Origin of the sequence: Thalassococcus sp. BH17M4-6, from assembly GCF_049323015.1 — a bacterium.
In the GTDB taxonomy this organism is placed as follows: domain Bacteria; phylum Pseudomonadota; class Alphaproteobacteria; order Rhodobacterales; family Rhodobacteraceae; genus Puniceibacterium.
In genome coordinates this window covers 1-42,941 of record NZ_JBMPGU010000024.1, presented here as the reverse complement: position 1 = coordinate 42,941, position 42,941 = coordinate 1, and the positions used below count along the sequence as shown (strand labels likewise).

21 protein-coding genes and 3 pseudogenes are annotated in these 42,941 nt (G+C 61.9%); 5 read left to right on the top strand and 19 right to left on the bottom strand.

The features are described 5' to 3' along the window. The 13 genes and pseudogenes from ACOXXX_RS20855 to ACOXXX_RS20795 form a co-directional block, all read right to left on the bottom strand. Window positions 1-1,094, bottom strand: a protein-coding gene (locus ACOXXX_RS20855; RefSeq protein WP_422828559.1) for an IS3 family transposase whose coding sequence is annotated in 2 segments (ribosomal slippage) — window positions 1-830 and window positions 830-1,094 — 1,095 coding nt annotated over the 2 segments. Because the reading frame shifts where the segments join, the coding sequence is not laid out codon by codon here. This gene is flagged as partial in the annotation. Beyond that, on the bottom strand, window positions 1,039-4,065 hold the full coding sequence (locus tag ACOXXX_RS20850) for a strawberry notch-like NTP hydrolase domain-containing protein (protein WP_422828558.1): 3,027 nt from the start codon (window positions 4,063-4,065) through the stop codon (window positions 1,039-1,041). The genes ACOXXX_RS20850 and ACOXXX_RS20855, both read right to left, overlap by 56 nt. Before the next feature lie 102 nt (window positions 4,066-4,167). Continuing rightward, window positions 4,168-4,320 (bottom strand): StaA, encoded by a 153-nt coding sequence (locus ACOXXX_RS20845; RefSeq protein ID WP_422828557.1) that lies wholly within the window; start codon window positions 4,318-4,320, stop codon window positions 4,168-4,170. A 147-nt stretch (window positions 4,321-4,467) separates the two neighbouring features. Further along, window positions 4,468-4,986 (bottom strand): type II toxin-antitoxin system YhaV family toxin, encoded by a 519-nt coding sequence (locus tag ACOXXX_RS20840; RefSeq protein ID WP_422828556.1) that lies wholly within the window; start codon window positions 4,984-4,986, stop codon window positions 4,468-4,470. Then, window positions 4,983-5,309 (bottom strand): type II toxin-antitoxin system PrlF family antitoxin, encoded by a 327-nt coding sequence (locus tag ACOXXX_RS20835; RefSeq protein WP_422828555.1) that lies wholly within the window; start codon window positions 5,307-5,309, stop codon window positions 4,983-4,985. The genes ACOXXX_RS20840 and ACOXXX_RS20835 overlap by 4 nt, the downstream gene beginning before the upstream one ends. Window positions 5,310-5,434: 125 nt before the next feature. Continuing rightward, window positions 5,435-6,088, bottom strand: a complete 654-nt coding sequence (locus tag ACOXXX_RS20830; RefSeq protein ID WP_422828554.1) for a DUF6927 domain-containing protein — start codon at window positions 6,086-6,088, stop codon at window positions 5,435-5,437. A 102-nt stretch (window positions 6,089-6,190) separates the two neighbouring features. Beyond that, window positions 6,191-6,784 (bottom strand): regulator, encoded by a 594-nt coding sequence (locus tag ACOXXX_RS20825; RefSeq protein WP_422828553.1) that lies wholly within the window; start codon window positions 6,782-6,784, stop codon window positions 6,191-6,193. A 74-nt stretch (window positions 6,785-6,858) separates the two neighbouring features. Beyond that, complete coding sequence (locus tag ACOXXX_RS20820; protein ID WP_422828552.1) at window positions 6,859-8,841, bottom strand: ParB/RepB/Spo0J family partition protein; 1,983 nt, start codon at window positions 8,839-8,841, stop codon at window positions 6,859-6,861. 156 nt (window positions 8,842-8,997) lie between these two features. Continuing rightward, the gene (locus ACOXXX_RS20815; protein ID WP_422828551.1) at window positions 8,998-9,387 is read right to left on the bottom strand and encodes a DUF3768 domain-containing protein; all 390 of its coding nucleotides are present in this window, start codon (window positions 9,385-9,387) and stop codon (window positions 8,998-9,000) included. 277 nt (window positions 9,388-9,664) lie between these two features. Continuing rightward, window positions 9,665-12,232 (bottom strand): HWE histidine kinase domain-containing protein, encoded by a 2,568-nt coding sequence (locus tag ACOXXX_RS20810; protein ID WP_422828550.1) that lies wholly within the window; start codon window positions 12,230-12,232, stop codon window positions 9,665-9,667. After that, entirely contained in the window at window positions 12,225-12,791 is a 567-nt protein-coding gene (locus tag ACOXXX_RS20805; RefSeq protein WP_422828549.1) for a biliverdin-producing heme oxygenase, read from the bottom strand. The genes ACOXXX_RS20810 and ACOXXX_RS20805 overlap by 8 nt, the downstream gene beginning before the upstream one ends. A gap of 278 nt (window positions 12,792-13,069) precedes the next feature. Beyond that, window positions 13,070-13,628, bottom strand: a pseudogene (locus ACOXXX_RS20800) (zincin-like metallopeptidase domain-containing protein); the annotation flags it as partial. Next, the gene (locus tag ACOXXX_RS20795; protein WP_422828547.1) at window positions 13,537-13,968 is read right to left on the bottom strand and encodes a hypothetical protein; all 432 of its coding nucleotides are present in this window, start codon (window positions 13,966-13,968) and stop codon (window positions 13,537-13,539) included. The pseudogene ACOXXX_RS20800 and the gene ACOXXX_RS20795, both read right to left, overlap by 92 nt. Before the next feature lie 443 nt (window positions 13,969-14,411). Between ACOXXX_RS20795 and ACOXXX_RS20790 the strand changes: the two genes are divergently transcribed. Both ACOXXX_RS20790 and ACOXXX_RS20785 read left to right on the top strand, forming a co-directional pair. Then, window positions 14,412-14,762: an MbcA/ParS/Xre antitoxin family protein gene (locus ACOXXX_RS20790; RefSeq protein ID WP_027264271.1), complete on the top strand. Its 351-nt coding sequence runs from the start codon at window positions 14,412-14,414 to the stop codon at window positions 14,760-14,762. Window positions 14,763-14,863: 101 nt separating this feature from the next. Beyond that, window positions 14,864-15,376: an RES family NAD+ phosphorylase gene (locus tag ACOXXX_RS20785; protein WP_422828546.1), complete on the top strand. Its 513-nt coding sequence runs from the start codon at window positions 14,864-14,866 to the stop codon at window positions 15,374-15,376. A 313-nt stretch (window positions 15,377-15,689) separates the two neighbouring features. Here the strand turns inward: ACOXXX_RS20785 and repC are convergent, their stop codons facing one another. The 3 genes from repC to repA form a co-directional block, all read right to left on the bottom strand. Continuing rightward, window positions 15,690-16,928 (bottom strand): plasmid replication protein RepC, encoded by a 1,239-nt coding sequence (gene repC / locus ACOXXX_RS20780; RefSeq protein ID WP_422828545.1) that lies wholly within the window; start codon window positions 16,926-16,928, stop codon window positions 15,690-15,692. Between the two features lie 177 nt (window positions 16,929-17,105). Further along, window positions 17,106-18,122 (bottom strand): plasmid partitioning protein RepB, encoded by a 1,017-nt coding sequence (repB, locus tag ACOXXX_RS20775; protein WP_422828544.1) that lies wholly within the window; start codon window positions 18,120-18,122, stop codon window positions 17,106-17,108. Next, window positions 18,119-19,330: a plasmid partitioning protein RepA gene (gene repA, locus ACOXXX_RS20770; protein WP_422828543.1), complete on the bottom strand. Its 1,212-nt coding sequence runs from the start codon at window positions 19,328-19,330 to the stop codon at window positions 18,119-18,121. The genes repB and repA overlap by 4 nt, the downstream gene beginning before the upstream one ends. Window positions 19,331-19,610: 280 nt before the next feature. Between repA and ACOXXX_RS20765 the strand changes: the two genes are divergently transcribed. From ACOXXX_RS20765 to ACOXXX_RS20755, 3 genes are all read left to right on the top strand, one after another. Continuing rightward, complete coding sequence (locus tag ACOXXX_RS20765) at window positions 19,611-19,925, top strand: AbrB/MazE/SpoVT family DNA-binding domain-containing protein (protein WP_422828541.1); 315 nt, start codon at window positions 19,611-19,613, stop codon at window positions 19,923-19,925. Between the two features lie 107 nt (window positions 19,926-20,032). Beyond that, window positions 20,033-38,419, top strand: a complete 18,387-nt coding sequence (locus tag ACOXXX_RS20760) for a DUF7507 domain-containing protein (protein WP_422828540.1) — start codon at window positions 20,033-20,035, stop codon at window positions 38,417-38,419. A gap of 18 nt (window positions 38,420-38,437) precedes the next feature. Beyond that, window positions 38,438-41,899 (top strand): hypothetical protein, encoded by a 3,462-nt coding sequence (locus ACOXXX_RS20755; protein ID WP_422828539.1) that lies wholly within the window; start codon window positions 38,438-38,440, stop codon window positions 41,897-41,899. A 20-nt stretch (window positions 41,900-41,919) separates the two neighbouring features. Here ACOXXX_RS20755 and ACOXXX_RS20750 read toward each other — a convergent pair. The 3 genes and pseudogenes from ACOXXX_RS20750 to ACOXXX_RS20740 form a co-directional block, all read right to left on the bottom strand. Further along, window positions 41,920-42,543, bottom strand: a pseudogene (locus ACOXXX_RS20750) (ISKra4 family transposase); the annotation flags it as partial. A gap of 61 nt (window positions 42,544-42,604) precedes the next feature. Further along, window positions 42,605-42,814 (bottom strand): annotated as a pseudogene (locus tag ACOXXX_RS20745) (integrase core domain-containing protein); the annotation flags it as partial. Next, a partial coding sequence (locus ACOXXX_RS20740) for a hypothetical protein (RefSeq protein ID WP_422828560.1) occupies window positions 42,750-42,941 on the bottom strand: 192 nt, incomplete at its 5' end. The pseudogene ACOXXX_RS20745 and the gene ACOXXX_RS20740, both read right to left, overlap by 65 nt.

The following is a 42,941-nucleotide window of genomic DNA, read 5'->3' as shown; positions in this document are numbered from 1 at the left end:
GATGGCTTCTGGCGCTGGCGGGCGGTAGCCCAGAGCACTATGTGGGCGTTTCGTGTTGTAGTGCTTCCTCCATTCTTCGATCAATATTTGCGCCTCGCGTAGGCTGTAGAAGATTTCGCCGTTCAAGAACTCATCCCGGAACCGGGCATTGAAGCCTTCACAATATCCGTTCTCCCAAGGCGACCCGGGTTCGATGTAAGCGGTCTTTGCTCCGACAGCCTCGATCCAGTCCCGCACGGCCTGAGCAACGAACTCCGGGCCATTGTCAGACCGAATGAACGACGGGATGCCGCGCAGGATGAACAGGTCGCTCAAGGTGTCGATGACCTTGCCCGAGTTCAGCTTGCGATCCACACGGATGGCCAAACATTCTCGGCTGTATTCATCGATGATGTTGAGCGTGCGGAACGCCTTTCCATCTTCGGTGCGGCAATGCACGAAGTCATAGCTCCAGACATGATCGCGCCGTTCCGGCCGAAGCCGGACACACGATCCGTCATTGAGCCAGAGCCTCCCTTTCTTCGGTTGTTTCATTGGCACTTTCAGCCCCTCTCGTCGCCACAGCCTTTCGACCCGCTTATCGTTCACATGCCAGCCAGCGTCTCTCAGCAGCGCAGCGATCCGACGATAGCCGTATCGGCCATACTGCCGGGTCAGTTCGATCATGTCGGCCACCAATCGTTCTTCATCCCGGCGGCCAACTGGCACCCTGCGCTGTGTGGATCGGTGCTGTCGCAGTACCCGGCAGGCGCGGCGTTCCGAGACATTCAGCTCGGCACGAACGCGATCAATGCAAGCACGGCGACGAGCGGGGCTTAGAAGTTTCCCTTTGCGGCCTCTGCAAGGATCAGCTTGTCCAACGTCAGATCGGAAACAGCTTTGCGCAGCCGCTCGTTCTCTTTCTGAAGCCGCTTCAATTCCTTCAACTGGTCTGTGCCCATTCCACCGTACTTCTTCTTCCACCGGTAGTAGGTCTGTTCAGTCACGCCAATCTGCCGGATCGCATCCAGTCGCGGCAGACCTTGCCCCGTCAGAACCTCAACTTGCCGTAATTTCGTGACAATCTCCTCGGGCTTTGGTCGCTTGTTGGCCATGTGTTTCCTCCGTTTTCCTAAACATAGCGGAGGACCACTTCAGTGGGGGAGGACCAAGGTAGTGTCGCCGCCGTTTCTGGTTCTTCGCCGTCTGCGCCGCATGGTAGGAGCGGCCCGTGCCGCCTGCATCGGAGAAGATCAGGATATCCTTCTCGCCGTCCATGAAGGCTTGGGTCTCGGAGGAATTGCTGCTGGCGGCGCGCTTTTCGATGAAGAGATGGCCATCCGCGGCCTTGAGGGGCCGGATGGACCGCCCCGTGACTTCTGCCACGGCCTCGTCGCCAAAGGCCCAGAGGATCTGGTCGAGCGCCGAGGGGATCGGGGCCAGCGTCATCAACTCCATCATGGCCGCATCGCGCAGAGCGAGCGCCTCGCGCGAGACGACCAGCGCCCCGGTCTCATCCCGCAAAGGTTCCGCCACCATGTTGCCGTCGATCTCGACCAGCTTTTGCGCATGAATCGGGAAGGCCTGTTCGAGGTATCCCAGAACATAATCGCGCGGCGTCAAGGCACCCTCGACGAGTTCATCCTCCGGGTCCATTGTCTCAAGTCGGCGTTTCAGCAGGCTCTCACCCGTCGAGACCACCTGGATGACGCAAGCATTGCCTGCCGCTAGGTCGTCCTCGATGGCACGGATGATGGTCGGGGCCTTCATGCCCATCAGGAGATGGTTGAAGAAGCGCTGCTTCGTGCTCTCGAAGCGGGACTTGGCCGAGGCGCGTGCGGCCGACGCATTGGTCTTCCCCGAGGCGTCATTGACGCCAGTCGCGGTCAGCGCCGCTTCGAGATTGTGGTGGATCGTGCGAAACGCGCCCGCATAGGCGTCGTAGATCTCGACCTGGGCAGGGGTCAGCGCGTGTTCGAGCACGTCATACTCCACCCCATCGAAGCTGAGGGCGCGGGCCGTGTAGAGGCCGAGCGTCTTGAGATCGCGCGCCACCACCTCCATGGCGGCGACACCGCCTGCCTCCATCGCCGAGACGAAACTCTCGCGGCTCGGGAAGGGGTATTCGGGGCCTTGCCCCCAGAGACCGAGACGCGCGGCATAGGCGAGGTTATGCACGCTCGTGGCACCCGTGGCCGAGATGTAGAAGACGCGGGCGCGGGGTGCTGCCAGTTGCAGCCGCAGCCCAGCGAGGCCCTGCTGCGAGGATTTGACCCCCCTGCCCTGCTCGGATCCTGCCGCGTTCTGCATGGCATGGGCCTCATCAAAAGCCAGCACGCCGTCGAAGCCTTCGCCCATCCAGTCGAGGATCTGGCTCAGCCGCGTGGTGCCGCATTTGCCCGCGGACCGCAGCGTGGCGTAGGTGACGAAGAGGATACCGTCGCCCATCGGGATGGGCTGGTCCGGTTTCCATTTGGAGAGCGGCTGAATGTCGGCGGGAGAGCCGCCGAGATCGGTCCAGTCGCGGATCGCGTCCTCGATGAGCGTCGTGGATTTTGAAACCCAGATCGCCTTCCTGCGCCCGGCCTGCCAGTTCACCAGGATGAGCCCGGCGCATTCGCGCCCCTTGCCGCAGCCGGTGCCGTCGCCGAGGAAATACCCGAGGCGATAGGCACGTGCGTCTGTATCATCATCGGCGCGCGTCAGCTTGGTCTGGTCGTCATCGATCGTGAACCGCCCCGGCAGCTCGCGCCCATGGGCATCATGGGCCATGATGATGGTCTCGAGCTGAGCCTCGGAGAGATGCCCATCCTCGATCAGCCTGGCGGGCAGGCGCAATTCCGCACTGGCCGCACCAGAGGGCACGGGCGGCGCCACGGAAGCCATGGCGATGCTTTCGACCAAGGGCGTGGGATGTTCCTGCGCGCCCGCGATCTCAATGCGCTGCGGACGGTAGCGCGCATAGATGTCCGAGACGGGCCTGTTGTCGCGCGGGGTCTGAAAGCTTGTGAAGCTGAGCGGACGGACGGCATTGGGCCGTGGATTGGAGGCGGCGAGAGGCGCAGCGGCGGTCTTGCGCGGAGCAGAGGATGGAACGGTCGGCCGCGCGTGCGGCATCGACGCCACCCTTTGGGCGGGGCGCGCCTCGGGCCGGGTTGCGGCCACGGCGTCGACATATGCCAAGGCTCCATCCAGATCCCGGACCGTGGCGCGGATCATCTCGTTGTCGTCCTGCACCTTGTCGAAGACCATCAGCTGGGTTTCGACAGAGGTGCCAAGCTTGCGGTAGACCTGCCTTGGCATCGTCAGCGCCAAGCGCGGCGTCAGGAGACCGCAGGCGCGGGACCAATGCGCAGCATCGCGTTCGGGCGTGAACCCCTGCGGCATGATCGCCACCATCCGCCCACCGGGTGCCAGGCGCTTGGCAGCCGCGATGAGATGCTTGGCAGCGATGTGCTTGTCTCGGGAGCGATCGACCGAGGAGGCAAAGGGCGGGTTCATCACCACGACGTCGGGCAGGACCAGCGTCTGCAGCAGATCGTCGATATGCTCGCCGTCATGACCTGTGACCTCTCCGCCGAAGAGCGCGCGCAGGAGGCTTTGGCGAAAGGGGTCGATTTCATTGAGCACAAGCGTGGCACCGGCCCGGGTAGCGAAAGCTGCCAGGGCACCGGTGCCAGCCGAGGGCTCCAGCACGGTCTCGCCCTTGCGGATCGCCGCCGCCCGCACGGCCAAGGCGGCAAATGGCAACGGCGTGGAAAACTGCTGCAGCCGGATCTGCTGCTCTGACCGGCGGGTTTCCGTCAGCAGCCGAGAGGCAAGCAGCTTTGCAGCGGCGATGTCACCTGCCGCGCAGGCCTCACGCAGCAGCACCTGGACGGCCGCGGCCTGCATCAGGTCATAGGCCATGCGCCAGTCCCAGGCGCCACCAGCATCGCTACCAAAAAAGGTCTCGCGCATTATGCGCGCGAGCGCTGAGCTGCGCAGGGGTTGTTGGTCGATCTCCGTGCCGATCTGCGCGAGGGCAGAGGCGAGGTTAGCGTCGGAGATTGAGAGAGCCGGGTTCGCCGGTTTGGGCTTGGTCATGGGGATTTTCCTTTGGATCAGGGTCTGAGTTCCAAAGGACAAAAAGCCCACTTTCGCTTTTCAGGGTGACGGGATCAGACCGCGCTGACCTCCAAGGCTTGGTCAGGACTTGGGTTCGATCTGCCGCTTCGCATCAATCAATGCCTGTGCGGCCTGCATCACCTGAACCTGAGATGTTCCAGCGCGTGCATCCTCAAGCGCGGTCTGTACCTGCGCGCGAAACCACGCGTCATACGAATTGACATCAGCCGCCACGGAAATGCTCCTCGAGACCGAGGTGCGGCTGTTCCTTACCCGTTGGGTCCATTGCGCTTTCTCCGACAATGCTATGGGGCGATGCTACATCACCCACAGTGGTGCCGTAAACGGCAAGGCCGTAAGGTTCACAGCTAACCGGGCCACTCACCGATCAGATACCGCGTCCAGGGACGCCTCGAACCGCTTGTACGCCGCCGCAGCTTCTTTCAAGAGCGCGTCGAAATTGTCAGGTGGATTTCCATCTTCCAGCATCCCTTTGAACGTCGCATAGGCATCCGTCTTGCTGCCATAGGCGCGCAGGGTCTTGTCGTCGTTCACCCAGGCCAGCACGATGACCTTCGCGTCGCTGTTAAACCGGTAGAACAGCCGATACTGCTGGAAGAATTTTGCCCGAAACCAGTGCTTGCGATGATCGCCGAGTGTGCCGCCTTGCCGGAAAGCGGCGGCACTCGGATCTGCCGGTATGGCCTCGGTGACCAGCTTGAAGATGGCGGCCAGCCGTTTCGTCGGGTTTTTCTTGCGCCATGTCTTTGGATCGCGTGCCTTACGCGCTTCAACTTCCTCGATCAGCCCTTCGAGCTGGTCCAGAAAGAGCGGATGCGCATAAATCGACCATCCATTCACGACAAGGGGCGCTTGGGCGGGCACGCTATCGCCGCTCATTCATCCTCGGGCGATAGCGGCGCATCGAGATCGACGTCAACGTCTCCGACAAGTGCTGCAAGACGGCCATGCAAAGCCCCATCGAACGCCCGAATGCGATCCGGATGCGCCTTGATATCGGCCTCGACAAAATCGAGAAAGGCGCCGAGCGCGGGATCATCCTCGTCGCTGCGCACGGGCTCGATATAGACCCTGCCACTCGGCTCGGTACAGTAACGAATCTGGTCGCCCTTGCCCAGCTTGAGCCGTTTGCGCACACCCGCCGGCACGGTCGTCTGATACCGGTCCGTGAGTTTCGAGACGTCTTGTGCGAGCGCTGTCATGGCAGTCTCCTGAAAGAAAAGGGGCTTTGCTGCCCGTGATAGGTAATGCATTTGCATTGTCTTGTCAAGATAAGCCGCAGGATCTGCTGTCGCCGGGCAGGTCGATGAGCTGTCCAGCGCAGCACCTATTCCCGCCCCGCGAGATACTCGGCCAGCATCGGGCTGGCACCACCTTTCGCGGAGCTGAGCAGCTCCGAGCCCGCAAGCGAGGCCCTTGAGAGCCGCACGAGCCCGCCGGTTCCCTCGATGCGGTAGCAGCGGCGTTTTTGCCGCCCGCGCTCGTAGTGGGTCGCGGTGACGATCTGGCAGGTGCTGCTGTCGGTGAGCGTCACCGGTTTTGCGAGTCTGATCTTGTCGCCTTCCTCGTAGTCCGGGATTGACGCCCAGTCCCGGCAGCGCTGACGCCAGTCCTGGGCGTAGCTGTCCGGGTCTTTTAAGTCGGAGAGAAGTTCGATCAACCCAAGGGGCGCGCGAGCCTCGTTCGGGCCAGCGCTTTCCTCCATGTCCTTGTAGCCCCAGCAGCCGTCATCGTATCGGGTGAGGAAGACAGCCCCGAACGTGATGGAGCCATCCGCATCGGTGACAAAGGTCGTGTCTTCGACAGCGGTGCCGTCGAGATTGGTGACCTTTGCCGCCGCATACCAGGTTGAGCCGACCTTGCAGGCCTTGACCAGCTCAGTTTTGCGCCTGTCGCCATGAGAGGTGCTGAGCCGGGTGATCTCCGCTTTTTCGTCCGCGTAGGTCTGGACGCGGCGGTCAGTGTAAAAGAGCCAACCCATTTCAGAGTCCTTTCTCTCAGATGGAAAATTGTCGTCGCCAATGTCCCGAGAAGGCCGCAGGCCTGGCAGGGTATTGGCGATGCTTGTTTGAGAAAGGGCGCGTTAAGCAGCCCTCCGATCATCGAGGTCCATCAGCGCATCGAGCGGCACGCGGTAGGGCTGCATGGCGTCGAAATCCTCGCAGTTCCCAGCGTTCTGCACGATCGCGAAGGTGTCGCAGGCGTCCTTGAGGATGACCCGGAAGGTGCCGCCGAGGCCTGAAGGCACCTCGTAGGTCCCGCCGATCAGATAGTCCGAGGCCCGGCGCGCGAAGACGCGGATGCTGTGGCCATCGGTGGCGAGCCGGATCGCCCCCTGCCCCCGGTCGATGAGCACCTGCACATCGTCGAGAATGTCCGTGTAGAACTGGCCGGTCAGATCGCGAAACGCCATGCGGCGCTGCGCCACCCAGTCGGTGTCCCGAAACGGGTTCATGCCATCGGCGAAAGCAAAGGACGGATCGGCCTGCTCGGTCGTGAAGATGCGGGTGGTCGTGCCATAGATGCCGTTCGAGCGCAGATGCACGCCATTGCCGACGATGAGGATCAGGGCGGGCCTGTCCACGGGCCCGTTCCAGTTGGGCAGGAAGGTCTTGCAGGCGCGCGCATGGGCGATCTGCGCTGCAACAGCAGACACAGAGAACTTGAGAATAGCCATGGGGATGTCTTTCCGTTGAGTTTGAGAGGATCGACCCGCGCGGGCAGAAGGGCTCGCGCGGGTCGCGTGAGGACTCAGGCCGCTTGCGCAACCTCGCTGTCAGGCTCCGGGGTTTCCGCGATAAGTGCCGTCTCATCACAGGCTCCGCCGGCGGTCTGCATCATCGGCGGGCACCAGGCCGCCACGGCAGCGCGCTGCGCGTCGGTGAGGGTGGCGAAAGGTTCGCCAAAGAGCTTGTCGCAGAAAGCGACGATCTCCTTCTTGCTCGATGATGCCAGCGTCACCGCCTCCTGGGCCAGGCCCAAATCCTCGCCGAGGATTTTCAGGAGCCAGGCCTTCTTGAAGCGATTGAAGAGCGCCGCGTTCGGCGTCCAATGCGCGCGAATGTCGGGCATGATCTCGATCTCGAACGCATGCATCAGGCTGTCGCGCTGGCGGTCCCGCGCGAAGCAGGACTGCGTCGTGCTGGCGGTGGCATAGGCCACGAGCTTGGCCTTCTCGCCTGCCTCCAGCGCGCGAAACGCCGCGAACTGATCGGCAGGGGACCGGGTGTCATCGAGCCAGGAGAGGTCCAGCGCATCATGCGCCGCCGCCACCTGCTCAAGCGAGGTCTCGTCGATCTCGTCCATTTTGGCATGGCTGCGGTATTCCTTGCGGGCATCGATCTTGATCGCCTGCGTGACGCTCATGCCGCTGGCCAGAACGTCGCTCACCAGCTTGAAGAGCGTCAGATCGAGCGTGGCCTCGGGGTGCAGCGCCATCGCGGCCCCGAGCGCCATGGCCCGCTCGGTCTTGAGGTCCTGTGCCAGCGAGGCCGGATAGGTGATTTCGCCAGCGTCGGGGGCCTCTTCCCCCGTCGGGTTGCTTGAAGAGCCACGCGCGCCCTCCTCTTTCGCGGTGTCCTCGGGGCGCACGAGACCGATATGGAGCGTGATCTGCCCACCCTGCCACGACGCGATCACCCCAGACCGCGCCAGATCCTCGGCGCTGTAGGCCTCCTGTAGATCGCGGGCTTCCTCTTCCAGAGCGTCCACGCGCTCGTAAAGGGCATTGTAGGCGTCGTCTTCGAGCCCCTCATCCTCCATCTCGAGCTGCAGTTTCTCAAGCTCGGCGGTGATCTCAGCGATGCGCTTCTGGGTCGCCTCATCCGGCTCGATCGGGCCGGGATAGACCCGGCCATAGTCCGCCATGGTCGCGTAATCGTAGCGGACCACCGCATCGGCCCAGGCAAAGCCCAGCTTTATGCGGGCCTCCTCGGCGGCGGCCGCGAGCTTCTCGAGCAGGATGGTCTCGACGAGCGCGGCGTCTTCCAGCACCGAATGCTCTTCCAGGAGATCGGCTGCGATGGCCCCACCACGGGCCTCGTAGTCTTCGCGCACGAAAGCCCCGATATCGTCGCTGACCTGCACGCCGCGGGACTTCAATGCCTGACGGACAGTGTAGGCCTGCAGATAGCCGCCGTCCCTGGTGAGCACCTCGTAGACCTCGCCCTGCACCTCCTGGCTCGGGTGCTCGGCAAAGGCCTTCATCGTGTCGAGCGTGATCGTCTTGGCCCGGGCCGCGGCGCGGATATCCGGATGAATGAGGCCATAGCGCAACCGGCCTTTCACGGCGGCCACCGTGGTGCCGAAAGTCTTTGCGATGGTCTCCGGCGTCTGGCCGTCGACCTCCATCATCCGCGCGAAGGCCTCGAACTCGTCGATGGCATTCATCGGTGCCTGGGTGATGTTCTCGGCAAGCGACAGCGCCGTCGTCACGTCACAGTCTTCCGGCACGAGGCGACAGTCGATCTTCGTCTTCGCGGTGAACCCCTTGGCGGCCTTGTCCGCGACCAGCTCGTTCAGCGCGGCATGGCGACGGCCACCGGCGAGCACGGCGTATTTGCCGCCCGTCTTCTGGACGAGGAGCGGCTGGAGCAGGCCCAACACCGCGATGCTGGCCTTCAGATGCGCGATGTTTTCGGGATCATAGGTTTCCGGCGAGTTGCTGCGCACATTGGCGGGATGCGGGAGCAAATCGCCGATGGCGACGGTGAGGCGGACAAAGCTTGTGGTCATGGGGTATCCTTCCAGGTGGGTGAGGTGTGGCCCGCGCCTTCACGCGCGTGACCAATCCCCGGCTTTGGGGATCACCACGACAAAAGGCCCACTCTCCCTTTGAAGGGCCAGTGGGCCTTCCGTGTCGGCGGTGTAGGACTTGAGGCTCCCCCTGCCCTACCAGTCCCGCGCCATCATGATGGTCAGTACGCGCATAGTTGTTGCAGGGTTGTCCGGGGTCTCGGCCCCGTAGCGAAAATCCGACCCGGTCTCATAGAGATCGATTTTCCAGAACACGGTCTCGCCCCGGATCTCGACCGCCCCGAAATCGTGCCAGCCTTCGGGATCATTCTCGGGCTCGAACGTGGCAAACTCACCGGTGGCCTTGACCGCCTCGGCCAAGAAGCCATCACCGGCCTCCATGAGCGAGCGGGTGACATGCATCCGACCTTGGATGGGCTGCCCGGGCGGCAGCCCAAGGCACGCGAGCTTGCGAAACGCGTCGTTCTGCGCGGCGATCACACTCGGATCCGGGCACTCTGTCTGGGGTTGTGCGGTGACGGTCATAGGGCTCTCCTTTGAGAAGTTGAAACACCCTTCCCGAAGCCCGCTTTTTCTTTTCCACCAAGCGGATGGAGCCAGACAGAACCAACACGTTCCGCATGACTCTTGAACTCCGCTGTGAGGACACAAATGCAATTCGTTGCGCTGTTGACAATGGCAACGTTAGGGCGGACTTCCTCGCCCTTCCAAATGTCACGGCTGTAGCTGGTTACCACTCTTGGCATTCGAGCTAAGAGCCAACAGGACCAACGAACTGCTGAATGAACATTCCCAGCGACCCTTAGCTTTCTCGGATGGCCGTTGAAACCATGCGATACAAGCTGTCGGAGTTGTATGGTTTGTTGAGGACCGGCGTTGTTGGAAATCGGATCAGCAGATCTTTACTCGCTCCATACCCGGTCGCCAAAACGGTCGGCAGGCCCAATTCTAGGCATTTCTCGATTATCGGGATCGATGTCTCGTCACCCAGATTTACGTCGAGAAGCGCGAAGGAGATGGTATGCTTTGCAAGGATCGCCAACCCATCCGCTACTGAACTTGCTGTGTGCACGTGCCCCGCCCCCATATCCGAGAGCATGTCGGACGCATCGAGTGCGATAACCATATTGTCTTCGACGACCAGACAATGCCCGTGGAGCTGAACCTCGGTCCTATCGTCCGATATCAGGCTCTGCGCTGAATGTTTTGTGGCCGAAGCTGGTCTGACGTGGGCTGAAGGCAATACGAAATCCGCTTCAAAACCAGTGACGTGGTAACGTGCGTCCGCTTGCCCCTTGAGCTCAAATGGTATGGACCGTTCTATGATTGTGGTCCCGAAGCCGCGCCGTTTCGGAGCTTGAACAGGCGGTCCGTTTTCTTCCCGCCATGCCAATTTCGCTATCCCGTCAGGCTGCAACCGCACATCAAGGTTAACGCTTCCTGATGAATCGTTAAGCGCGCCATATTTGGCGGAATTGGTCACAAGTTCATGAATCACCAAAGCTAACGTGGAAAAAGAGGTGGGAGACAGATCGATCTCGTCTCCGGTGATGCGCACGCGCGAGGCCTTAGAGGTCAGAAATGCATTGATCTCGGTTTCAACGAGAGACCGGAAAGACACCCAGCTCCATTCGGTCTCCGTAAGCTGGTCATGGGCCCGCGCCAGAGCGAAAATCCGGTCTTCAAGGACAGAGCGGTATTCATCCAAGGTTCGCGCATCTTCCTGCCCTTGCGAGACCAGGCCGCGGATCAGGTTCAGAATGTTGCGGACGCGGTGGTTTAATTCCGCAACCAGAAGTTCCTGCTGGTTCTGGGCCTGTTTGCGCGCTGCGTTGCGTTCATCGGCCATTTTTAGCACGACTTCCAGGAGCGTCACGCGAAGCGCATCAGCCGCCCGCACCTCCGCACTTCGCCACGGTGCCGATTGGCCGCGCACGATTTCTCGCCACGCGTCAAAACTTTTTCTTGGTGTCAAACGCACGCCGTTCGGGCCAAGCTCTACTGGTTTCTCTGGATTACCCGCCCAATTGACCGACTCTGCAATCTCACGCCGAAACAAAACAAAGTAATCGCGCGGCGTGCGCGACACGGGCAGCGCCATGATCCCGGCCACGCGATCAGAAAATCCTTCGACGTTGGGATATCGAGTAGACAGCGCGTTGGTTTGATAGACCTGACCGGAAGGAGTAGTGTTCAAAAACCGGGCCAGTCCAAGGAACTCTTCTTCGGTCGGGGCGGAGCCGGTGGATTTATACTCGCCCTCGGTGAAGATCGCCGCGCCGTCGAACGGAACAACCTCCCTGATGTTTTCGGACAGAACCTCGAAAGTGTCGAACATGGATCTTCCGCCCGAAAGCTGTGCCATCAGCCTGTCGTGCAACAAACGCGCGCGGTCTGTTTCGGCCAGTTCTGCGGTGAGTTCGACCTGAGCGAGCTGATAGTTGAACAGCTCCGAGAAAAGCTCGATCTCACTGCGCAATTCATAGCTGATGTATCTGGGCGACTGATGGTGGCACGCAAAAAGGCCCCAGAGTTTTCCATTCCGAATGATCGATACGGACATCGACGCTGCAACGCCCATGTTGCGAAGATATTCCAGATGGATCGGAGAAACCGCGCGCGTAACCGCAAGCGACAGGTCCAGAGGCCGACCATTGGGATCAAGCGCAGGATGGATGGCGTGGGTGTTCGCGTTGACGTCCGCGATGATTCGAAGGGGGCTGCGAAGATAAAGCGCGCGGGCCTGTTTAGGAATATCGCTGGCAGGATATCGCAGGCCCAGATAGGAGTCCTGATCGGGCTGGCAGATTTCGGCTATGACCGTGCCTGTATCATCGTCATTGAACCGATACGCCATCACCCGGTCAAAGCCCGACATTAGCCGGATGGCGCGCACCGCCTCGCGTGCCATATCTTCGACCTTCTGGTGCCGCTTGACTCGTTCGATCAACGCCCGAACGGTAGAGCGATCAAGGTCTTTCCGATCGGTTACGGCACGTGGTTCGAATTCAAAAATGATATTCTGGTCGCTTTGGCTGATGGAGATATCAAAGAGGCGGTCATCCTCTAAAGCGGGGTACCCAAAAAGTCGCGCAGCACCTGTCTGGTAGCTGAGCACCTGCATCTTTGTTCTGAGATGATGAACAGTTTCGCGAGAGAACACGTCTGAGAACCGTGACCCGACAATATCTTTGGCGGTGAGGCCCAACAGATCGGCGCAGTTTTCGGAGGCATATGTGATGATCCAGTCGGCAGAAAGCGCGATCAGACAGCCGTAGCTTTGCACTTTTCCGAGAATATGAATTGGCTCTCGGTCGCAATTGGTAAGGTCGGCGCTTTCCTGCGACGAGTTTGGCTCTGCATCACGCATGGACCACTCCGTTCGTTATCTGCGGCGCAGGGGCACACGTGCGATATAGCTTGAAGATTTTGTCAGCGTCGCAAACGATTTGATCTGCGACATCGCCGGCCGCCGGCATCCCATTGGACGTCTCGCAAAACGATTTCCAGAGCTCAATGTAGCTTGGCGCGGAAAAGTATGAGTTGGCCCCACGCACAACGGGATCGTCTGCAGAAAGCCATCTAGTCCGCAGCACCTTTGTGCCCAACCGTGACCCCGCTATGACGTAATTGATGGCCAGCGGGTGCAGCGAACCGATCTCCATCGCGTCACAATGCTCCCACGTTCCGATCTCCCGAAGATCGGCTTCAGCTCGCGCCAGCAGGTCGTTAATGCATTCCGTTATCGGCAAAGGCGCTGCATGCGGAGAGATGGCCCGCAGAGCCACTGACTGCATTCGCAGAAAAAGCTCGAAACCATCGCGCTTTCTGAGATCGAATTGAGACACACTTTGGTCGAGGTCTTGATGCGACGCTCGTGTTTCCGTTTGCAAACGCAAACGCAAGCTTCTGTGTGGTGTCTCGGTCATCGCACAGGTGAGTCCTCCTTGGCTCGAAAACTCCAAATACAGCCAGATTTACACTGTGACAATCTCCTATGACAGACCAATGGGTTTTTTCCCGACATCTACGGTCGGTGCCGAAGTCAACCGTGATGTCTGTGTTCTGATTAACTCTGACCCGCTACCCCATGAAAGCTGAACCGTCAGGTTTCATCAGGTTGAAAGGTAAGCGCTCTTTCGCTTCGATTTAAGCATCGGGAAAGAAGAGCTCGAAGCTGCCTCGCGGCAGTGCAGCGACTTTTTCGTCAAGCGGCTTCGGCCCCCTGCCCTGCCCTGCCCGCCTCCGATCTGGCGATCAGGTAATCACTGGCGCGCTGCGCATCGGCCGCGTGGCGGAAGATCGCGCCGTTATCTGAGCGCAAAAATGCGCAGCGAGTTGTAGAGGTAGGCGGCATTCATCTCGAGCGTATGCGCCGTGAAGCCGAGCGTCTGGCCAAGGAACACCGAGGTCAGCTCGGCGACGATCTCCTCGCGGGCATAGGCCGTGTTGCCGAAGCGTGACAAACCGTAGTCGCGGTTCAGCCGATGGCGCGCCTTGGTGGCATGGGCGAGCTCATGCGCCCAGACCCCGTAAAAGTTCCGCGGGTTCTCGAACCTGGAAATGGATGGCATGAACACCTTATCCACTGGCGGCAGGTAGTACGTTTCCGTTCCTGTGAAGACGGTCGTGATGTCGATGGCATCGAAAAACGCCTGCATATGCGGAATGGGCTCAGACGGTGGATGCTCGAGCGCTGGCTCTGGGTCGGGAAAGAAGCTGTCCGGCAGACCCTCGATCTGGCAAGCATTGAAAACGCGGTAGGTTCGAGAAGGCGATGATATCGGTGACGGGTCGGATATCGATGAACGGCGTCCCTCGCGCGACCGCAAGAGCGGCCAACGGAAAGCGCTCGATCGGCGCGAAGGTCGAGACGGTGGTCCACCCGAGATGGAGGAACGTCCCGCCCTCTCCGCAGATCACATGCGCACTTGGCAATGACGCCGCCTGCCTGAGATAGCCGAGATCACGCAGGACGGTCTGGCGTTCGAGCCGCTGTGCCAGCGCCGTCTGACCAGTTCGGCGCAGCTCTCTATGCCGCCACCAGGAGGCGGCGGTTGCGCGGAGCACGCGCAAGACACCTGATTGCGTGGGAATGCCCTTCATCCGGAACGGCAGACCGGAACCCGGCCCGGACCCATCTGAGGGACCCCAAAGGCCCTCATCCGTCAGTCACAAAACCCGAAGGACACTTTCACTTTCCAACCGCCAACTGGACCGCGGAAACTGACATGGGTCCGACACCACCGCGGTTCCCAGTGACGTCATGCAGCCAGTGCCGATCGGGGTCCAAGATCGGCAAGGTATATCGGCAACCCCAGCCAAACTGCAGCAGTCTTTAGCATATATCAATAACTTATCTGATGTTCTCGATCGGCAAAAAACGCGCCTACTGGGACTTTTCGGGCCCAAAATCAGGATTTCCGGCGTTCAGAGCAATGCAGCGTTACGGATTGGTATGGGAAACGAAGGCGCAGCATCCCGCGACACCTTGAAATCCAGTGATAATAACGCTATATACCGTCATTATCACTGTAGAAATGAAAGTCATGCACATCACGAACTTTGCTGAAGCTGGGCAATTCGAACCGCGCAAAATCGCCGCGGTGCTACGTACGTCAGCAGAAGAGATCGCATTGACAGTCGGTTTAGGCAAAGACGCGTTGCAGAGGCGAGCCCGGATCGGTTCGGACAAGACGCAGCGCCGCCTGCGCGAATTGGTAGAGGTGCTGAATAAAGTCGAGCCCCGCTTCGGCTCGGAACTGATGGCCTATGCATGGTACCGGTCAGAGCCCCTGCCCGGCTTTGATGGCCGGACAGCCATGCAGCTGGTGCAGGAAGGCAAAGCTCAGCAAGTTCTGGAATACATCGATGCGGTCGATGCGGGCGTCTTTGCCTAAAGCGCGCCGCGCCAAGGCGTGAGAAACTGATACCCTGCCACACGTCGTGTTCTCGGGACATCGGTGTCGCATAGTAAATTATTGATTGCCGGGACGCTGAGATGCCTCTGAAAGATGGACGCTACACAGGGCCACTCTATCGCGCCCTGAACCCGGTCTATGCCCGCGCGCCTCTTTCCGGACGAGGTGCTGAACTCTATGGAGGGCGCTTTAACGCCAAAGGCACCCCTGCCCTCTACACCTCGTTGAATCCCGCGACCGCTCTCCGAGAAGCCAACCAGGTCGGCAGCTTGCAACCCACGATCCTGGTGTCCTACAAGGCCGACCTTGGGCCTATTTTCGATACCCGCCATCAGGACGGACTTGACCGGTATGGCGCGACCGAGGTGATCCTTGCCGACCCTGCATGGCGCATGAAGATGCTCGATGGCCAATTGGTACCGACACAGGAGTTAGCACGCGCCCTTATAGCAGATCGGTTTGCGGGGCTCCTGATCAAGAGTTTTGCGAAGGGCGCGTCGTCATCGGACTTCAATGTCGTTCTGTGGGCCTGGACTGGCAAGGCCGGTTCTTTGGGAGTCGTGGATGACAAAGAGCGGCTTTCACGAATGTAAGGCGCCGCGCAAACGGCCATCAAGATTTCTTCGTGTCCAGCAGCAAAACGTTGCCAAAACTGATTGTGGCTGGAAGCCTGTCACGCGCGTCAAAGAAGATTCCAGACCGATAGTAATAGCTATTGGATTGTTGAGGGCGGCTCCTGCCGGACAGGCCGGGATGCGATGACCTGCCCTCGTGCATGAAAATAGAGGCTTTCGGCTGACGATTGAGTTCAACATTGCTAACTCTGATCGTACGGGAGGAAGTTCACAACTGTGAACCGATCCGGAACATCTATTATTGCAAGCCAAGTTCACAGCTGTGAACTCATCATGCCGCATCTCGTCGCATCAGGGCCATGATCATCGGTCCACAAGAGAATTCGCCCCTGGCCGCTTTGGTGGACAAGTGTCTGAGATATCCGCCCGGGGATCGGATTTCTCCATACCTCTCAAGCATCGCAACAATCACCACTGCTGCCTCCTCTGGCCCCATATGACCTTTGGCGGCGTCCCAAGCGCTACGTGAGATACCCATCATTGGCCTGATTGTATCGGCCGCTCTGACCAAGTCATGCCAATGGAGGACTGGTTTCTCAGCGTATATCTGAAACTCCTGACAAGATGTCGTGACAAGTGCCAGTGGTATGTTCGGCAAACCTAGACTTCTTGGCTCTGATGATGGACTAACCTCAGCCTGGGACTGATCCGTATCTGCTCCAACTTTCGGATTGTCAGCCAAATCGTTGCAATCAAGCAGGACTTCGACGGCAGATTCAGAATCATAAGAGTCTTTATCTGAATTCTGATGGTGCTGCCCAGAATCAGCAGCATTGGTGCTCATATTTCCTGCCATGCTGATTTCCAGAAGATTTCGTACATCGTCCAAAGCAGCGGCCAAGGTCGACTTGATCTGCTCGAGGTCCATCATTCCCAGCTTTCGGCGCAGGTCTCTTGCAGTAAGTGTCGCAAGATCGGAGAATTGGTCCCAGACACCCTGATCTGGCCGAAGCGACCGGCCGTACTCAGCAAGCCCTGCGAGGTCCCGGCGCATGAGGCTCACTGTTGCGCGCAGCTTTTTGGTGCGTTCCTCAGCAGCCCGTTCAGTCTCTGCGGCCTCGCAGATTTCCTGCCTGCGTCGAACGAGTGGCGAGAGGTCGAAGCCGAACGCGACCTTTTCTGCTCCGTAGCGGCGGGCATAGCGCTTGCCGTTAGGGCTGTCGCGCCGAACGACAAAACCAGTCTTCACGAGGTTGGAGAGGTGTCGCCGCATCGTCGAGCAGGGCATGCCGTTCAGGCGCTCGCAAATCGCCTTGTTGGAGGGATACACCACGACAACGGCGTTGCTTTTACCGCCCAGGATTGTCTCCTGGTGGAAACTGACCAGGGCCTGAAGAACCGTGAGATCGCGATCAGACAAGCCGAACGCATTGCGAGCGGTCGCGAGCTCCCGCAGGATTTCCCACTTGTTGGCGCCTGCTGGGGGCAGCTGTTCCTGAGCCGCTGCCTGATGTTTCAGAATGGCAGCATCTATGGTTCGCCGAAAGGGCGTGATGGGCGTGTAGTTCATTTTGTCATTCACGAAGACAAAAAATTCCCGGCCCGCGAATCACTTTGGACTTGCGGAAATCGGCTCCGGACACTACCTTGAAGGTGCTAGAAACAAGTTAGGGTCTCGTGGAGTGATCGCTTTGCGGGACCTTTTCTTTTGCCTGTTCGTGCCTCCTTTTTTGTTTTCTGCTCTTCCTCAGTCTTCGGAACGCTGTTGCCAACGCTCGTGAAGTTCTTCAAATATATCAGACACTTGCGTTTCAACCCAATCTGCGAACTCTCCGCCTGACAGTTCGATCGACAAACCGTTGGCAGTGCGTTTCATCACCCCGGCGCCCTTGCCGCCGATCGTCAGCGCGACCCGAGAGGACGGGGCAGGGGAGGAGCGCCTGGCGGGCCTGGTGGTCTTCGTGGCAGCCTTGGCGACGGCTTCAAACGCCTGAACCGCAGGTTCGTCGGCGGGTGCGATATTATCCACCACCATGGAGGCCTCGGCCTTTGCATGCACGTCGTCCGCAATCCGGATCAGTTCCGCGCGGTCGCGCTCATCCTCACTGATTGCGCGACCAAGAGCTTCCCATCGTGGCCGACCGATGCCGTGCGCGGCGCCGATGGCGCGCACCAGGTCTGCGCCGATCATCTCGACAATGGCGATGGCCATGGAGATCGACGACTTTGTGACCGTCAAAACCTCTGCAACCTGAGATTGATTTCCGAAGCCGGACCCTACCAGATCCCTCGCGAAGAGTGCCTTTTCTATGTAGGACAGGTCGCGCCTTGCCATGTTTTCCGAGATCTGTGCGCGCAGAGCGCTGTCGTCGTCGAGATTGGCGACAAGCGCGCGAACCTTCGTCACCTTGTCGGACTGGCGGATCGCTTCAAGACGTCTGCGCCCGTAAACGAGGAGGTAGCGGTCGGTTTCGCCTGGCGCCCGGCGCACGAGGATCGGGACAGTTTGACCGTTCGTCTCGATCGCGTCGCGCAGGTCCAGCACATCCGCGGGGTCAAGCCGATCGGCCATGCGCCCATCTTCAATGCTTGCGGGGTCCAATTCCCAGACATGGTGCGCATCGACCGCATCACGGGCCGAGCGAAGTGCACGGTTCGACGTCATCATCGGCGTCACGGCGCTGGCCTGCGGGGCAGGGGAGGGGGCCCCGGCTGAAGCGAGGCTATCGAGCATCGACATGCGCTTTTTCTTGCCGTTGGTCATTTGCGCCCCCAGGTTTTCTGGATCAGATCGGCGATCTCGTCATTCAGAGTGTTCAGGCTTTCGATGGCACGGTCATAGGTGGACCGGGTGAACGCGCTGCGTTCCACTTCGTAGAGCGTCTGCTTGGTCAGGCCGGCATCCGAGATCGCGGTAGACTTGAGCATCGGCGAATTCAGCACCGCTTCGCCGTACATCGTGCGAAGGAAGGCCACGATCCGGTTCTGCGGCGCGTCCTGCGGCTCGTACCGGGTCAGGACGTAGCGCATCCAGTCATGGCTCATGTCGGCGCCCGACTCTGCGATCACGTCCATAAGGTCGGCGGTCATGCGCAGGAATTGCGACATCGACATCACGTCCAGCATTTCGGGATGGATCGTCACCAGGACGCCGGTTGCCGCAGAAAGGGCCGACATCGTCAGGAATCCCAGCTGTGGCGGGCAGTCGATGACGACGACGTCATAGTCCTGATCCACCTGCGCCAAAGCCTCTTTCACGCGGAAGAAGAACAATCCGGCATTGCCCTGCGCCAAGGCGCGGGGGGTTTCGTGCTCGAACTCCATCAGTTCGAGATTGCCGGGGATCAGGTCCAGATTGGGGATATAAGTCTTGCGGATGACAGCGCGGATCGGCTCGGGGTTTTCATAGCGGATCGCATCGTAAAGCGTCCCGCCATCCTCGAGATCGAGTTCCGGCTGAACGCCGTGCAGCGCGGTAAAGGAAGCCTGGGGATCGAGATCGATGCCCAGTACGCGATATCCGCGCAGGGCCAGCCTTTGCGCGAGATGGGCCGAGGTTGTCGTCTTGCCGGACCCGCCCTTGAAGTTCATCACGCCGATGACCTGAAGGTGATCGGTATATTTGGTGCGGTCCTCTGGATCGACGCGCCGCCCAGGGAGGTAATCGCCCGGCTTTCGGGCCGTCCTTTCAAGCAGAAGGCGCAGCGCCTGGACATCCTGCGCCGAGTAGAGGCGGCGGTTTCCGGCGGTCAGTTCGGGCGAAGGGCCCTTGCCATCGAGGTTGAGTTTGCGAAGATATGAATCGTTGACGCCAAGCAGCGCGGCAGCCTCGCCCGAGGTGAATTTGCGCATGGTCTTTTCGGCATCTGGTGGAAACAGGCTTTCGCGTTGCGAATGCAACTGGTTGGCCAGCCATTCCGAATGCTGGCGGATCACCGCATTGAGATCCTCATGCGCGACGGTCTTGGTCATCTGCCCTCTCGCTTCCGAGACATCGCGTCTTTGGCGTGTTCACGGAATTTGACGTTTTTAGCCTCTTTTCCGTGACTATTGTCGCAAGAGTTGGATTCGCGCAAGGTTTTTCCACATCTAGTGGGCAATTGCCCTTTGATCACAAGGCCACAGACCCTCCGATGACAGCCGCCATCGCCTTTGCGCTAAGATGCAAGGATGTTGCTTGACGCTCCATGTCCGCATTTCGGCGGTCTTGGATATACATCGTGAGATGGTTTTCGTCGCCTGAAAGGACGAGATGCAAGTTGCAAATGGGGAAACTCTCTTGCCGTTGGAGTCCCCCGCGGATCTTGTGCGTGAGCTGGGCCTAGAGGAAGGCGACCAGATCGACTTGGTAACAGACGATGGACGCATTTTGGTCAGGCGCCGGCGGCGCGCCGCCGAAATACCTTCGTATCGGCTCAGGCCCCTCAGGCTGTTGCGCATTTGCCCTGACACAATCCTTCTGGGCGGTAGAACTGAGGGGCTATCGGCAAGATCCCGCCCGCGACCAGCGCCGATTTCATGCGTGGGCGTAAATAAACAGTGTAATCGCGCAACACCCTATGGTTGATCGTACCTGGCCACATTTTGATGCTTCCAATTCTGAGCAATAAGCTTCGGAGGTAAAGCAGTCCGAAACCAATGCGGAGATTTCGGGTGAATTGGCGGGGTTGTTCGATGATTGTTTTGAAGGCGAGCGCCGCATACTGTGTCCGTGCGGTGTTCTTCTGCGTGCTGACGCTGCTTTGGGCGACGGCCTCGCTTGCGACGACCTTTACGACAACGGTGCCGGGAACCTCCATCGTTCTGCCAGACGATTACCCCGAGGCGGGTGGTGTCGCCATCGTGCTGCGCGGCGTGAACGGCAACCTCTACTATCAGTTTTCGGACCCCGATGGCGCTTTCGTCGGTTTTCAGAACAACGGCCAGCCCGCCCGGTTCCGCGGCAACCCCTTCACGATCAACGATCCGATCTCGCTGGACTGCGGCTTTTCGCCCTGTGCGGATTACTTCGGGGGCGGCCTTGCACAGGTCTACATCCGCTTCAGCGCCTATGACGGCGACACTCAGCCCGGAGGCTTTGACCAAAACGATATCGACCTGATTCTCAACGGCTTCAACGTTGGCAGCTGGTCCGGCCTGACGACCGAGATCACCAACGACGACGGGACCCAGAGTTTTGGCTTTGCCACCGGGTTCGGCAACAACACTTTCAACACGGGCTGGTTTTCTTCGACCAACCCGGCGCTGTTGTCGAATATCCTGTCCACAGGTCAGACCGTCACGCAGGTTTTCGACGACGACCCAAACGACAACTATTGGGATTTCCGCCGCGGCGACAGTCTTGGCAATCCCGATATCGTCACTGTCGCGCCAGGCTATACGTTGGAGAAGACGGCGGACGCATCCACATATGCCACTGTCGGAGAGACGGTCGAGTTTACGTTTGTGGTAACCAACATCGGCTCGGTCCCGATCCGTCAGCTGAGCGTCAACGACGACCAGATCGGCGCGGTCGCATGCGACAAGACGGTGATCCTCGACACCGAGAGTGGGGCGGGACCACCGGACTTCGCGACCTGCGTAGCGAGTTACGAGATCACGCAGGAGGATGTCGACAACGGCTCCGTCACGAATATTGCCAACGCCGTCGGCGTCCCGGATTTCGGGACGCTTGGTGCGTTGACCGACACGGTGACACTGACCGGACCGACAGCCAACCCGGCGCTGTTCTTCGACAAGTCGACGACCGCCAGCAGCTTTGGCACGGCGGGCACGACGGTGCCCTACAGCTTCACGTTCCGCAACGATGGCAACGTGACCCTGACCGACATTTCGCTGAGCGATCCGCTGTTGCCCGGCATTTCCTGCAACGTGCCGGACCTTGCGCCGACCGAGAACTTCACCTGCTCGGGAACCTATACCGTGACGCAGGCGGATGTGGACAATGTGGCGGCCGATGCCAGCTGGACGCTGGACAATACCGCCACGGTCACGGCCGATGCAGCACGCGGGCCCAACCAGTCGGAAACCGACAGCGAAAGCCTGCCGGGTGACACCCCGACCCTGTCGATCGCGCTGGACAAGTCCGCGATCACCGCGGATTTCGATGCGGTCGGCGATACCATCCAGTACGAGTTCGAGATCACCAACACCGGGCAGGTGACCTTTCCGGCGGCTCCGAAGATCAATGACACATTGACCGGGGGCGCCACCTGTCCAACGGGTGCCGTGGCACCCGGCGCGTCGATCACCTGTAGCGCGACCTACGATATCATGCAGGCCGATCTCGACGCGGGTGAGGTCCTGAACACAGCGAGCGTCGATATCACCGTTGGCGCGCTGAGCGATTCCGCGACCGATGATGCGACGGTTCCGGCTGTCCGCACGCTGGGTCTGACGCTCGACAAGCGTCTCGCGGCGGCCTCGGCCACGTCCTACGCGACCGTCGATGACGAACTGACCTATGATTATGTCCTGACAAACACCGGCAACGTCACGCTTCTGACGCCCACAGTGACCGACGACCTTGTTGACGTCACCTGTGCCGCAACCGAGATCGCGCCGGGGACCAGCGTGACCTGTGTGTCGGATCCTTATGTGGTCGATCAGGGCGATCTGGACGACGGATCTGTGACCAACACCGCGACCGCCGCGGCGACCGCGTCCGGTCCCGCGGCGGAGGCCGTGGCCAGCGCGCCCGACAGCGTGACGGTCAATGCCCAGCAGCGCCCGGCTCTGAGCCTCGACAAGGTGGCGCCCAGCGTCACGGCGCTGGACTATGTCGAGGGCAATACGGTCACCTATACCTACACCGTGGAAAACACCGGCAACGTCACAATCACGCAGGCCCTGACCGGAGCAAGCCAGATCACGATCACCGACGACAAGGTCGGGACGTTCGACTGTGGCCCCACGCCGCTGGCTGTCGGCGACACGCTTGTCTGTACTGCCGACTACGAACTCACGCTCGCGGATATCACGGCGGGGCAGGTGACCAACGTGGCAACCGCACAGGCCGGACCGGTCCAGTCGCCGTCAGACAGTGCCCAGATCGCCCCGGTCTTTGTCCCGGCGCTGTCGCTTCAGAAGAACGCGGTCACGGCCTCGGTCTCGGCGACGTCCGATACGATCAGCTATGAATTCGTGGTGACGAACTCGGGCAACGCGCCAATCAACCGCGCGACCCAGCCGATCACCATCAACGACCCGGCGCTGAGCGCGGCCGCGTCCTGTCCGCCGACACCCGTCACCATCCTGCCAACCGAAAGCATCACATGCACCGGCACCCGCAACGGTGTCACGCAGACTGAACTGGACGCGGGCAGCATCGACAATACCGCAACCGCTTCGATGCCGTTCCAGGGCGAAACCATCCAGTCGAACTCCAGCAGCGCCAGCATCCCGGTTGCCGCAGCCCCGGCGATGACCTTTGCCAAATCGGGCCCGGCTCAATTCTCTTCCGTCGGCGAGGTACTGACCTATACCTTCGAAGTCACCAACACCGGCAACGTCACGCTGGATCAGGTGACGGTCAGCGATCCGCTTATCCCTAGCCTGTCCTGCGTACTGACCGACATCGCGCCGCTGGGATCGGACAACTGCTCTGACACCTATACGGTGACGCAGGCCGATCTCGACGCAGAGCAGATCGACAACACTGCGACCGCCGTGGCCGTCCCGACGCAGGGCGGTCAGCTGACCCAGACCGACACCGCCACATCGACCGCTGCACCCGGAGCCGCGACGAAAAGCTACACGCTGGACAAGCAGGCGGACCGGGCGACCTTCGCTGCCGTGGGCGAGGTCATCACCTACACCTTCGAGATCGAAAATACCGGCACCCAGACGCTGACCGATATCGTTGTCACAGACTCTCTGGACGGATCTTACCAGTGCCTGATCCCTGCACTCGCGCCGACCGCGATCAACACGATCTGCACCTATGAGCACAGGGTCACGCAGGCCGATATCGACGCCGGATCGGTGGTCAATACCGGCTCGGCCACCGCCGATGACCTGCCGACGCCGGTGACCGATGGCGAAACCGTTACCGGCCCGGCTCGTACGGCCAGTTACGTCTTCGACAAGACCGCCGATGCCAGCTTTTCGGCGGTCAACGACGTTGTGGACTTCACCTTTGCCGTGGCCAATACCGGCAACGTCACGCTGACGAATGTGCAGATCGATGATCCGTTCTTCGGTACGCCGGTCAGCTGCACGATCCCGTCTATCGCCCCCGGCATAACGGACAGGAGCTGTACCGCGAGCTACACGGTTCTTCAGCCCGATGTCGATGCCGGGCAGATCACCAACACCGCGACCGCGTCGGTCCAGGTTCCGGCGGGCGTGACCGCGCCTGCCAACCAGAATGACACTGCGGTGGTGCAGGGCCCGGCCGAGAATGCCGCCGTCAGCATTGAGAAAAGCTCGACCGATGGCGTCTACACCGGCGCGACCGACAGCGAGGTCTTTACTTTTCGCGTGGTGAACACCGGTAACGTCACTCTGACCAACCTGTCGCTCAACGATGCCGATCTCGGATTCAGCTGCACGCTGCCGGACCTCTTGCCCGGGGACGACACAACGCAATGCGCCAACACCGATCCGCTGACCGCGACCCGGAGTTTCGATCAGAACGACGTGGATGCCGGTAGCTATACAAACACCGTCACCGTCACCGGCAATTCCTCGGGGCAGGGGACGGCGGTATCCGCCACCGACAGTGAAACCGTGCAGGGCCCGGTTCAGACAGTTGCGATCTCGCTGGCCAAGAACAGCACTTTTGGCGGCACGCTGGAAAGCGTGGGTCAGACCCTGACCTATGACTTCGTCATCACCAACGACAGCAATATCACGCTGACGTCGGATATCACGATCTCCGATAGCCTGATCCCCGACGTCAATTGCCCGCTGATACCCGGCGCCGGTATTCCGCCGGGAGGAACCTTCACCTGTACCGGGGACTATCGCGTCACGCAGGCGGACCTCGACAACGGGCAGGTGGTGAACACCGCCCAGGCGACAGTGACCCAATCCGTCATTCCACAGAACCCTGGCGATCCGGCAAATGTCACGGCGACATCCAACACCGACGACGCCACCGTCACGGTTGACCAGCAACCGGCCCTGCGGATCGCCAAGCGGGTGGCAGCGACCAGCGCCAACAGCTTCAACGCGCCGGGCGATCAGGTGACGTTCGAATATGTCGTGACCAACATCGGCAACGTGACGACCACCGATCCGATCACCGTCGACGACGACAGGATTCCGGGCAGCCTGACCTGTACCTCGGCACCGCTGGCGCCGGGCGGCCAGGTGACCTGTCAACAGGTCTGGACCGCCGCCCAGCCCGATGTCGATGCCGGTGAAGTGACAAATACGGCCACCGCCGATACCGTATTCGGGGGCAACCCTGTGGCATCCGCCCCCGACAGCGTGACGATCAACGCGGTTCAGGAGCCTTCGCTCGAGGTGGAAAAGACCTTTGTGAGCACGGACAATCCCGGTTTCTTTGTGCAAGGCGACTTTCTGACCTACGAGATCATCGTGCGCAACAACGGCAATGTCACCATCGACGCGCCGATCACCTTGTTCGATAACCTTACCACACCGTCCTGTCCTGCCGTCCCGGGCGGACAACTTGCGCCGGGCGATGAGCTGATTTGCGCGGCTACGCACACGGTAACAGCCAACGACATTGACCTTGGTGCATCGACAAACGTGGTCTACGCCACGGGCCAGTTCGACGGCGACGAAGTGCGCTCGCCCAGTGATGATGCCATTTACCCGCTGAATGCCAACCCTGCGCTTTCGCTGGTGAAAGAGGCCCTGCCGGCCAACCTGCCTTACGATTCCACCAGCGACATCGTGACATACCGCTTTACCGTGCAGAACACCGGAAACGTGGCACTCAGCGACGAGATCACCATCGTCGACCCGCAGATCGACCCGAACCCGCTGGTCTGTCGCGCCGCGGCATCCGCCGGTGGTCTGGATCCGCTACCGCCTGCACCGGATCCGGACTCGATCGTCATTTGCGATTTTCCCTATACCATCACTCAGTCCGACCTCGACCGGGGCGAACTGGTAAACAATGCGACCGCAAACACTGTCTTTGCACCGAGCGGAGATGCGACGAACGTCGTATCGCCTGCCGCCACTGCGACGATCACGGCCGCAGAGAACGAGACCCTGACCGTCGACAAGCAGATGACGTCCACCCTGACGGATGGCGTTGCACGGGCCGGTGATGTGCTCGACTACGTGATCACCGCGACGAACGATGGCAACCAGACGCTGTCGGGCGTGGCACTTTCCGACAGCCTGATTCCCGACCTGAGCTGTACCGTGACTTCGGGTGCCAGCACATCGCCCGCCCCTTCCAATGTCATTCTCGCCCCTGGCGACCTGCTGACCTGCTCGGGCACCTATACCGTCACGCAGACGGACATCGACAACCAGACACTGGTGAATATCGCCGACGCCACAGCGAGCGATCCGCAGGGCGATACCGTCACCGGAACCGACAGCGTCAACCAGCCGTTGGTGGCGCCGGACACGGCGATCGACGTCGTCAAGACCATCTCGCCCGATCCGAGTGGGGGCGCGGCCTTTACCGATCCGGGCCAGCCGTTGACATTCATCATAACGGTCACGAACACCGGCAACATCACGCTGGCCACGACCGAGATCACCGACAGCCTGCCGGTGACCCCCGCCAGCTGTACCGTGGGCACGCTGGCCCCCGGCGAATCCGACGACAGCTGCGAATTCACGTACCTTGTAACGCAGGAAGATATCGACGCGGACAGCCCGGACGGATCCGAGGTCTATGCAGGCTTTACCAACACCGCCTTCGCGACGGCGGAACCGGTCAACCCGGCGCTGGACGATGCGACGGACGCGGGCGACGTCTTTGTGCAGGGTCCGGACCGCGACCCGCAGTTCACACTGGTCAAGGAATCCGACACTACGGTGATCGACACCTGGAACCAGCTGGTCACCTATCGCTACACGGTTGCCAACATCGGCAACGTGACCCTGATCGAGGAACCGGTCATCACCGATGACAAGATCGGCACCTTCACTTGTACCGGGATGCCCGCGGGCGGCATCGCGCCTTCCGAGTTCTACACCTGTACCCAAGATTATCGCGTCACCGAAGAGGATCTGGACAACAACGGCGTGACAAACGTCGCCACCGCCACCAGTTCCGAGGTGGACGATCCGGCGCAGGACACGCTGACCATTCCGGCCGATCAGGCGCCGAGCCTGAACCTGACCAAGGTGGCCGACGTGACCACCGGCCTCGTCGAGGGGCAGGTCGTGACCTATACCTACACGGTTGTGAACGACGGCAACGTCACGCTGAGTGACGTGTCGGTGGCGGACCAGCATACCTCGGCCTCGGGCACCGCCGCGCTGAGCGTGGCGAACGAAACGCTGACCTCAGATGTGAACGAGCAGAACACCTCGACCGATGCGACGGCGAACGATGGCGTCTGGTCGGCGCTGGCCCCCGGCGATACCGTGACATTCACCGCGACTTATACGGTTACTCAGGCCGACCTCGATGCGCAGGCCGACCTGACCAACGTAGCGACCGTGACCGGGACCGGACCGGGCGCAAGCGGACCGGCCGAGGCGCAGGCGACCGAGTCCGTTGCGCCGATCACCAAAGCGCCCGGGCTTGTCCTGACAAAGACCGCCGATGTGACGGCGCTGAGCGATCCGGTGGACCTGGGCCAGGAGATCGTGTTCACGATCACGGTCGAAAACACCGGCAACGTGACGCTGGACGCGCCGGTCCTGACCGACACGCTGACAGATGCCAATGGCGACGCGCTGGCGCTGAGCCAGCTTCCGCAACTGACCGGCGGTGACGACGGCGACAACGCGCTCGAGGTTGGCGAGACCTGGACCTATACGGCGCGCTTTGCGGTGAACCAGCAGGCGTTGGACGCGGGCGGGGTCGAAAACACGGTGTCGGCCACGGCAAACGATCCGCAGGGCACGCCGGTCACCGGGGACCTGCCGACGCCCATCGAGGTGTCGATTGTCGGCGATCCGTCGCTTGCCCTGGTCAAGACCTCGGCGCTGGACGATGGCGGCGACGGCCGCGCGGACGTGGGTGACGAAATCACCTATACCTATGTCATCACCAACACCGGCAACGTGACGTTGTTCGACGCGGCCGTCGCAGAGACCGGCTTTGCGGGGGCGGGCACGGCGCCCGTTCCGGCCTATGCCACAGGTGGTGCCGACCTGGGCGGCGGGGCGGCGCTTGACGTGGCGGTGGGTGAGCAGATCACCTTCACGGCAACCTATGCGCTGACGCAGGAGGATCTGGATGCGGGGGGCGTGACCAACCAGGCCACCGCGACGGCGGACGACCCCGAAGGCAACCAGGTCGATGATCTTTCGGGTGCGACCAACGCAGACGATGACCCGACCGAAACAGTGCTGGGCAACGCCCCATCGCTGGAGATCGCGAAGACCGCTGATGTGACGGCGCTGAGCGACCCGGTGGACCTGGGCCAGGAGATCGTCTTCACGATCACGGTCGAAAACACCGGCAACGTGACGCTGGACGCGCCGGTCCTGACCGACACGCTGACAGATGCCAATGGCGACGCGCTGGCGCTGAGCCAGCTTCCGCAACTGACCGGCGGTGACGACGGCGACAACGCGCTCGAGGTTGGCGAGACCTGGACCTATACGGCGCGCTTTGCGGTGAACCAGCAGGCGCTGGATGCGGGCGGCGTGGAAAATACCGTCACCGCGACCGCCAACGATCCGCAAGACGACCCGGCGACGGACACGATCGACGACCCGGTCGTGGTGACGATCCCCGGCAATCCCGAGGTTTCGGCGGTCAAGACCTCGGTGCTGAATGATGGCGGCGATGGCCGAGCCGACGTCGGCGACGAGATCACCTATACCTATGTGCTGACGAACACGGGCAATGTGACGCTGTTTGACGCGGCGGTGTCGGAGACCGGCTTTGCAGGAACGGGCACCACCCCGGTGCCGGCCTATGCCTCGGGTGGTTCCGACCTTGGCGGCGGCGCAGCGCTGGACCTGGCCGTGGGCCAACAAATCATCTTTACTGCTACCTATACGCTGACGCAGGCCGATCTCGATGCCGGCGGTGTGACCAACCAGGCCACTGCGACGGCCGATGATCCGGCTGGAAACGGTGTCGACGACCTGACCGGTGCGACCAACGATGACGATATACCCACGGAAACATCGCTGACGGGGGCGCCGGCCCTTCAGGTGGTCAAGACCGCCAGCCCGGCGCTGAGCGCACCGCCTGCGGTGGGTGACATCGTGACCTATACGATTCAAGTGACGAACACCGGCAACGTGACGCTGGCGGCACCGGTGCTGACCGATACGCTGACCACCGCCGCGGGTCGGGCGCAGACCCTGAGCGCCGCCCCCACGCTGACCTCGGGCGATACCGACGCCAACAACGCCCTCGATGTGGGTGAAGTCTGGACCTACACGGCGCAGGCGACGGTGACACAAGAAGCAATCGACGATGGCGGGCTGTCGAACACGGTGCTGGCCGAAAGCACCGGCCCGGACGGCACGCCGGCCAGCGACCTGTCCGACGACGGCACCGATCCGGTGAATGGCGATACGCCCACCACCACGACAATCACGGGCGCACCTGCGCTGACCGTGGTCAAGACCGCGTCGCTCGATCTGGGCGCGGACGGATTGGCCGGTGTCGGCGATGTCATCACCTACGAATACACCGTGGCCAATACCGGCAACGTGACCCTGTTCGACGCCGTTGTGACCGAAACCGGATTCGGCGGTGCGGGCACAACGCCGGTTCCCACGCCCGTCTCTGGCGGTGCCGATCTGGATGGCGAAGGCGACGCGCCCGACATCGGCGTAGCCACAGCCCCCGTGGTTTTCCGCGCAACCTATGCGTTGACGCAGGCGGACATCGACGCCGGAGAGGTGCTGAACTCGGCCACCGCCAGCGCCAGCGCGCCAAACGGCAGCACGGCGTCGGACCTCTCGGGTGCCAGTGCAGCCGGGGACGATCCGACCCTCACGCTCATTCCCGCCGCGCCGGGCCTTGAAGTGGTCAAGACCGCGATCACCAGCGGCATCGGCGATCCGGCAGCCGTCGGAGACGAAGTGACTTTTGTCATCACCGTGACCAACACCGGCAACGTTTCGCTCGACACAGTTTCGCTGGTCGAGGACTTCCAGCGCCGAGACGGCACACCGCTGACACTGACCCCGACGCTGACCGTCGGCGACGGTGGCGCCGCCGGTGTGCTGGACGTCGGCGAGGTCTGGGAATACCGCGCGACCCACACGCTCACGCAGGCCGATCTGGATGCCGGTGGCGTCCAGAACCAGGTGACCGTGACGGCGGATAGCCCGCTTGACGATCCGGTACAGGATGTTTCGGACGACGACGGTCCCGGCCAGGACCCGACCCTTGTGCCGGTGACCGGCGCGCCTTCCATCGAAGTGACAAAGTCGCTTGCGGCAGGCAGCCCCGACCCCTTTACCGAGGTGGGTCAGATCCTGACCTATACCTTCGAGGTGACGAATAGCGGCAATATCACCATAACCGAAGCTGTATCCGTCGCGGACCCGCTCATTGATGCGCTTGGATCGGTCACGTGCAACGCGCCGCCGATAGCGCCGGGTGACAGCCTGATCTGTACGGGCGACTACACGATCACGCAGGACGACCTCGACACCGGTTCGGTCGAGAACACGGCAACCGCCAGCGTGACCCAGCCCGTGGTGCCCGCAGCGCCGGGTGATCCCGCCGAGGTTTCGCTCGAAGAGGATACCAACACGGTCACGACCGTGGCCGACCAGCTTCCGGCGCTGACGATTGCCAAGGTGCTTTCGTCCACGTCGGCGACCTCTTACGAGGTGGTGGGTGACGCGTTGAGCTACGATTTCACGATTGCCAACTCGGGCAATGTCACGCTGGCCGGGCCGTTCACCGTGAACGACGACCGGATCGGTGACGACCTGACCTGCGGCACCGGGCCGCTTGCGCCCGGGGCGAGTGTGACCTGCACCCACACCTATGCGGTCACGCAGGATGACCTGAACGACGGCGAAGTGACCAATACCGCGACCGGCAACACGGTCTACGATGGCGATCCGGTGGTCTCGGATTCGCAAAGCGCGACGGTTGCGGGCGTGCAATCGCCGGAACTGGAGATCGTCAAGGAACTGGTTTCCGCCACGCCCGATGTCTTCGACAGTGGGACGGTGCTGGCTTACGAGTTCACTGTTACCAACATTGGCAATGTCACCATTTCCGCGCCCGTCACGGTCAATGACAGTCTTGCGGACACGGTCGACTGTCCGGCGCCTGCGGGAGGGCTTCTGCTGCCTGATGCGACGTTGACCTGTACCGGCAGTTATACCATCGTCGACGGTGACCTTGCGCTTGGCGCGGTCACCAACCTCGCTTCGGCCACCGGCAGTTTCGACGGGGTAGATGTCACCTCACTGACCGACGAGGCGATTTATCCGGTGGAGTCAGATCCGGCGCTGACCCTTGTCAAGGACAGCGATCCGACCGATGTGACCTTTGCCGCGGTCGATGATGAGATCACCTATACCTACACGATCTCCAACAATTCGAACGTCGGCTTCGACCAGGACCTGATCCTAACCGACAACCGGCTCGACGCGCCGTTCGTGTGCTACTCGGCGGCGGACAATGGTCCGCTGAACGTGGGTGAGACGGTAAGCTGTACCGCCGTCTACCTTGTCACGCAGGAAGACCTGGACGCGGGCGAAGTTACAAACGAGGCGGTCGCCTCGACCACCTTTGCGCCGGGCACCGATAATGAGCGTACGGTCAGCTCGAACCCGGCGGTCAAGACGGTGCTTGCCGATCCGCAGCCGGAACTGACGCTGGACAAGGTGATCGCCGACGCGCCGGCGGCGGCTTCGGTCGATGACGTGATCACTTTTGAGATCACGGCCGAAAACACCGGCAACCAGACAATTGCCGGTGTGACGATCACCGATCCGCTGGTGGGCGATCTGACCTGTACGGTCGATTCCGTTGCGGCCCCCGCCAATGTCGTGCTGGCGCCAGAACAGACGCTGGTCTGTACCGGCACCTATACCGTGACGCAGGCCGATGTGGATGCGCAGACCCTGACCAACACGGCGACCGTCCGCGGCAGCGACCCGGACGGTGGCGATGTGACCGACGATGCCAGTGTCGACGTGCCAATTGCCGAACCGGCGCCTGTGCTGAGCGTCGTCAAGACCGTCACCCCGCTGCCAGCCGCCGGGCAGTCCACCTTCGACGTGCCGGGTGATACTGTCGACTTCCTGATCACCGTGCGCAACGACGGCAACGTCGGGCTGCGAGATATCACCGTAACAGACGATCTTCCGGTGACCCCGGCCAGCTGTTCCATCGACACGCTCGCCCCGGGCGAGGAGGACACGAGCTGTATCGTCACCTACACCGTGACCCAGGCCGATATCGACGGCGCTGACGGAGATGATTTCGGCAGCGTGGTCAACACTGCTTCGGCCACAGGCACCACCGTGACACCTGATGCCCAGCCCGTCGAAGGGTCGGGCGATGTGACAGCGCTCGGCCCCGATCACGCGCCCGCGGTGTCGATGGAGAAAACCGCGGATGTCGAAGAGATATCGACCGCCGGTGAGACCGTCACCTACAGCTATCTCGTCACCAACACAGGCAACATCACCCTGACTGCGCCGATCGAGGTGACCGACGACCGGATCCCCAATGTCAACTGCCCGGCACTGCCGCAGGCGGGGCTTGCACCTTTGGGCACCCAGACCTGTACCGGCCTCTACACGGTGACACAGGCGGATCTGGATTCCGGCGAGCTGACCAATATTGCGACGGCCTTCTCGGACGAAGCGACCGCACCTGCCACGCCGGGCGAAGAGACCGACAGCGTGACCTTGCCGGTCGCCGCGGCCCCGGCGCTGCTGTTCGAAAAGATCGCGTCGGAAACCGCGGATGTCACGGTCGGCACCACGCTGACCTATACCTACCGCGTCACCAATACCGGAAACCAGACCCTGGCCGCCATTTCGGTCACCGACAGTCACACCTCTGCCTCGGGCACCAGCGCCTTGCCGGTGGCAGGTGAGACGTTGGAACTGGATGTCGCGCCACAGGGCGACAGCAGCGACGCGGCGGACGATGGCACCTGGGACGCGCTGCGACCCGGTGACGCGGTGACCTTCACCGCCGGTTACACGGTCACGCAGGCCGATGTCGATGCGCAGGCGGCGATTGAGAACACGGCGACAGTGACCGCGCTCGATCCGCTGGATGCGACTGTGACCGACGAGGTCTCGGTGTCGGTCGGTGTCGATCCCGCCGCGCCAAGCATCAGTGCGCTCAAGGTGCTGGATGACAGTGGGTTGTCCGATCCCGCCATGGCGGGCGAAACTGCCCGTTTCGACATCACGGTGACGAATGACGGCAACCAGACGCTCGATACGATTACCCTGATCGAAAACATCCGCCGCAATGACGGAACGCCGCTGACGCTGGCCGAGCCGCCTGTTCTGACCGGTGGCGACGCGGGCGTTTTCGGTGTCATGGAAGTCGGCGAAAGCTGGACCTACACGGCGGAATACGTGCTGACGCAGGCCGACGTGGATGCCGGTGGCATTTCCAACAATGTCGTCGTGCGTGGCCAATCGCCGGACGACACGCTGGTGCAGGATACATCGGACGATGGTGTTGACGGCAACGGCGACACGACCCCTGCCGTGGTCTCGATCCCGGCGGCACCGGAATTGGTGGCTGAAAAGGTCGTATCGGATGCGGCAACCGGGCTGGGCGAGGCTGTTGAGTTCACCATCAGCCTTCGCAATGTCGGCAATGTCACTCTGAACGACGTGGAGATCCGTAGCGACACGCTAACCCGTCTGGACGATACGCTGGTCGAACCGGCACCTGTGCCGGTCTTCTCGGGGGCCGATATGGGTTCGTCCGTGGGCGTGCTTCTGCCGGGCGAAACCGCGACCTATACAGTGTCGCACACGCTGACGCAGGCGGACATTGACGCAGGCGGGATCCAAAACACGGTGCTGGCCGCCGGTACGCCGCCGGTGGGTGGCCCGGTCACCGACAGCCCCGACGATCCGGCAATCAACTCGATCGATGCAGAGCCGTCGATTGCGCTGAGCAAGTCCCTTGCCCCGGACGCGCCGGCCAGCTTCGATGGCGTCGGCATCGAGGTTCCCTATGTCTTCGCCATCGAGAACACGGGTAACGTGACGCTTTTCGCCCCGGTGGCCATCGAGGACGCGCTGCTCGATGCGGCTGGCGTCACCCCGGTCTGCGATCCGGTCGCGGATGCGGGCCTTGCGCCCGGCGGGATGCTAAGCTGCACCGCGACCTACGTTACGACGCAGGAGGATGTCGATGCCGGTGCGGTCGTCAATACCGCCACCGCAACGCTGGGCGGCCAGACCTCGGATCCGTCCACCGCGACGATCACCGCGACCCAGCGCCCCGAGCTGACGCTTGACAAGATCGCGCCGGATATGCCGAGCGCGGATTTCGTGACGGGCGCTGAGGCGATATATCGCTTCGTTACTACCAATACCGGCAATATCACCGTGACAGAGCCGGTCCGGATCGTGGACACACTGATCCCGGAAAGCGACCTGACCTGCGAAGACTTCCCCGAAGAGGGGCTGGCACCGGGTGCGGACTATGTCTGCACCGGGACCTATGTCGTCACGGCGTCGGATGTCGATCTTGGTGCGGTCACAAACGTGGCCTTTGCGACCGATGGTACGACACCCTCGGAACTGGATGACGCGATCATCCCCAACGAAGGCGTTCCGGCCCTGACGATCGAGAAATCCGCAAGCGTGTCCGAGTTCACAGCGGTCGGCGACGTCATCCCTTATACCTTCGTGGTGACCAATACCGGCGCCCGAGCCTTTGCCCGCGAGGTGGTGGTGCAGGATACGCTGGTGGGCGAAGTTGCCTGTTTCAGTCCGAGTGCGGAGAAGCCCGACCTTGTGGCCGGCGAAACCGTGACCTGCGCCGCAGAGGTGACTGTCACGCAAGAAGACCTCGACCGAGGTTTCGTCACCAACGAGGCCTATGCCCAGACGACCTTTGGCGCGGACGATACACTTGTCCTTTCACAAGCCGACAGCGTGCGGGTTGATGGTGGCCTGACGCCAGAGCTGACCGTAACCAAGTCTGTGGCACCTCTTCCGGTGACAGGGGTTGGCCAAGTGTTGACCTTTACGGTGATGACCGTAAACACCGGCAACCAGACTATCGCCAACGTGGTGGCAACCGACCCGATGCTCACCGGCTTTGACTGCGCCGCCGCGACGCTGGCACCGGGCGAGGATCTGGTCTGTACCGGCACCTATACTGTCAGCCAGGACGATATCGACTCCGGCTCGCTTGAAAACACTGCGACGGTTCAAGGGGTCAGCCCGCAAGGCGAGGCGGTGACAGACGAGGTTACATTGCCGGTCACCTTGCCCGACGCGGAGCCGGTCGTGGCGCTGACCAAAACTGCCGTTCCCACGCCATTTGGCGGGGTCGGCAGCACGCTGACCTACCTCTTTGCGGTAGAGAACACCGGCAACGTCACGTTGAGCACCCTCACAGTGACCGACGTTTTGGACCCGGGTTTCAGCTGTGCGATCACGACACTTGCGCCGGGTCAGACGGACCGCAGCTGTTCCCTGGCCGTGACCGTTACCCAGGCGATGGTCGATGTCGGCAGCCAGACCAACACAGCTCAGGTCGCAGGCACCGCGCCCGATGGCGCGCCGGTGTCGGATAGCGATACCGTGACCACGGATGGCCCGGGGCGTGTTCCTGGTCTGGAAGCGACCAAGATCCTGCTGCCCGGCACGGCCTCTGTGGCGGGCGAGACACTCAGATACCGCCTGACGGTGGCCAATACCGGCAACGTCACACTGACCAACCTGCGTCTGACGGACACGATGTCCGACGGGCTGGGCAATCCGCTGGATCTCGACGCGCCTTTCGCGCTTGACCCGGCCAGCGATGTGGACGGCAACAGCGCACTCGACGTGGGTGAAACATGGGTGTTCACCGCGCAATATACGCTGACCCAGTCCGACCTGAATTCTGGCGGTATTACCAACCAGGTCACCGTTGAGGCCGACGATCCCTCTGGCGCAGCTGTTCTTGATGACTCCGATGACGGCCAGGACGGCGACGGGGATGCCACGGGCGACCCAACAGAGTTTTCGGTCGCCACGACGCCGGAACTGACTGTCGTCAAGCGCGTAATTCAAAGCGGAAGCGTGCCGGGCGACACCGTTGCGTTCGAGATCGTCGCGACCAATAGCGGCAATCTCGACATCTCCGGCCTGTCGGTCTCCGACCTTCTGACCCGTACCGACGGATCGCCTGTCGCGGTGACGCCGGTCGCGGTCTCCGTCCCGGCCACCCTGTCGCCGGGCGATCAGGCCACGTGGCGGGTGGAGCACGTGCTGACGCAGGCCGACATTGATGCTGGCGGCCTGCGCAACACCGCGCTGGTGCGCGGTACGGCGGCGGACGACACGCCGGTTAGCGACGTCTCTGCCGACGACGACGTGACCGACGGCAACCTTACCGACGATCCGACCGAGCTGCTTCTTGCACCGGTCCCGAGCCTGACGGTCATCAAGCGTGTCGACGAGATTGGCACCGCCGCGGGCGAGGCCGTGTCCTTTACCATCGAGGTGACCAACAGCGGCAATGTCACATTGTCGGGACTCGCCGTGACCGATGAATTGCGCGATCTCGATGGGGAGAATCCGCGTGACCTGACGCCCGTCTACGTGTCGTCGGACGGGGCCCCACCTTCGCCGCAGGGCACGCTGGCGCCCGGTGAAACGGCGCTCTACGAGGCGTCGGTCACGTTGCTGCAAAGCGACGTGGACGCGCGTGGCGTGGCGAACTCGGCCACCGCAAGTGCCACGACGCCGCAGGGCGGCACCCTGAGCGACGTGTCGGATGACGACGGTGTCGGGCCGGATGATCCGACCGTGGCTGCAATTGTTCCGCTGCCGTCTTTCGAGATATCCAAGACGGCGGCCACGCCGGAAATCCTGTTCCCGACGGTCGAGCAGGTGACCTTTACCATCACCGCGACCAACACAGGCAACATCACCCAGACAGATGTCCAGGTGATCGACGATCTCACGGCCTTCCTTGCACCTGCCGAGCTCTTGTCCGAGCAGTTTCCGCTGGTCGTGTCCGTGTCCGGTTTCGACGGCGCATCCGCCAATCCGGGGTATGACGGTGCCGCCGACACCGGTCTGCTGGGTCCGGACGCAAGCCTTGCGCCGGGTGAAACCGGAACGATCACGCTGACGGCGGCCTATTCCACCGCGCCGGGACAGCCCGGCGCGCCCAACACCGCCTCCGTCCTTTCGGCGGAACTTCCCAGCCCGACCTCGGACGAGGCCAGCGTGTTGACAACCGACTCCGATGGCGACGGCATTCCCGACAGGCTGGAGACCGGAGATCGGGATGGCGATGGCATTCCGGATGCCGAGGACTATGATCCGACCGGCTATTTCTATTGCCAGGAGGACGGGCGTATCCTGACCGGCGGGCGCGTGACCGTCAGCGGCAACGGGTTCACCCAGGCCGGGGCAGGGACCTCCGGGCCGATCACCGTCGTGCAGGCCGGCGAGTTGGGGTACTACCAGTTCCACGTCACGCAAGCGGGCAGCTATACCCTGTCATTCGGTTATCCCCCGACCGGCACGCCGTCGACCACGCTTTTGCCGGGCGGACCGCTTGACGTGACCGGCCTTCTGCCTGCGAACCCGGCGGCGCTGGGTTCGTTCGAGGCCGGCAACAACGGTGTTCTGATCGATCCCAGCGCGGGTGCGAACCCCTTCCACCTGACCTTCGTGTTCGAACCGGGCGACCCCATCATCATCAGCAACAACATCCCGATGACAGCCTGCGAGGAGGCACGGGACGTGACCGCCACCAAGACCGCCGACCGGCGAACGGCAGTGTTTGGCGAGACGATCAACTACACTCTGACCTTCCGCAACGAGACGCCCAACAGCTATGTGGATGCCCGTGTAATTGACGTTCTTCCGGCCGGGCTGGTCTATACCCCGGGCAGTGGCCGGGTGAACGGCGCCGCGGCCGAGCCCGCAACCGCCGGTGGGCGGCTGATCTGGACGGCGGACCTGCCGCCGAACGACGTGTTGACGGTGACCTACGCGGCGCGCGTGGCCGCGACCGGCGATTTCGGCGAACGTACCAACCGGACGTGGCTGGAACATGCGAGCGGGCGGATCCTGTCCAACGTGGCGCGCGCCACGGTGACGATCGAGCCGGAGCACGTCTTTGACTGCGCCGACATCATCGGCAAGGTGTTCCACGACAAGAATGGCAACGGCTACCAGGACGGACCGGGCACGCTGCGCGAACCGATACTGCGCGACGATTACGTCGATACCGGCAAGGGCGGCGGCAAGCTGACGCCTGCGCCGCAGCGTACCGATCAGACCGAACCGGGGATGCCGCGGGTGCGACTGGTGACGCCGGACGGCACGCTTATCACGACCGATGAATTCGGCCGGTTCAGCGTGCCCTGTGCCGCGCTGCCGCGCGACATCGGGTCGAACTTCCAGCTCAAGCTGGACACCCGGACCCTGCCGACCGGTTTCCGCGTGACCACCGAGAACCCCCGCAACATCCGGGTGACCGCGGGCAAGATGGCGCGGATGAACTTTGGCGTGGCGCTTGGCAAGCTGGTCAAGATCGATCTGGGCGCAGAGGCCTTCGTGCCCGGAACGGCACAGGCAAGCTCGGCGCTGGACGGGGCAATTGACGGCCTGGTGCGCAAGATCGCGCGTGACCCGTCCTTCCTGCGGCTGACCTACACACTGGCGCGGGGCGAGGACGCGGCACTGGGGCGCGCACGGCTGCGCGAACTGGAGCGACAAATCCGCCGCGCGTGGCGCGGGCGGGGAACCTACAAGCTGGAGGTCGAACGACATATCGTTCGGACCGGCGGATAACCGGTGAGGATTGTGTTGATGTCGAACCTGTATCGCACCGCTGCCATGACGCTGGCTATTGGCGCACTCGGTCTTTCGGCCGCCGCCGAGGAACGCGTGGCCGAAGGCCTTGGCTTTACCATTACGATCGATGACGGCAGCGCACCCACGCAGGTGTCTCCGGGCACCACCGGGCAGACCGGCGCGCCGCCCGTGCAGCCGGTCGATTATGCTCTGGCGGCCTCGGATATCGCCGTTACCTTCGACGGGCTGGAGGTCAGGCAGCGGTTGGACGTCGTGCTCCTGACCGAGGGCGATGTGAGTGCGGGCCAGACGGTCCGCGCGCAGAGTCAGTTGAATTATCCCGCCTTTGTGAAGCGTGGGGAGTTCCGGGTGCTCGACCTTGCCGCAGGTCGCCGCGAAACGCTGAGCGTGGTGCCGGTGGCGCCCAACGGAGTGGCCAGTCTCGTGGTGCCGGAGGGCGACGATATTGTGTTGGTCCACCGGGTATATGACGAGCGCGGGCGCTACGACGAGACGGCGCCGATGCCGCTTCTTCTGCGCGGGGCGGAAGCGGTCGAGTATCTTGGCGACCGGGCGGTGGAGGAAGGCAGCAGCACGCTGGCCCGCACGCGCATTCCGGTACATGGCGGGGCGGTTACAGTGCGCGGCCAGAACGTGGCTCCCGGAGCGCTGGTCGAAACGCTGGGGGAATCCCTGCGCCCCGACCCCTCTGGCGCCTTCGTGATCCAGCGCATCCTGCCGCCGGGCGATCATCCGGTGCAGGTCCAGGTCAACGGCGCATCGCAGAAACTCTACCTTGAACGCGACATCACCGTTCCGGCCAGCGAATGGTTCTATACCGGCACGGTCGATCTGACCTTCGGGCGCCGCTTCGGCGATCCGAGAGCCGCATCGGGCGCGCCGCTGCCGGAAGAATACAGCTACGGTCGCCTCGCCGCATATGCCAAGGGCAAGGTGCGCGGCGGCTGGACGCTGACCCTGGGCGCGGATACCGGTGAAGAGGACCTCGACGATCTGTTCAAGGACTTCGACAAGAAGGACCCCTACAATACCCTTCTGCGGATGAGCAGGGAAAGCGCCTATCCGACCTATGGCGACGATTCCACCATCGAGGACGGCACGCCCACCGACGGCAAGTTCTTCCTGAAGGCCGAGAAGGACGGCAACCATCTGATGTGGGGCAATTTCAAGTCCAGCATCGGCGGATCGCAATACCTTCGTAACGAGCGCGAGCTCTACGGTTTTCAGGGCGTCTATCGCAGCGGCGATCAGACCAGCTTTGGCGAGCCGCGGTTCTCGGCAGAGGTTTATGCCGCATCGCCCGACCGCCTGCCGGGACGCGAGGTGTTCCGCGGTACCGGGGGGTCGGTCTATTTCCTGCAGAACCCGGATATTTCCATCGGGTCCGAAACCGTGTCGGTGCAGATCCGTGATCGTGACACCGGGCGCGTGGTGTCGACCCAAGCGCTTTCGGAAGGGCGCGACTACACCATCAACTACACGCAAGGGTCGGTGATCCTGTCGTCGCCGCTGACCGGCGGCACCGGCGGCGGCACCATCATCACCCAGCCGGGCGGCGAGTTCGATGTGCAACTGGTTGTTCAGTACGAATACACGCCGTCGGCGCTGGACGTGGACGGCACCAACTTCGGCGGGCGGCTGGAAAGCTGGGTGACGGACAATTTTCGCATCGGTGCGACCGGCATGGTCGAACGCTCCGGCAGCGCTGACCAAACGGCACGGGGCGTGGATCTGCGCTTTCAGCTGAGCGAGCAGACATACCTTGACCTCGAGAAGGCGGAAACGGACGGGCCCGGTTTTGGCTCTTCGTTTTCCACCAACGGCGGTCTTGTCGTGTCGAACGATCCCGCCGCCACTGGCAGCGGCGAGGCCTGGCTGGCGCAGGGGCGCGCTGAGTTTTCGGATCTCGGGCTGGATGTCGGTGGTCATGTCACGGGCTATTACGAGAAACGCGACGACGGATTCTCGACCCTCGACTACCAGGTCACCGACGGTGAGGAGCTTTGGGGCGTCTCGGCAGAGATCATGGCGTCGGAACGCACTGAACTGCGCTTCTACTACGACGAGTACCGCAACACCGCAGGCAAGACTCTGCACGAAGGCGGGGTCGAGGTCGACTACCTGCTGTCGCCGACCACGACGCTGACCTTTGCCGCTGAACACCTTAACCGCGACGACCCCTCGGCGAATGCGGACGAGAACGGTAGCCGGACCGATGTCGCGGCGAAGCTGACGGTCGAGCCGAGCGAGGAGTTCAGCTGGTACGTCTTCGGCCAGGCCACGCTCGAACGGTCAGGCGGGTTGGAATCCAACGACCGGATCGGGGCAGGGGCCAAATTCCGTTTTGCGCAGGACTGGACCGTCGAAGGCGAGGTTTCCACCGGATCGCTTGGCGCGGGCGGTTCGCTGCTTTTCGTCCGGCAGGAGGAAGGTTCTGAGGACAATCTTTACTTTGGCTATCGGCTCGAGCCGGGGCGGGATTTTTCGGGCGTGACCTTGAGCGGCGAAGATCGCGGCACTTTCGTCGCCGGGGGGCGTCGCCGGGTGAACGATGCGGTGACCTATTTCGGGGAAAACACCTATGACATGTTCGGGCGGCACAACGCGCTGACCAGCGCCTATGGCGTGGAATACAGCGCCACCGCGGAAACCACCCTCTTCGGCGCGCTGGAACTGGGGCGGGTGCGCGACGCCTCGAACGGCGACGCGTATGATCGACACGGCGTGTCTGTCGGCATCCGGCACGACAACGGCGCGGGACTGCAGTCGCGCGCCCGGCTGGAGTACCGGATCGACGAGGGCGAATTGTCCGGCACCAATCGCGACCTGGAGACCCTGCTCCTGTCCGGGACCGTGGACTACAAGATCAACGATGAACAGCGGCTGTTCTTCAATCTCGACTATTCCGACATAGCCGCCAACAACAGTTCGCTGCAGGACGGCACCTACGTCGAGGCGACGCTGGGCTATGCTGTGCGACCGATCCTCGACGACAGGTTCAACGCGCTGTTCAAGTACCGATACCTCTATGACAGCGTGGGTCAGGAGATCGACGGCACCGACCTGCGTGGCCCGCGACAGGAAAGCCACGTGCTCAGCCTCGACGTCGAATACGACCTGACGCAGCGTTGGTCGCTGGGCGGCAAGATCGGCGGGCGCTGGTCGGAAAGCAGCCCGGACGACAGCGTGCCCATGGCGCGCAATGACGCCTGGCTGGTCGTCGCCAATGCGCGATATCACATGGTCCACAACTGGGATTTTCTGATCGAGGGGCGCAGGTTGGAAGCCGTCCAGGCGGGCATTTCCGAAACCTCTGCCGTGGGCGCCATCTATCGCCACCTCGGCAACAACCTGAAACTGGGCGTCGGATACAATACCGGATCGTTCTCGGACGAACTGACCGATCTGACCTATGATGACGAGGGTCTGTTCGTGAACCTTGTCGCGAAATTCTGACGCGGGCCGGCCGATGCCGCTTAGCCGGGCGTGGGCAAGACTTGGGGACATGCAGCGGCCCTGCGGTATGCGCCGGTCAACCTTCCATCAAGAACGGCAGCCTGCACGACGGCGACTCTTTGCGCGCCCTTGAGTGACCACCTCATGTGTCGGCGTTTTCCCACTCGAGTGTTTTCGATGCCGTCCATGCGGCTTTCTGCGCGGGACGAAGAGATTGGAAGACTCTTGCGATACCGCCAACCTCAGTCGGTCAGGCTATCCATATTATTTAACAGGCAAATGGAGATGTCCCGGCACTGCGCTTTGAGGCGGGTGGCCGCATCACGCACTACGGACTCATCTTTGCCAAGCCGCGCGCAATCAGTCATGAGCCATTGAAGGTCGGTTGTGGCGGCTCGACTATTTCCCTGTCACAGATACCATCGCAGCCGTTCCGAGGGCCGCCCGAAAAACATCGGAATGCCGCGGAAGTTCTTGTCTTGTCTAAGCCCGTTTACGGCGTTCTCGACGTGCTTTATCCGCATCGAAATATGCCACCAACCGAGGATATGGCGAGCCGGCCCGCCGACGGCGAAGCGCACGAGATCGGGAAATGCGGGTTCTCCATTCAAAATCACGGTAACAGGGCACTTGCCGTCCCAGCCATTTTTTTGAGGTCTTGCCTGGATGGACCTGTCACGCTTTCGTGCCGCTCCGATTGCTCACTTATGCAGCCTTTGCTTCGAAGGCCAAAGGGCTTTTCCAGCCGAGTGCTGAATGCCTCCGTCGCGGATTGTAGAAGCCATTGATGTATTCAAAGATGGAGATCTCGGCGTCGCGACGTGTGCGCCAGGAGCGTTGCCACAGCAACTCAGCCTTGATCGTTTTGAAGAAGGTTTCCACCGCTGCGTTGTCGTAGCAATTTCCAGTGCCACTTGACCTGCCCCCCGAAACTTCCCTCGTTGTGATGTAGAGTTTGCTCAACCTTCTGAAGGAGCAAACGAATGCGAAAGAGCCGTTTCACCGAGGCGCAGATCATCGGGATGATCAAGGAACAGGAAGC

Excerpts from the sequence above, each read along its gene's own strand:
- ACOXXX_RS20850 (WP_422828558.1), bottom strand. The coding sequence starts at position 4,065 with ATGACCAAGCCCAAACCGGCGAACCCGGCTCTCTCAATCTCCGACGCT.
- ACOXXX_RS20840 (WP_422828556.1), bottom strand. The coding sequence starts at position 4,986 with ATGAGCGGCGATAGCGTGCCCGCCCAAGCGCCCCTTGTCGTGAATGGA.
- ACOXXX_RS20835 (WP_422828555.1), bottom strand. The coding sequence starts at position 5,309 with ATGACAGCGCTCGCACAAGACGTCTCGAAACTCACGGACCGGTATCAG.
- ACOXXX_RS20830 (WP_422828554.1), bottom strand. The coding sequence starts at position 6,088 with ATGGGTTGGCTCTTTTACACTGACCGCCGCGTCCAGACCTACGCGGAC.
- ACOXXX_RS20825 (WP_422828553.1), bottom strand. The coding sequence starts at position 6,784 with ATGGCTATTCTCAAGTTCTCTGTGTCTGCTGTTGCAGCGCAGATCGCC.
- ACOXXX_RS20820 (WP_422828552.1), bottom strand. The coding sequence starts at position 8,841 with ATGACCACAAGCTTTGTCCGCCTCACCGTCGCCATCGGCGATTTGCTC.
- ACOXXX_RS20815 (WP_422828551.1), bottom strand. The coding sequence starts at position 9,387 with ATGACCGTCACCGCACAACCCCAGACAGAGTGCCCGGATCCGAGTGTG.
- ACOXXX_RS20810 (WP_422828550.1), bottom strand. The coding sequence starts at position 12,232 with ATGCGTGATGCAGAGCCAAACTCGTCGCAGGAAAGCGCCGACCTTACC.
- ACOXXX_RS20805 (WP_422828549.1), bottom strand. The coding sequence starts at position 12,791 with ATGACCGAGACACCACACAGAAGCTTGCGTTTGCGTTTGCAAACGGAA.
- ACOXXX_RS20795 (WP_422828547.1), bottom strand. The coding sequence starts at position 13,968 with ATGAAGGGCATTCCCACGCAATCAGGTGTCTTGCGCGTGCTCCGCGCA.
- ACOXXX_RS20790 (WP_027264271.1), top strand. The coding sequence starts at position 14,412 with ATGCACATCACGAACTTTGCTGAAGCTGGGCAATTCGAACCGCGCAAA.
- ACOXXX_RS20785 (WP_422828546.1), top strand. The coding sequence starts at position 14,864 with ATGCCTCTGAAAGATGGACGCTACACAGGGCCACTCTATCGCGCCCTG.
- repC (WP_422828545.1), bottom strand. The coding sequence starts at position 16,928 with ATGAACTACACGCCCATCACGCCCTTTCGGCGAACCATAGATGCTGCC.
- repB (WP_422828544.1), bottom strand. The coding sequence starts at position 18,122 with ATGACCAACGGCAAGAAAAAGCGCATGTCGATGCTCGATAGCCTCGCT.
- repA (WP_422828543.1), bottom strand. The coding sequence starts at position 19,330 with ATGACCAAGACCGTCGCGCATGAGGATCTCAATGCGGTGATCCGCCAG.
- ACOXXX_RS20765 (WP_422828541.1), top strand. The coding sequence starts at position 19,611 with ATGCAAGTTGCAAATGGGGAAACTCTCTTGCCGTTGGAGTCCCCCGCG.
- ACOXXX_RS20760 (WP_422828540.1), top strand. The coding sequence starts at position 20,033 with ATGATTGTTTTGAAGGCGAGCGCCGCATACTGTGTCCGTGCGGTGTTC.
- ACOXXX_RS20755 (WP_422828539.1), top strand. The coding sequence starts at position 38,438 with ATGTCGAACCTGTATCGCACCGCTGCCATGACGCTGGCTATTGGCGCA.